The 57,671-nt window shown below is 38.1% G+C and carries 34 protein-coding genes and 2 pseudogenes (1 of these 36 running past the window's edge); 32 read left to right on the top strand and 4 right to left on the bottom strand.

Going from position 1 to position 57,671, the window contains the following annotated elements; genetic code table 11:
- The 19 genes and pseudogenes from SLH51_RS24380 to manA form a co-directional block, all read left to right on the top strand.
- On the top strand, positions 1-264 hold the 3' portion of the coding sequence (locus SLH51_RS24380) for a CBO0543 family protein (protein ID WP_390183745.1). It extends 258 nt beyond the left edge of the window; 264 of the gene's 522 nt are visible here — the last part of the coding sequence; its start codon lies off the left edge, out of view; the stop codon is at positions 262-264.
- A 50-nt stretch (positions 265-314) separates the two neighbouring features.
- Positions 315-884 (top strand): CBO0543 family protein, encoded by a 570-nt coding sequence (locus tag SLH51_RS00175; protein WP_335958187.1) that lies wholly within the window; start codon positions 315-317, stop codon positions 882-884.
- Between the two features lie 291 nt (positions 885-1,175).
- Positions 1,176-2,483: pseudogene (locus tag SLH51_RS00170) on the top strand (Gfo/Idh/MocA family oxidoreductase).
- A 249-nt stretch (positions 2,484-2,732) separates the two neighbouring features.
- Positions 2,733-3,884 (top strand): CdaR family transcriptional regulator, encoded by a 1,152-nt coding sequence (locus tag SLH51_RS00165; protein ID WP_335958186.1) that lies wholly within the window; start codon positions 2,733-2,735, stop codon positions 3,882-3,884.
- A 133-nt stretch (positions 3,885-4,017) separates the two neighbouring features.
- Positions 4,018-5,151: a glycerate kinase gene (locus SLH51_RS00160; RefSeq protein WP_335958185.1), complete on the top strand. Its 1,134-nt coding sequence runs from the start codon at positions 4,018-4,020 to the stop codon at positions 5,149-5,151.
- A gap of 457 nt (positions 5,152-5,608) precedes the next feature.
- Positions 5,609-8,272 (top strand): endo-beta-N-acetylglucosaminidase, encoded by a 2,664-nt coding sequence (locus SLH51_RS00155; protein WP_335958184.1) that lies wholly within the window; start codon positions 5,609-5,611, stop codon positions 8,270-8,272.
- Positions 8,273-8,462: 190 nt separating this feature from the next.
- The gene (locus SLH51_RS00150) at positions 8,463-9,851 is read left to right on the top strand and encodes a glycoside hydrolase family 1 protein (RefSeq protein WP_335958183.1); all 1,389 of its coding nucleotides are present in this window, start codon (positions 8,463-8,465) and stop codon (positions 9,849-9,851) included.
- Between the two features lie 5 nt (positions 9,852-9,856).
- Positions 9,857-10,762 carry an ROK family protein gene (locus tag SLH51_RS00145; RefSeq protein ID WP_335958182.1) on the top strand — a complete coding sequence of 302 codons (906 nt, stop codon included), beginning with the start codon at positions 9,857-9,859 and terminating at the stop codon, positions 10,760-10,762.
- Positions 10,755-11,393 (top strand): YesL family protein, encoded by a 639-nt coding sequence (locus tag SLH51_RS00140; protein WP_335958181.1) that lies wholly within the window; start codon positions 10,755-10,757, stop codon positions 11,391-11,393. The genes SLH51_RS00145 and SLH51_RS00140 overlap by 8 nt, the downstream gene beginning before the upstream one ends.
- Positions 11,390-14,098: an alpha-mannosidase gene (locus SLH51_RS00135; protein ID WP_335958180.1), complete on the top strand. Its 2,709-nt coding sequence runs from the start codon at positions 11,390-11,392 to the stop codon at positions 14,096-14,098. Before SLH51_RS00140 ends, SLH51_RS00135 begins: the two co-directional genes overlap by 4 nt.
- Before the next feature lie 43 nt (positions 14,099-14,141).
- Positions 14,142-15,479, top strand: coding sequence for a glycoside hydrolase family 125 protein (locus SLH51_RS00130; protein ID WP_390183744.1), 1,338 nt, complete (start codon positions 14,142-14,144; stop codon positions 15,477-15,479).
- On the top strand, positions 15,469-18,603 hold the full coding sequence (locus SLH51_RS00125) for an alpha-mannosidase (protein WP_335958178.1): 3,135 nt from the start codon (positions 15,469-15,471) through the stop codon (positions 18,601-18,603). The genes SLH51_RS00130 and SLH51_RS00125 overlap by 11 nt, the downstream gene beginning before the upstream one ends.
- Positions 18,604-18,695: 92 nt before the next feature.
- Positions 18,696-20,471, top strand: coding sequence for a sensor histidine kinase (locus SLH51_RS00120; RefSeq protein WP_335958177.1), 1,776 nt, complete (start codon positions 18,696-18,698; stop codon positions 20,469-20,471).
- The gene (locus tag SLH51_RS00115) at positions 20,449-21,975 is read left to right on the top strand and encodes a response regulator transcription factor (RefSeq protein WP_335958176.1); all 1,527 of its coding nucleotides are present in this window, start codon (positions 20,449-20,451) and stop codon (positions 21,973-21,975) included. Before SLH51_RS00120 ends, SLH51_RS00115 begins: the two co-directional genes overlap by 23 nt.
- A 232-nt stretch (positions 21,976-22,207) precedes the next feature.
- Positions 22,208-23,146 (top strand): ABC transporter permease, encoded by a 939-nt coding sequence (locus tag SLH51_RS00110; RefSeq protein WP_335958174.1) that lies wholly within the window; start codon positions 22,208-22,210, stop codon positions 23,144-23,146.
- Between the two features lie 141 nt (positions 23,147-23,287).
- Positions 23,288-24,142, top strand: coding sequence for a carbohydrate ABC transporter permease (locus SLH51_RS00105; protein ID WP_390183749.1), 855 nt, complete (start codon positions 23,288-23,290; stop codon positions 24,140-24,142).
- Positions 24,143-24,237: 95 nt separating this feature from the next.
- A complete protein-coding gene (locus SLH51_RS00100; RefSeq protein ID WP_335958172.1) occupies positions 24,238-25,731 on the top strand; it encodes an ABC transporter substrate-binding protein in 1,494 nt (497 codons plus the stop codon).
- Positions 25,732-25,873: 142 nt separating this feature from the next.
- A complete protein-coding gene (locus SLH51_RS00095) occupies positions 25,874-26,731 on the top strand; it encodes an ROK family protein (protein WP_335958170.1) in 858 nt (285 codons plus the stop codon).
- Positions 26,732-26,874: 143 nt separating this feature from the next.
- Positions 26,875-27,831, top strand: coding sequence for a mannose-6-phosphate isomerase, class I (gene manA, locus SLH51_RS00090; protein WP_335958168.1), 957 nt, complete (start codon positions 26,875-26,877; stop codon positions 27,829-27,831).
- A 47-nt stretch (positions 27,832-27,878) separates the two neighbouring features.
- On the opposite strand, the gene SLH51_RS00085 is transcribed toward manA, so the two are convergent.
- From SLH51_RS00085 to SLH51_RS00075, 3 genes are read right to left on the bottom strand one after another with little or no spacing between them, the layout of a single operon-like run.
- The gene (locus tag SLH51_RS00085; protein WP_335958167.1) at positions 27,879-29,237 is read right to left on the bottom strand and encodes an extracellular solute-binding protein; all 1,359 of its coding nucleotides are present in this window, start codon (positions 29,235-29,237) and stop codon (positions 27,879-27,881) included.
- 18 nt (positions 29,238-29,255) lie between these two features.
- On the bottom strand, positions 29,256-30,818 hold the full coding sequence (locus SLH51_RS00080; protein WP_335958165.1) for a response regulator: 1,563 nt from the start codon (positions 30,816-30,818) through the stop codon (positions 29,256-29,258).
- Between the two features lie 22 nt (positions 30,819-30,840).
- Positions 30,841-32,511, bottom strand: coding sequence for a cache domain-containing sensor histidine kinase (locus SLH51_RS00075; protein ID WP_335958163.1), 1,671 nt, complete (start codon positions 32,509-32,511; stop codon positions 30,841-30,843).
- A gap of 788 nt (positions 32,512-33,299) precedes the next feature.
- Between SLH51_RS00075 and SLH51_RS00070 the strand changes: the two genes are divergently transcribed.
- The 12 genes from SLH51_RS00070 to SLH51_RS00015 all read left to right on the top strand — a co-directional run bounded on the left by SLH51_RS00070 (position 33,300) and on the right by SLH51_RS00015 (position 56,437).
- The gene (locus tag SLH51_RS00070; RefSeq protein WP_335958162.1) at positions 33,300-35,849 is read left to right on the top strand and encodes a glycoside hydrolase family 31 protein; all 2,550 of its coding nucleotides are present in this window, start codon (positions 33,300-33,302) and stop codon (positions 35,847-35,849) included.
- A gap of 117 nt (positions 35,850-35,966) precedes the next feature.
- The gene (locus tag SLH51_RS00065; protein WP_335958160.1) at positions 35,967-37,574 is read left to right on the top strand and encodes an alpha-amylase family glycosyl hydrolase; all 1,608 of its coding nucleotides are present in this window, start codon (positions 35,967-35,969) and stop codon (positions 37,572-37,574) included.
- A gap of 122 nt (positions 37,575-37,696) precedes the next feature.
- Positions 37,697-39,475, top strand: a complete 1,779-nt coding sequence (locus SLH51_RS00060) for a glycoside hydrolase family 66 protein (RefSeq protein ID WP_335958158.1) — start codon at positions 37,697-37,699, stop codon at positions 39,473-39,475.
- A 68-nt stretch (positions 39,476-39,543) separates the two neighbouring features.
- On the top strand, positions 39,544-40,398 hold the full coding sequence (locus SLH51_RS00055) for a hypothetical protein (protein ID WP_335958157.1): 855 nt from the start codon (positions 39,544-39,546) through the stop codon (positions 40,396-40,398).
- Positions 40,399-40,419: 21 nt separating this feature from the next.
- A complete protein-coding gene (locus SLH51_RS00050; RefSeq protein ID WP_335958156.1) occupies positions 40,420-41,283 on the top strand; it encodes a peptidylprolyl isomerase in 864 nt (287 codons plus the stop codon).
- Positions 41,284-41,476: 193 nt separating this feature from the next.
- Entirely contained in the window at positions 41,477-42,673 is a 1,197-nt protein-coding gene (locus SLH51_RS00045) for an ROK family transcriptional regulator (RefSeq protein ID WP_335958154.1), read from the top strand.
- 153 nt (positions 42,674-42,826) lie between these two features.
- The gene (gene sda / locus SLH51_RS00040; protein ID WP_335958152.1) at positions 42,827-42,988 is read left to right on the top strand and encodes a sporulation histidine kinase inhibitor Sda; all 162 of its coding nucleotides are present in this window, start codon (positions 42,827-42,829) and stop codon (positions 42,986-42,988) included.
- A gap of 103 nt (positions 42,989-43,091) precedes the next feature.
- A complete protein-coding gene (locus SLH51_RS00035; RefSeq protein WP_335958150.1) occupies positions 43,092-49,394 on the top strand; it encodes a TIM-barrel domain-containing protein in 6,303 nt (2,100 codons plus the stop codon).
- A gap of 386 nt (positions 49,395-49,780) precedes the next feature.
- The gene (locus tag SLH51_RS00030) at positions 49,781-52,534 is read left to right on the top strand and encodes a carbohydrate-binding protein (RefSeq protein WP_335958149.1); all 2,754 of its coding nucleotides are present in this window, start codon (positions 49,781-49,783) and stop codon (positions 52,532-52,534) included.
- A gap of 270 nt (positions 52,535-52,804) precedes the next feature.
- Positions 52,805-53,542, top strand: coding sequence for a LytR/AlgR family response regulator transcription factor (locus SLH51_RS00025; RefSeq protein WP_335958148.1), 738 nt, complete (start codon positions 52,805-52,807; stop codon positions 53,540-53,542).
- Positions 53,543-53,880: 338 nt separating this feature from the next.
- Positions 53,881-54,285 carry an ANTAR domain-containing protein gene (locus SLH51_RS00020; protein ID WP_335958146.1) on the top strand — a complete coding sequence of 135 codons (405 nt, stop codon included), beginning with the start codon at positions 53,881-53,883 and terminating at the stop codon, positions 54,283-54,285.
- A gap of 706 nt (positions 54,286-54,991) precedes the next feature.
- Complete coding sequence (locus SLH51_RS00015) at positions 54,992-56,437, top strand: ATP-binding protein (protein ID WP_335958144.1); 1,446 nt, start codon at positions 54,992-54,994, stop codon at positions 56,435-56,437.
- Between the two features lie 145 nt (positions 56,438-56,582).
- Here the strand turns inward: SLH51_RS00015 and SLH51_RS00010 are convergent, their stop codons facing one another.
- The gene (locus tag SLH51_RS00010; protein ID WP_390183741.1) at positions 56,583-56,720 is read right to left on the bottom strand and encodes an IS3 family transposase; all 138 of its coding nucleotides are present in this window, start codon (positions 56,718-56,720) and stop codon (positions 56,583-56,585) included.
- Positions 56,721-57,207: 487 nt separating this feature from the next.
- On the opposite strand from SLH51_RS00010, the pseudogene SLH51_RS00005 reads away from it, so the two are divergent.
- A pseudogene (locus tag SLH51_RS00005) lies at positions 57,208-57,671 on the top strand (hypothetical protein); the annotation flags it as partial.

The raw sequence follows: 57,671 nt of genomic DNA, 5'->3' as shown, positions 1-57,671 counted from the left end.
TTTAGAACAGATAAATGGAGTAATAAAGTCTTTCATTTCGCAATATGGGTTAGCATATATATTGTTGCGGAGTGTACAAATCTCTATGTGGGCTTATTTTCTCATCATAATGGTTGGAATATTTGGTACTCAATCCTATTTATTTTAATGATGTTTATTTTATTTCCAATTCATTATAGGAAACCTCTTTTGGCGTGGGGAATTAGTATTCTGATTATTGTCCTAATAGTGTTGAATTTTGACTTATTTCTTTATTTTAAGTAACTTCTAGAAAAGAGGTTGAAAATAAAAAATGCAGAAAAAGGATCGCTTACATGACTGAAAAATATCCAACTTTCGATGACATACGGAATATCCAACAGCAATTTTATGATTTGAAAGTAGAATATTGGCTTACTGAAAATTTGTTTACGTTTCAATGGTGGTTGCTTTTACTTGTTCTTTTTATTCCTTGGTTTATTTGGTGGAGATTCGTAGATAAAAAAAGAATGACCCAAATCCTTTTATTTGGGACGTTGTTAATGATACTTGTGATGATGATGGATGATTTGGGGGTTGAGACACAGCTTTGGTCCTATCCATATCAATTGGTAAATATAATGCCTAGATTAATTGCAATTGACCAGGGAATCATTATTGTTGCTCATATGTTGTTATATCAGTATTTCCCAAAATGGAAAAAGTTTATTGTCGCTAACACAATTATGGCAATCGTCTTTACATTTATTTTTGAACCTTTTACGGTTTGGTTAGGGATTTATAAATTAGAAAATTGGCGGTATATATATTCTCTCCCTATCTATATTTTAAAGGCGGCTTTCATCAAATGGTTAGTCGATGAAGTCATTTTGAAAAAAGAAATGATATCAAAACAGAAAACTTAGGACAGTTTAAAATCGTAAGAAACAAATCAAAGGCTTAGAGAGATCTCTCTGAGCCTTTTTCATGTGAATGGGGAGCGATTTTTTTTAAAGGGTTTTTGCTATGAGGAAAAATTAGCTGTATTCCTTATTACACTTTCGGTTTCTACCATTATCAAAAAAAGTGCTAGTGTACAAAAATAATGTTACTTAAAAGCGATGGGTAATCAAAAAAGTACGATTGATGGAAAGGGGTGAAGACCGTATATTAGGTATGAATTAACTAGAAAAAGTGTTGAAGAGGAGTGAAAGATGATGGAAAAAAAGAAATATGTTCTTGTCGGTACAGGTGGAAGAGCTGAGTTTTTTTATGGGGCATTAGTTACAACGTTTAAACATACAAGTGAGCTTGTAGCGTTTTGTGATATAAACGAAACGAGAATGGAATATGCAAATAAGCTGTTACATGAAAAGTATCAGTATCAATCAGTTAGTCTTTATAAAAATAACGAGTTTGACGAAATGATTGCGAAGGAAAAACCTGATGTTGTTGTTGTTACATCTGTTGATCGGACTCATCATACTTACATTATTCGAGCACTTGAGCTAGGTTGTGATGTCATTACGGAAAAGCCAATGACCGTTGATGTATAGAAGTGTCAAGAAATTATTGAAACCGTAAAGAAAACAAGACGCAAAGTCCGTGTAGCCTTTAATTATCGATATGCTCCTCACAATACGAAAATCCGCGAGTTAATCATGAACGATGTCATTGGCGAAGTCTATTCCGTTAACTTTGAGTGGGCGCTTGATACTCAGCACGGTGCTGACTACTTTAGAAGGTGGCATCGAGATAAACGAAACAGTGGTGGTTTGTTAGTTCACAAATCGACTCATCATTTTGACTTAGTCAATTTTTGGCTCGGAACAACACCTTCTACTGTGTGTTCGTTTGGAGGGCTGCGTTTTTATGGGAGGGAAAATGCCGAAAAAAGAGGCGTGACAGAATTTTATCAACGCGCACATGGAAGCGAGCATGCAAAAGGTGACCCGTTTGCGCTGCATATGGAGGAAAATCCTCATTTAAAAGCGATGTATTTAGACGCTGAAAAGGAAGATGGGTACCAACGTGACCAAAGTGTGTTCGGTGATGGAATCAATATTGAAGATACGCTCGGCGTTCTTGTTCAATATAAAAACAAAGCAGTGTTAACATATTCCTTAAATGCGTACTTGCCATGGGAAGGGTTTATCGTTTCATTTAACGGAAGCAAAGGGAGGATGGAAGTTCGGATACGAGAGCAGTCCTATATTAACTCAGGTGGAGAAAAGGCTGACGAAGGGGCCCTTCAAGATAAGTCGATCACGATTCTACCGATGTTCGGTAAGCCTTATGAAGTGAGTGTCATAGAAGGGGAAGGTGGACATGGTGGTGGAGACCCGCTATTGTTACAAGACCTATTTGATGAACCGCGAAAAGATGAGTTTAACAGAGCGGCATCTCATATTGATGGAGCGATCTCGATTTTAACCGGAATAGCAGGCAATCGATCATTGCAGTCAGTGGGGACAGGTTCCTTGTCCCTCTTCCTTCCTCCTCTTAAAATTAATCGACTTAACTAGCATGATTTTTAAGAATTTTTGATAGCGAAATCAAGCAATATATAAATAAATTAGAAATTCCAAGCAGTACCCGCATTGCGGCAATTGGATAAAGAAAGTCGGAATGATATACTGGGGAAACTTAAGAAGCTAGAAGGGGTATCCAGCTGACAATTGTCGAGAATCATCGGTGTCTCAAAAAAGTGAGGGACTAGGAACCTACCTGTCCCTCTGTCCGCCCTTTTCTACTGATAGAAAGGAAACGAATAAATGCCAATGTACTTAACGGAACAACTTGCCCAAGAAATTGTTGATCGAACAATGGCGATTTTGCCTTTTAATATTAATGTGATGGATCACGATGGGAGAATCATTGGTTCTGGTGATCGACGGCGTCTTTTCAAAAAGCATCAAGTGGCTCATGAAGTTGTCAGGAGAAAAGAGACGATTGAGATTCGAAAAGTGGATACAAATCAATGGGAAGGGGTCAAAGAAGGCATCAATTTACCGATTCTTTTTCAAGGAAAGGTTTTGGGTGTTGTTGGGATTACAGGAGATCTTGATGAAGCGAGAGGTTATGGACAACTAGTAAAGGTTACGACCGAAATGATGATTGAACAGGCGTTTATGCAAAGTCAGCTGCAGCTAGATAAACGTTTAAAAGAGGAAATTGTTCATCAATTAATTAGCGGCAACCTTCTCAGGGAGGAGTTACTTTTTGAGAAGGCCAAGTCTGTACAAATTGATTTACACATTCCTAGGGTGGCAGTCGTATTAAAAAGCCATGCACATCAATTAGAAAGCAATCAAAAAGTTGAGTTTGTGATCAATGAAATGAAAGAAGAGGGCGATCTAGTCGTTCCCACTTACACAGGAGAAGTGATTATTCTTAAGAAGGTACAAGTCGTACATGGACGTTGCGATCAGGAACGTACACTAAGTACGATTCGGATTTGGCTGTCACGACTAAAGAAAATGGATCCCGCTGTCCAAGTGGCCATTGGAACTTATTATACAGAGCTTGATAAGCTTTCTAAGTCCTATCAAGAGGCGAAAGAAACTCTAGTAGTGGGAGAAAAGTTAGCCCCTCACGAAAATCTTTTGTTATATGACGATTTTTCAATGTATGTCTTCGTGAATGAACTAGCTAAATCCGTTGATCAAAATCCTTTTTTGAATTTGATTACTAAGTTAAAAGAACACGATGAGTTAGGTGAGCTTCAAAGGACATTGGAAGTGTATATACAAGAAAGCGGGAAAGCGATCAATACGGCCAATGAGCTTTTTATCCATCGGAACTCCTTGCAATATCGGCTAGAGAAGATTAAAGAGATTACGGGAAAGGATCCTAGAGACTATAAGGATTTATTTGAATTGTATCTAGCAAAGATTATTGAGAAGCTTATTGCAGATAAAGAGTAGTTTGGTCAGACGAACAAAGAATTAGGAGACTAACGGCAGATTACTTTGGTCATTTGAACAATGAATCTAGCTTTTGTAGATGGTAGATTTAATGGGAAATGAAATCTATGTTACGAATAGGGGGGAATGAACCATGAAGATTGTCATCGCACCTGATTCCTTTAAAGAAAGTTTAACTGCACTAGATGTTGCCAATGCGATTGAAGAGGGATGCAAAGAAGTGTTGCCCCATGTCTCGTATGTAAAAGTACCGATGGCAGATGGGGGAGAAGGAACGGTTCAATCGTTAGTAGATGCAACCGGTGGTACGATTGAATATGCAAACGTAACAGGGCCGTTGGGTGAGAAGGTCGAAGCCTTTTACGGATTGCTAGGAGACGGAAAATCGGCTGTAATTGAAATGGCGGCTGCATCAGGGCTTGAGCTAGTGCCAACGGATAAACGGAACCCACTGCTGACAACTACCTATGGGACAGGAGAGTTAATTGTAAGAGCTCTTGAGCAAGGGGTAAAGAAAATCATTATTGGCATTGGTGGAAGCGCTACAAATGATGGTGGAGCTGGAATGATTCAAGCATTAGGTGGGAAATTGCTAACTGAAGAAGGGCAGGACATTCTGTTTGGAGGAGCCGGGTTAGGAGAACTTTCACGTATTGACGTCACAAACCTGGATGAAAGGTTGAAAGGTGTCAGCGTGGAGATTGCTTGTGATGTCGATAATCCACTTACAGGTCCAAAAGGAGCATCGGCTATCTATGGTCCACAAAAAGGGGCAACTGAAGAACAGATTCAACAACTAGATGCACATTTAGAACATTTCGCAAATGTGATTAAACGTGATGTAGGGAAAGATATTATAGATGTCCCTGGGTCTGGAGCGGCTGGTGGATTAGGAGCAGGACTGCTTGCTTTTCTTCCATCTGTGTTAAAACGGGGCGGCGATTTAGTTATAGAGGTAACAAAGTTGGAAGAGCAAATACGTGATGCTGATGTTGTCATTACAGGTGAAGGTGGCATCAACCATCAAACGATTCATGGCAAAACACCAACGTGTGTCGCAACAGCAGCAAAGAAATTCAATGTGCCCGTCATTGCCTTAGCCGGAAGTTTAACCGATGAGTATACCAATGTATATGATCACGGGATAGACGCGGTATTCAGTATTGTTCCAGGTGCTGTTTCGTTAGAAGAAGCCCTTAAAACAGGATATGAAAATACGAAGAATACAGCGCGGAATATAGCGGCTGTAATTAAAATGATGGAGTAATGGGGACAGGTTCCTTGTCCCTCCTTCTTAAAATTAATCCAGTTAACTAGCAGATTTTTGTTTCATGATGATCGGATGATAAGTTAGTAACTTCACAACGCGTGCAATATCCCTTGTATGTATTTCCTCAATCAACCTTCACCACAAATAAGTTCAAATATTCGCAATTAACCTTCCTCCAAAGAACCTGTCCTCTGTCTTTCTGTAAATAGTTTAGTTTTAATGAAAAAAACATAGCAGTTATTCAGAACACGTTGACTCTGTTTAGTTTCTCGCATAGTTTTAAACAAGAGTTAGATGAGAAACTAAACATCTTTGAAAGCGCTTTATTTCGAAGGTGTCTATTTCTTTTATTATGCTCTGAAGGAGGTGGTCTATGACTCTAGTAGATCATTAAATTTATTAAGCATTTATTTAAAAGGTGGCCTATTTTGTACTTAATTAGGAGGGGAAAACTATGAAACAAAAATTTAGTTTATTGTTGTCTGCTTTTGTGGTATTGTTTATCGTTTTACTTCCAGGGAATGGACTAGCTAGTCAACCAGAATCGTCTTACTGGTTTCCAGAAGCATTATTGAACTGGAGTCCAGAAACTGACCCACATGCTGAGTATAATCGGAGTGCTATTCCTCTAGCAGAGAGAGAATTGTTATTTCCTATCAATGAAACACAGCAATCAGATGCAAAGTTAGTAGCATTATCTGCTTTGAATTCCAATACGAGCGGTGTTCCTTCTCAAGGGGGCAGTGAATTTTTTGCAAATACATTTAGTTATTGGCAATATGTCGATTTAATGGTTTATTGGGCAGGTTCTGCAGGGGAAGGAATCATAACACCTCCTAGTGCGGATGTGATTGATGCAGCACATAAAAATGGTGTTCCTATATTAGGAAATGTCTTCTTTCCACCACGTGTATACGGTGGTCAAGAAGAATGGGTAGATCAAATGCTATCACAACGTGAGGACGGATCATTTCCAGCAGCAGATAAACTATTAGAAGTAGCAGAGTACTATGGGTTCGATGGCTGGTTCATCAATCAAGAAACAGAAGGAGGAACTCCAGAGATTGCCCAGAAAATGCAGGACTTCCTAAATTACTTGCAAGAAAACAAGCCAGAAGAAATGCATATTATGTGGTATGATTCAATGATTTCATCTGGAGAGATTCGTTGGCAAAATTATTTCACTGATAATAATAAAATGTTCTTACAAGATGATAGTACTAGAGTTTCAGATAGTATGTTCTTGAATTTCTGGTGGTGGAATAATAGTCAGAAGAGCTCTTATGATAAGGCGTTAGAAGTTGGAAGAAGTCCTTATGATTTGTATTCTGGTATTGATGTAGAAGCAGATGGGACAAATACATTTGTACAATGGTCTAATCTTTTTCCAGAAGGAGAAGCTCCTTATACGTCATTAGGAATTTATCGACCAGATTGGGCGTTTAAAACAACCGATAACATGGAGGATTTCTACTCAAAAGAACAAGAATTTTGGGTAGGCGAGACTGGTGACCCTACAAAGACCGTTAGTAATCCAGACAGTTGGAAGGGGATGGCTCATTACTTTACGGAAACAACAGTCATCAATCAGCTACCATTTGTTACTCACTTTAACACAGGAAGTGGAAAATTCTTTTCCATTGATGGAGAAGTGAAATCTGAAAAATCCTGGAACAACCGAAGCTTACAGGATGTACTACCTACTTGGCGTTGGATAAGAGAAAGTAATGGGGAAGCTTTATCTGTTGACTTTGACTGGGAGAGTGCGTATTACGGTGGAAGTTCCTTAAAAGTATATGGTGACTTATCGCCGGAAAATGCGACGCATGTAAAGCTCTATAAAACAAATTTACCTGTTGAGAAAGATACGGAAATCTTTGTTACCTATAAATCTTCATCGAAAAAACCAAATATGAAGGTAGGAGTCAGCTTTGCCGGAGAAGAGGACGATGTTGAATTTCTTGACCTTAAGAAACAAAGTCACAATGATTGGGTAACAGAACGAATTAAGCTGAAGAAATTTGAAGGCAAAAGTATTGTCACATTATCACTATTTTTTGAAAGTAAGGACCTAATTAGCGATTACCAAATGAATATTGGAGAATTGAAGGTTACGAGTAAGAACGAGGATAAAGTTGTTCCTAGTCCTCCGACTAATCTAAACGTGAGTAACACATCCTTTGATAAAGAATTATATGCAGACATTTCTTTGGCTTGGGAAGCTAGTAAAGACAATAGCCATTTCGAAATTTATCGTTACCTAGAAAATGGAGAAAAAGAATTTGTTGGCGCTACTCCAAACAATGTTTTCTTTATTCCTAGTCTAAGAAGAGATAGGAAAGAAAATGTGACGTCGTTGGAAGTCGTTTCAATTAGTAATGATTTTATACCTAGTGCAGGAGCCGAAGTAACCTTTGAATGGCCGCCATATCCAAAACCAAAGGCTGATTTTAGTGTGAGCCAGTCTATTGGTGCACCAGGTGATGAAATTCAATTTTTCAATAAATCATCTGAAGCAACAGAAGAAGTTGAGTGGCACTTTGATGGAGCATTACCATCGTCAAGTACGGAACAAAGTCCTAAAGTCGTTTATGAAGAGGAAGGAACTTACACAGTACGATTAGTCGCAAAGAACAGTGAAGGAGAAGATACTCTAATTAAAGAGGACTTCATAACTATTTCAGAAGAGGCTAGAAATATAGGGAATGTTGCTTTAAATAAAATAGCGACTGCGAGTGGACAGTGCGCACCAAGTGAAGGACCGAGTTATGCCGTGGATGGTAAGGTAACAAATAACAGTAAATGGTGCGCAATAGGCTTGAATCATTGGTTGAAAATTGATTTAGGTGAAGTGTACCAATTATCTCAGTTTGTTATAAAGCATGCGGAAGCTGGTGGAGAACCTTCAGCATTTAATACACGGGCATTTAAGATAGAGACGAGTATGGATGGTGAGAATTGGAATGAAGCTGTAACGGTGGCGGACAACTCATCTGGCGTTAGTGAGCATTCGATTCCATTAACCGAAGCAAGGTATGTTCGTTTAACCGTGCAACAACCAACACAGGGAGGAGACCAAGCAGCAAGAATTTATGAGTTTGAGGCTCATGGTTTCTAATCATTCATTCACGATCTGAATAATAATCATCTCAGATTTGTTCAATTTGAAGAATTTTTTAATGTCATTTTTAAAGTTTTCCTGCGTTTATTAAAGGACTTGAATGAAACATATTCAAAGTCCTTTTTTTTCTTTATATGATATAGATAATCAAATGAAAGCGATTTCTATATAAGAGGAGGTAAAACTTGTGAATCATAAATTTCCAGATCGTTTTTTGTGGGGGACAGCAGCTTCTGGTCCGCAATTAGAAGGGGCAGGGAGTGTTGGTGGAAAGGCGATGACTGTGTGGGATTATTGGTTTCTGTTAGAGCCTGAAAAATTCTATCAAAAGATAGGCCCTGAGGTGACATCAAATTTTTACGATCAATACAAAGAAGATATTTTGTTGATGAAGGATGCAGGCTTTAATTCATTTAGAACTTCGATTTCTTGGGCCAGGTTATTACCAGATGGCAAGACAATAAACGAAGAGGCAGTGTTCTTTTATCGAGATGTATTTACTAGCTTAAGAGAAAACGGTATTGAACCTATTGTGAATCTGTACCATTTTGATATGCCCTATCGGTTGTACTTCAAGGGAGGGTGGGAGAATCCAGAGGTGGTGGAGGAATTTAAGGAATATGCTCAGGTGTCCTTCGATTGCTTCGGGGACCTTGTGAGTAGATGGGTGACGTTTAATGAACCAATTGTGCCAATCGAAATGGGTTATTTAAATGATAAGCATTTGCCTGCCGTTCATAACATGACTAGGGCGATGCAAGCAGGTTATTACACCCTCCTTGCGCACGTAAAGGCAGTAAGTGCCTTTAGACAGTCAAAGCAGCAAGGAGAAATTGGTATTATTTTAAATCTGACACCTAGTTATCCAAAAAGTGACCGGGATGAAGACAAAAAAGCCGCAAATTGGGCAGATGTTTTGTTTAATCGAAGCTTCTTAGATCCAGTTGTTTTAGGGCACTATCCAGCTGAGATAAAAGAGCTTATACAAAATGAAAACATTGACATCCAATATACAGAAAAGGAATTAGATTTAATTAAAAATAACACCGTAGATTTTTTAGGGGTGAATTATTACCAGCCTAGAAGAGTTCAAGCTAGTAGGAATGAACAAGTAGATTCCGAAAAAATCTTAGAGAAGTATTTTCAACCATACGAATGGCCAAAAGCGAAGATGAACCCTCATAGAGGTTGGGAAATCTATGAAAAGGGCTTGTACGATATTGCAATTAATATTCGTGATAACTATTTCAACATTCCTTGGTATGTTGCAGAAAATGGAATGGGGGTTGAAGGAGAAGAAAAGTTTATGAACGAGAGTGGCGAAGTTCAAGATAACTATCGCATTGAATTTATGGAAGATCACCTCACGTGGCTCCATAAAGGCATCTCTGAGGGTTCGAATTGTTTTGGTTACCATGTTTGGACGTTCCTTGATAATTGGTCGTGGCTAAACGAGTATAAGAATCGATACGGTTTGTTTCGCTTAGAGTTAGAGACACAAGAGCGAGTGAAAAAGAAGAGTGCATATTGGTTTAAACAGTTAGCAAAGACAAACCAACTTCCAACAAAGTGGTGAATGCGATGCGCTATCTATTAACGATCGATCTTGGTGGTACCTTTACTAAATTAGGGTTAATTTCCAAGGATGCAGACCTTATGGAGAAGCAGGATTATAAAACGCCCGCGACTTATCGTCAGTTTCTTCAAATGGTGGAATCTTATTATATACAAAACAAAGAGCACTACATGATTTGCGGGATCGCAATTAGTAGTCCTGGAAGCGTAACAGAAACTGGCGAAGTACTTGGATATAGCTCAGTTCCTTTTATACATGAACATAACATTAGGGAAAAGTTAGAGGATTATTTTAAGCTTGAGACTTCGATCGAAAATGATGCCAACTGTGTAGCCCTTGGAGAACTGTGGAATGGAATGGCAAAGGGAATAGACACATTTGCCTGTATTGTTTGTGGTACAGGAATAGGAGGCAGTATTGTCATCAATAAAAAGCTTCATAAAGGTACCCATTTACATGGTGGGGAATTCGGATATGTTATTTTTGCGAGAGACAATATGGAGTTCAATACATGGAGTGAACAAGGTTCGTCATCTGCGCTCACTAGAAGACTACAGCATACCGCTCCTTATTATGAAAATTGGACGGGTCCATCAGTTTTTGAACATTTTCATGAAGGTCATCAAGAGGCGAGAGAGTCTATAAACATATTTTTTCAAACATTGGCAATGGGAATATTCAATATCCAGTATATTCTTGACCCGGAAAGGATCCTAATCGGTGGAGGTATTACGAGACAGCCTAACTTTATGAAGGAATTAAATGTTCGCTTAGATGAACTGTTTCGTGAAAAACCGTTCGCCAAAGTACACCCATCCGTTGCTGTATGTCACCACTTAGATAAGGCGCAATTATTCGGAGCAGCTTATGTATGGCTAGAAAGATTCGGAAAGGATGAAGCTGATGTTTAATCAAATAGGCGGATTTTTTACAGAGGCGAGCTTTTGGATTTGGAGAATAATGCAATTGAATTGGCTCTGGCTAGTTTATATTTTGCTAGGGGGAATTGTATTAGGGATCTTTCCTGCAACTGCTTCTTTGTTCGCTATTACAAGAAGTTGGCTAAAAGGAGAGTTAGACCGACCGGTTGTTCGAGAATATCACACCTATTATAAACAGAACTTTTGGAAGGTAAATGGATTAGGCTGGATTTATTTATTGGTAGGAATATTTTTAGCTTTTGACCTTTATCTTGTCACCCAGTTAAAAGGGGTAATTGCGCTGTTTAGCAGTATTGTGATCATCGTTTTTATTCTCATTTATTTGTTCTCTTTTCTCTATTTATTTTCTTATTACGTTCATTTTAACCAGACATTTAAGAATTACTTAGTTCAGCCATTTTATATAACAATCGTAAGCTTCAAACAAAATCTACTTATAGCAATTGGTTTAACTTTAGTAGGCTACCTTGTCTATCAATTACCTGGATTAATTCTTTTTACACTTGGTGTCATGTCAGCCTATTGGGTGATGAAGGTCTCCTTGAATCGGTTCAAACAAATACAGTCTCAATCAGAATATATTATTGGAGGTAAATCATGAACAAGAAGAAAACAGCTCATATCATCTCTCATTCCCATTGGGATAGGGAATGGTATATGTCATTAGAAGAACATCGTTATTACTTAGTAAAACTATTTGATGATTTGTTAGAAAAATTAGCCGAGGATCCAAACTTTCACAGTTTTCATTTAGATGGTCAGACAATTATGGTTGATGATTATTTACAGGTTCGCCCAAACAGGGAAGAAGAGCTGAAGAAGTATATACGTGAAGGACGGTTAATTATTGGTCCTTGGTACATTTTACAAGACGCTTTCTTAACAAGTTCGGAAGCAAACGTTAGAAACCTTTTTTATGGAATGAAAACAACGAAGGAATTCGGACAAGAGGGGAATCTTGGCTATTATCCAGATACATTTGGAATTTATGGACAAGCTCCTCAATTGTTAAAGCAAGCAAAGATAGATGTGGCAGCCTTTGGGAGGGGGGTTACTCCAACTGGTTTTAATAACCAAGTCTATCATAGTGACGATTATTCTTCTCCATACTCGGAATTGAATTGGGAGTCTCCTGACGGTTCAGCGGTAGTAGGAATCCTCTTTGCTAATTGGTATTCGAATGGAAATGAGATACCCGAGGAAGAAGAGCAGGCGAAAGAATTTTGGGACAAAAAGCTAACAGATGTTGAGAAATTTGCTTCTACGGCAGAGCTTCTTTTTTTGAACGGATGTGACCATCAACCTTTACAAAAAAATATAACAGATGCGATTAAAACAGCTAATGAGTTATATCCTGATATTGAATTTAAGCATTCCGGCTTTCAAGAGTATGTTACGGCCTTAAAAAGGGAGTTGCCTAAGGACCTTCAGACGATTCGAGGAGAATTACGTAATCAGAAGACAGATGGTTGGTCAACGCTTGTTAATACTGCCTCATCGAGAATCTATTTGAAACAGGCAAATGACCGGTGCCAAACCTTATTAGAAAGCGTGTTAGAACCGCTCGGATTGATGATGTCAGATAGAAGCTTGCATCAAGATTTTACCGAGTTTTATTGGAAGTTATTAATGGAGAACCATCCTCATGATAGCATTTGCGGATGTAGTGTCGACTCGGTGCATCGTGAAATGGAATCAAGGTTTGAGAAAGTTGAAAAAGGAGCCTTGAAATTCATTGACGAACAAGCTCGGGAAATTGCAAGTGAAATAGATACCATACATGAAAATGAAGATGCGATTCCTTTCGTTCTTTTTCAAACAGGTGGCCGTCCAACGTCCAGAGTTTTGAAAAAGACAGTAGCGATAAAAAAGATTTATTTTGACGAAATGCACTTTCAAGATATACCGAACCTATTAAAAGAGGAGCCGATCCCTTCTTTTCATTTAGAACGCTCAGATCATTCGATTGTTCGTGTGAATACAAAAGACGTAGGGGTGAAATTTGGATACGAGCTTCCAAAGGATGGATTCCGGAGGCCTTACTATGCTAGAGAAGTGGAAGTTAGCTTTTTATATAAATCGAACATAACTGTAGGGTATGAAAGATGCTTTTTAGTTCCAACAGAGATGAAGAAAGATGAAGATGAATCAGATTCACTTACCATCTGGAATAATGATTGGAAAAAATTAGAAAATGAGAATATGGTCATTTCTATTCATGAGAATGGATCCTACTCTTTAGTGGATAAAAACTCAGGAAACGAATATAGAAAGCTAGGTATATTGGAGAATACAGGCGACATTGGGAATGAGTATATGTTTAAGGCTTCTGGAGACATGGAGAAGGTGACAACGGAAGGAGGACAAGCTTCTATCAAGGTCATTGAAAATAATATGGATGTAGCCTCTATTGAAATTAAGTCCTCTCTATTTGTTCCAAAGCAAGCAGACGACACGCTGGAAGCAGAAAGAGAAACCCTAATTTGGCATCCAGATCGAAGAGCCAGAAGACATCACGAGAAAACAGAGATCGTATTCAAAACGATTTTGACTTTGGAAAAAGAAGGGGAAGGTTTGAAGGTCGATGTAACCATTGACAATACAGCGAAAGATCACCGTTTGCGTGTATTGTTTCCAATTGGTGAAGGGAATTCTTATCACTACGCGGATAGTATTTATGAACTGGTGAAACGTCCCAATCAACCAGAGAGTCAATGGGTGAACCCATCGTTTGATCATCATATGCAACGGTTTGTTAGTTTAAACAATTTGACACAAGGCTTAACGGTTGCTAGTAAAGGACTACATGAATATGAAATTATCGATGATAACACTATTGCACTAACACTATTAAGAGCTGTAGGAGAAATGGGGGATTGGGGAGTCTTTGAAACGCCAGAAGCTCAATGTCTTGGAGTGAACAAGGCTGAATTTATGATCATTCCACATGAAAAAGACATTCTATCATCGAATGCATACCATACTGCTTACGAATTTCCGTTAATGCCGACAATGATTCAAGTGAAACAGAAAGAAGGAGCTTTCTCACCTACGAAAGAGCTTTTCACATGGTCTGGTGACAAGCTAGTTATTACAGCGTGTAAACCTACGGGTGATGGAAAGGGAATGGTCATTAGATGGTTTAATCCAACAAACAGTACGGAAACTTTAATGGTAGAAACGACCGACAGTAAGAGTATCTATCTTTCTACTATTTTAGAAGAAAAAAGAGAAAAAATAGGCAGGAAATCAGTTGAAACAGTAGTTAAACCTTATGAGATTCTAACACTACTCATAGAGGATTAGTCTAGCCTTATCATTCTAAATAAAACTTGAAGGAGAAATGAAGATGACCAAAGAGATGAAAAATATCCCAGAAGCCTTAACGAACATTATTGATAAAGTGAAGGAAGCTTATCATGACGACATAGAAGTTCAAAAGTTATTTGAAAATTGCTTTTTAAACACGTATCAAACGACATTAAAAGAAGACGAGGAGGGAACTTTTGTTATTACGGGTGATATTCCAGCAATGTGGTTACGAGACTCATCAGCTCAAGTACGCCCATATTTAACCGTAGCTGGTGATGATCCTGAAATTGCCGCAATGCTAAAGCAAGTCATTGAAAGGCAGTGGAAATACATTCTTCATGATCCGTATGCTAATGCATTTAATCAAACACCTAACAATAAAGGTCATCAGCAAGACGATACAAAGATGAGTCCTTGGATTTGGGAGAGAAAATACGAAGTCGATTCCCTCTGCTATCCAATTCAATTAACTTATCTATACTGGAAAGCGACGGGAGATAATAGCATTTTAAGCCCAACCTTAAAGAAAGTCATCGAAGTTATTTGCCAACTTTGGAAAGTGGAGCAGAATCATGAAGAGAATTCGCCGTATCGTTTTGAACGGGATGAGTGCCGAGTTTCTGATACCCTTTTGAGGGAAGGGAAAGGTGGATTTTCAGTTAAGACAGGAATGACTTGGTCTGGATTCCGTCCGAGTGATGATGCTTGCCTTTACGGGTATCTTATCCCGGCAAATATGTTTGCGGTTGTAGCCTTAAATTATGCAACGGAGATGTTAGAGGCGATGAAAGAGATAGAGCTTGCTACTAGGGCTAATGAGCTTTCTATCGAAATGAAAAAAGGGATCGAAACGTATGGGAAAGTTGATCACCCAATCTTTGGCGATATGTACGCTTATGAAACGGATGGGAATGGAAATGTTAATTTGATGGACGATGCAAATGTCCCGAGTTTATTAGCCATCCCTTATCTTGGATATACAGCACCAACAGATGACACTTATGCAAATACTAGAGATTTTATTTTGAGTCGTCACAATCCGTACTACTATGAAGGAGAAAAGGCAACAGGGATTGGTAGTCCTCATACACCGGACCATTATATTTGGCATATCGCATTAGCCATTCAAGGAATGACCGCTACAGAGAAAGCAGAAAAGGAAAGGATACTAGAAATATTTAAAAATACTCATGGTTCAACCTATTATATGCATGAAGGTTTCGATGCAGATCAACCTGAACAATATACTCGTTCTTGGTTCGCATGGGCAAATTCAATGTTCAGCGAATTTATCTTAAGCGAAATTGGCATTTATGTACCTGGTAGTCCACTTTCAAACGAGCGGAAGGTAGAGGAGGAACACAATGTTCTTTAAAATAGAAAAACTACAGAATCGTGTTAATGAATTAGACAGGTGTCGGTACCGAAATGTAGAGCAAGTTGACTTTTTTCGTACGTTTGAGCCTGCAGCGGGAAGTGAAAATATCCTTCCTGCTACCTATTCTGAAAATACACTGAAGATAAATGATTGTTGGAGTGGAAGAGATAAATATATTTGGCTAAATACAACAATTGAGATTCCAAAAGAGTGGGATGGAAAAAAAGTAGTGCTCTTTCTAGATTTAGGACGGACTGGAGGAGGGAACAACTCAGGCTTTGAGTCTTTGCTTTTTGTAAATAAAAAGCCGTTCCAAGGAGTTGATTCGAATCATAAAGAGGTTATATTACCTTGTCCGGTGAAAGGGATCATCGAAATCGATATTTTGATGTGGTCAGGCTTAGAAGGTGGCGGGCCTCAACAAGAACAGTTTTATCGTTTAAAAGAAGCGTGGTATGGTGTATTAGATGAGAAGGTCGATCAATTATTCTATAAGTCTAAAGCCATTGTAGATACGCTCACAAGGCAAGATCAGAATGAGCCAACTTACGCATCTGCCTTGTCTTTATTGAATAAAGCTTTTAAAGAAATAGATTGGTCTTCTCCAGGTAGTGAAGATTTCTATACGTCATTGTATCGAAGCCTAACGGTGCTGACATCCGAGAATGAAATAGTAAAACACTCAGAGGTTAATGTGCATACCATCGGACACTCCCATATCGATTTAGCTTGGTTATGGAGAACGAAACATACGAAGGAAAAAGCAAAACGAACATTTTCAACCGTTCTAAGATTAATGGAGTTGTACCCAGATTATGTTTATTTGCAAAGCCAACCGCAATTATATGAATGGATAAAAGAAGAGGAACCAGAGTTGTTTCAAGCGATTAAGGAAAAGGTGAAGGAAGGACAATGGGAAGTTGAAGGTGCGATGTGGGTAGAAGCAGACTGTAATATCCCATCAGGCGAATCGTTTGTTCGCCAGCTGCTATACGGAAAGAATTTCTTTAAGAAGGAATTCAACAAAACCAACAAAGTTCTTTGGTTGCCAGATGTGTTTGGTTATAGTTGGTCATTACCTCAAATCTTAAAGAAGTCAGGCATCGATACGTTTATGACAACAAAGATTAGCTGGAATCAGTACAATCGAATGCCAAATGATACATTTAATTGGAGAGGGATTGATGGGACTGAGATTTTAACCCATTTTATTACCACACCTGAACCTGGCAGGGCTGAGGATTCTTGGTTCTACACATACAACGGGTTAATTACGGCAGAAACAGTTAATGGTATATGGAAGAACTATCGTGATAAAGAAGTCAATAAAGATTTGTTGTTAGCTTATGGATACGGAGATGGCGGTGGCGGGGTCAATCGAGATATGCTTGAGATGAGGCGCCAATACAATGAGATTCCTAGTTTGCCAAATGTCACCTCGACCAAGGTAGAGGATTATTTTAAAAAGCTACATGAAAATGTTCAACATTCGGATCAGTATATTCATACGTGGGACGGAGAGTTGTATTTAGAGTATCATCGTGGAACTTATACGAGCCAAGCGAAAATGAAAGAAAAAAATCGAAAATTAGAGCTAGATTATCGGAAAACAGAATTTCTCTCTGCTTGGAACTGTCTTGAAAATGGATGGGATACGTATCCAACGACCTTATTAGAAAAAGGGTGGAAGAAAATTTTGTTAAATCAATTTCACGATATCATACCTGGTTCTTCTATAACAGAAGTGTATGAGGATGCGCATAAAGAGTACGATGAGGCTGCTTTCATTAATAAGGAAATCGCAATGGTCAAACAAAAGGATATGTTACTAGATTCAGAGAATACATGGGTAGTTTCACATCCTTATCAATATAAAACACCCGTTTTAGTAACGATACCAACTTGTGAAGCGGATAATAGTTTTGAAAGTAATGGCGATAGTTTAGTGAGCCAAGTGAATTCAAATGGTGAAGCACTTGTTTTGATCGAGGAGAGTAACCCATTTTCGTATCAGGAAATAAGTACTTCAACCTTACAAAGTGGACAACGACTATCATTAAGCGAGGTATGTTTAGAAGAACGGACTTGGGAAACACCTCATTATGTCATGAAATGGAATGAAAAAGGACAATTTAATAGCATTATTGAAAAATCATCTAATCGAGAAATAATTGAACATGGAAAAGCTGGAAATCACTTTAAGTTATATGAAGATAAACCAATGGCACACGATGCGTGGGATATAGACTTATATTACCAAGAAAAATGTACTACTATTGATGAGTTAAAAGAGTGTAAAATAGTAGATAATGGACCGTTAAGAACAACACTATGCTTCACGTGGATACAGTCTAATGTAGAAATTAAACAACTGATCCATTGCTATCGTCATACTAAGAGAATTGATTTTGAAACGGAAGTAGATTGGGCCTTACGACAACAATTGTTAAAGGTGGAATTTCCAATTCAGATTCGTACAACAGAAGCTATCTATGACATTCAGTTTGGGAATGTAAAACGGCCGACCCATTGGAATACATCATGGGATATAGCAAGATTTGAAACGGTTGGCCACAAGTGGGCAGCACTTGCAGAACCCAATTACGGGATTAGTTTAATGAACGATAGTAAATACGGATATTCAATTAAAGATAGTGTGTTGGCGCTCTCTCTTCTAAAAGGGGCCATTCACCCAGATCCGAAGGCAGACATAGGTATCCATCATTTCACCTACTCTCTCTATCCTTTTAATGGAGTTGCCAATAAGCAAGACGTGGAACGAGAAGCTACCTACTTAAACACAAATCTAACCGCAATCCTAGGTAAGGTAAGAGCTGAATTTAAAGATTCTCTCTTTTCTATTTCAAATGATCAGGTCATTGTTAATACAATAAAGAAAGCCGAAGACAGAAATAGTTTAATTGTTAGGTTACACGAAATGGAAGGCGGGCAAACTCACATCACGCTCAACAGCAAATACAAAGTAAAGCGCTGGAGAGAAGTTAACCTAATGGAAGAAGAGCTTGATTCGGTTCAGTCCAAATTCAATTATTCACCTATTGAACTGTCATTCTCGCCATATGAAATAAAAACGTTAGAAATAGAGATTGAGAATCAATAAAAGCATAAGGACCGGGGTTGTCCCAAAAGGTCAAAAAGCAGACCTTTTGGGACAACCCCCTCCACTTTAATTTACATGTTAGGAGAAAAGTTATGAAAGCGTTTCGATTTATAAGAAAGATAAGTGGCAGACTCTTTCATCGTGTGTTTTTCACTTATTCCACTATAATATTCCTAACCATGGCAATCTTATTTGTGTTTCTTTCAGAATACTATTCCGACTTTATTGTTCAAAGAGAAATAGATAAACATGAAGCGGTAATAAATGAAATTAAATCAGACTTGCAAGAGAAGCATCAATTTGTCTATCAGGGAATACGCCATCTCTATTTAGAGAAGAGCTTAATAGAAGATCTAGCTTTTGCCCTTCAGCATGACTATCAAGAGTATATAGGCTATCGGTTAGATAAATTTTCAAATAGTGATTCCTTCGTGCCATATAACTTTGATATTTATGTAAAGAACTATTTTTCTAGAGATCCGACTGTCGTTGTCCTTGAGATTACGAATGAGTCCCTAGGTACAGAATATGTATACCTATATAATCACGGGCGCTGGTATGATAGTAGTCTTTATAAAGACAGACGCTCAAATCCTAGTGAAAATAGGAAAGAACAAAGCGATTTTTATATTGTTAGAGAACAGATTAATGATCCAATTTCTTTAGATCGTTTGGGAACCGTTTCTGTTTACTTTACCTATGATAATATTGAGCGAATTTTATCATTACGAGGGGAAACGATCCAAGGAAGATTTCTAATTACTGATGAAGAGATGAATGTTCATTACTCGTATGGAGCGCAAGCAGAAGAAATTTTAGATGAACTAGATTATAGTGCTGTTCAAAAAGAAGTTAAGCTAAATGAAACGTATTTTATCCAATCAGTGATAGAGCCAACTAGTAACCTGATGATTACTGCGATTATCCCGAGAAATGAGTTAGCTCCATTATTTACCTATAAGCTAACCATCCTCTCTATTATTTTGTTTTTAACGTTTATTGCGATTGCACTTCCTTATTTTTCTTTAAGAGGTTATTCCAAACGTGTTGATCAAATCGTCTTAAAAATGCGTGAATTTCAAGAAGGAGACCTGAATACAAGAATCGATAAAGCAACAGGAAACGATGATCTTGGTGTTATTGCAGAAACTTTTAATGAAACATTAGATGAATTAAACAGGTATATAAATGAAGTTTATTTCTCGAAGTTGAAACAAAAAGAGGCTGAACTTGCGAATCTACAGGCCCAAATAAACCCACATTTTCTATACAATACACTCGAAGCAATAAGGATGAAATCCTTAGCTGAAGGCGGCAAAACAACGGCTGAAATGATTGTTCAACTATCCCAATTATTCCGCCATTCATTAAAAACTGCTGAGCTTGTTAGCATAGAAGACGAATGGAATCATGCACATCAATATATTGAGTTATTTAAAAATAGATTTCCAGGTCAATTATCAAGTGATTTTAAAATCAAAGAGAGTGTAAGGCATAAGGATGTTCCGCCATTTATTTTGCAGCCTCTTATAGAAAACTTTTTAATTCATGGATTTAAACAGCATAGCAACGAAAATGAACTTCAAATTACTATTTATGATAAGGGGAATGCACTTTTTATTGAAATAGTAGATAATGGCAAGGGAATTAAAAAAGATGAATTAATGAACATAAAAAGTAGACTTAGAAACGGTGAAGGTTCTTCTAACTCCATTGGTTTAGCAAATGTAAACCAGAGAATTCAATTGAAATATGGAAATGATTTCGGTGTGGAGATAGACAGTAATCCTGATGTGAAAACGGTAGTAACAGTAAGATTACCCCTTATAAGTGAGGTGCGGTTACATGATAAGAGTAATGTTAGTTGACGATGAACCTCTTATTCTTGAGGGATTAAAGAACATTATTCCTTGGGAATCATTAGGTTTCCAGGTTGTTGAAACTGCTAGAGATGGATTAGAAGCATTAAAAAAATCAAGGGAAGTTCCATTTGATATATTAATAACTGATATAAAAATGCCAGAGCTAACGGGCCTTGAACTCATTAGACAGTTAAAAAAGGAACAGGACCATATTCATACAATTGTCTTATCTGGGTTCCAAGAGTTTGGATTAATTAAAGAGGGATTACAATTAGGAATTGAAAATTACTTGTTGAAGCCAATAAAAGAAGATGAACTAATTTCATCGTTATTGCATGTGAAAGAAAAAATCAAAAGGGCAACGTTAGAAGAAGAATCGTTTTTAGTGTTAAGAGATCATTCTATCTGGAGATGGTTTGTTGGGAAAATGGGATTTGAAGAGTTTAAGCAAAGAATGTCTTTTTATCCAGAGTTGCAAGTAACCCCTCCACTTCGGATGGGATTACTGAAAATGGAGTGGGACGAGCAAAATGAAACATACCTTCATATGCTGCAAATGACATTTGAAAGAGAAACGAATGCTGTTTCAGTATTGACTCCCACAGGAAATATTCTATTGCTATGGTTAAATTGTTCTGATGAAACGTGGGGAGAAGAGCTTGAAAAATTCACTATACGATTAAACTCAATGAAGAAACCGAGTGAGTTTGTATTTGTACACAGTAAAAAAGTTACTGATTTGAACCAAATCCAAAATGTATTTAGAGAATTAGAAATGGCGAGTGAGTTAAAGATGTTACTTCCAGAGAAAGAGCATAGCCTTGCAGAGCAATTGTACAGTTCAAAGGACAAGAATTCAGCTCAGGCACAAAAGTATTCTAGTAATTATTTAAATCATGATGTTTTAGAGCAATTAGCGAATCAGAATTATGTATCCTTTAAGAAATCAATGGGAGAGATATTAGCTCAATTCGAACATGAAAAGCCGCCATTATTAATGAAAAGTGTGTTACTGGAATTCTTTTTTCATGTAAAAAACAAATTCTTTCTACACATAGATTACGAGGTGTATGTACAAACCCTGCATCAAATCTTGTATTTAGAAACACTTGATGATGCTTTAATAATAATAGATAAATGTATTGAGATGTTTGATGTGGATTTCTCTTTGCAAGATCAAAAATATAGCCCGATTATTCAAACCGTTTTAAATTATATTCATCAAAACCTATCAGAAGAGATGTCTTTAAAGACATTAGGAAATAGCTTTCATATAAATCCAATATATTTAGGTCAACTGTTTCAAAAAGAGGTTAATTGTTCCTTTACAAAGTACTTAAATAAGTTACGAATTGAGAAATCGAAAAATCTGCTGCTTCATTCTTATGAAAAGGCAGGAACGATTGGGAAGAAGGTAGGCTATACGGATGCGACATATTTTTATAAGCAATTTAAGAAGCTAGAGGGGCTAACACCATCCGAGTGGAAGAAAGTACATCAACAAAACTAGGGAAATCTTCAAAGGTGGATTCCCTAGTTTTTTTATGCTCTGTTAGACGTATTCGTGATCGTACCTTTATTAAATTGATGTAAGGTAGAGGTTTTTTTAAAAGAATGGCGGCCGACTATAAATTGTATTTAGTTTAGCCAGTAAATCTAAGATATCTTAACTTTTTATGTTGTAAGGGTTTTCATATAATTGAGTTAAGTTAAATTAATCAGTTCTGGAAGGAGGAAAAAGGATGCGTGCTTTTAAGCAATTCGGAAAGAATTTATACAATAATCGGATTTGGCTACTAATGACTCTACCTGGTCTTATTTGGCTCATTGTGTTGAAGTATATCCCGATGTTTGGACAAGTGATGGCATTTAAAAATTTCAGATTTCATCCAGATGGATTCTTTGCAAGTGTATACCACAGCGAATGGGTAGGATTTGAAAACTTCAAATTTTTATTTAGTACAAATGATGCTTGGGTCATTACAAGAAACACGGTGCTTTATAACTTAGCTTTTATCGTGATAGGTCTTGTATTAGCGGTGGGAGTTGCCATTGTTTTAAGTGAATTAACAAAACAAAAACTTGCCAAAGTATATCAAACTGGAATGTTATTTCCACATTTTTTATCTTGGGTAGTTGTAAGTTATTTTGTATATGCTTTTCTCAGCGTAGATAGAGGTTTGTTTAATAGTGTCTTGGCTTTGTTTAATGTCGATCCAATCTCTTGGTATAATGAACCTTCTTATTGGCCTTATTTTATCATTGCAATTAGCCAATGGAAAGGAGTTGGATTTGGCAGTATTATTTATTTAGCCGCAATAGTAGGTATTGATAGAACGTATTACGAAGCAGCGATCATTGATGGGGCGAGCAAATGGCAACAAATTAAACATGTAACCATTCCAATGATCATGCCACTTATTATTATTCTTACCATTTTAAATATAGGTAGTATTTTCAGTGCAGACTTCGGTTTGTTCTATCAGATTCCAAGGGATTCAGGTCCGCTATATTCAGTAACGAACGTAATTGATACGTATGTTTATCGAGGTCTAATGACAATGGGCGATATCGGAATGAGTACAGCAGCAGGTTTATATCAAGCTACGGTCGGCTTAGTTTTAATTTTAATCACTAATTACATTGTAAGAAAAATTGATGAAGAAAATGCATTATTTTAAAGATTATTAGGTGAAAGGAGAGTGGGAGAGTTGGCTACTCGGCAAAGAACAACAGAAATGATAGAACCAAAAACAAAGCTTCCTCCTAGGAAAGAACCAAACTATAATCCGTATGGCTTTTCAGGGAAAACTAGCACATTCATGCATATATTACTAGGTTCATTTGCATTTCTTTGTATATTTCCCTTTATCTATGTCATTATTATTTCCTTAACTAGTGAACAATCACTATCATTACATGGATATAGAATTATTCCTAAAGACTGGAGTTTTGAAGCTTACCAATATTTATGGCATATGAAATCACAAATTCTTCAGGCATATGGAGTTACAATCTTTGTAACAGTTGTCGGTACATTACTAAGTGTAATTGTAATAGCCTTGTACGCCTATGCAATATCAAGGAAACAATTTCTATATAGAAAGCAATTTACTTTCATCGCTTTCTTCACAATGCTGTTCAGCGGTGGAATGGTACCATTTTATATTGTGATGACCCAATTCCTAGGATTGAAAAATTCTATTTGGGCCTTGATTATACCTATGACTGTTAATGCTTTTTACATTATTATTATGAGAACATTTTTCCAGAGGTCTGTCCCTGAGGCAATCCTTGAGTCTGCTCGTATTGATGGAGCAGGTGAATTTCGAATCCTTTTGAAAATTGTAGTACCACTTGCCATTCCAGGTATTGCAACGATTGCGCTTTTCAACACACTTGCTTATTGGAACGATTGGTTTAATGCCTTGCTTTTCATCGATGATCCGAAGTTAATTCCATTACAATCTCTTTTAATGAGAATTGAAACGAACTTGGACTTTATCCGGCAGAATGCCATGCTATCAAGTCAAAATGGAGCGATATTATCTTCCATTCCACAGGATTCAGCAAGAATGGCAATGGTAGTTATCGCAACGTTACCAATAGCTTTGTCTTATCCTTTCTTTCAAAAGTATTTTGTAAAAGGTTTGACGATTGGTAGTGTGAAAGAATAGGTTCTGATTCATAGAAGGAAGGAAAACTTAATGAAAAGCTATTCTCCTTCCTTTTTTGATAAATAAATTTAGTAAAAAGAAACGGGGGAAGAAAAATGAAGAAAGTTGTTTTACTATTAGCGATACTTCTTGGTTTTGTTAGTGTTCTTACGGCCTGTGGCGGTGAAGAAACAGATGTGAATACGCAAACAAACGAAAATAATGAAGAAACTACAGACGAAGGCAATACACAAGAGGCATTAGACCATGCAACGTTAGTTTGGTACTTAATCGGAACTCCTCAACAAGACGTTGATCAGGTTATGGAAGAGGTTAATGCTTACACGGAGGAAAAAATTAATGCAACAGTTGACCTAAGGTTACTTGACTGGGGAGAGTTTAATGAAAGAATGCAAGTAATTACAACTTCTGGTGAGGAATATGATATTGCTTTTACAAGTTCTTGGGCTAATAACTACGCTTTAAATGCTCGCCGTGGTGCATTTGTTGAATTAAATGATTTGATGGACAAATACGGAAAAGAGATGAAAGAACTAATCGACCCAGCCTTTTTAGAAGGCGCGCAAATTGATGGAAACCTTTACGCTGTTCCAACAAACAAGGAAGTAGGTCAGCAAGCAGTTCTATCCTTTAATAATGAACTAGTAGAAACACATAATCTAGATATTTCAACAGTGAATTCTCTAGCAGACCTAGAGCCTTTATTACAGGTTATTAAAGAAAACGAGCCGGATGTATCACCAATTGCAACATTTGATGCATACTTACCGTTCGATTCAATTCTTCAAGAGGAAATGCCATTTGCATTTAGATTAGATGGGAATACGGATGAAGTAGTAAACAAATATGAAGAAGATGTAACAATGGAAACACTTAAGACAATGCATGATTATTATAAAAAAGGATATATTCGTTCTGATGCTGCGACAAGTACAGACTCTTGGCCTTTAGAAACTCCAAACTGGTTTGTACGTAAAGAGCTTTATCAGCCTTATGCTGAATCAATCTGGTCTAGATCAGCTGGTTATGAAATTGCTACACGTCCACTTCATGAGCCATATGTTTTTAATAACTCAGTAACAGGATCTATGCAAGCGATTTCAACGACATCTAAGAACCCTGAAAGAGCGATGATGTTCCTAAACTTACTAAACTCTGACCCTTATTTAAGAAACCTACTTGATAAAGGAATTGAAGGTGTTCACTACGAGGAAAATGAGGACGGCACAATCAAAGATTTAGATGCACGAGTTGAAAGATATAATATGCCAAGTTTTGCAATTGGCAACCAGTTAATTCTTAAGTTATATGAAGACGACCCAGCAGACAAATGGGAAGCTTTTGAAGAATTTAATGATACTGCTATTCCATCTCCAGTATTAGGATTCTATTTTGATTCTAATCCTGTTCGAACAGAAATTGCAGCAATTAACAACGTCACTAGTGAATTTTCTCCAGCTCTACTTAAAGGAGCCGTAGATCCAGAAGAGTATATACCGGCATTTAATAAAAAGCTTTATGAAGCCGGAATGCAAAAAGTTCTTGATGAAATACAAAGTCAGTATGATGAGTGGAAAGAAAGTCAGTAATATATAGAAGACAAAAAAGTTACTTCTTCGTTAAGAGTAAAGTCTAACTAAATATTACGAGCATTTACATGTTTCATTACGAGAGGTACCCAAAAATTGAGGAAAACTTTTTGGGTACTTTTCCAATTACGGAGGTATCGATATGGTATATGGAGCAATTGAAGCAGGCGGCACAAAATTTGTATGTGCAGTGGGGGATGAAGAAGGGAATATTTTCAATAAAATAACAATACCAACAGAGGATCCTCAAAAAACTCTTTCAGCTATCTATTCTTTTTTCGATGAATATCCACTAACTGCAATTGGAATTGGTAGTTTTGGACCAATTGAATTAAATAAAAAGAAAGCGAATTTTGGGGAGATATTAAATACACCAAAACTACAGTGGAAGAATTTTAATATATATGATGTATTTGTTAAGAGGTACAATTTACCGACGTTTTTAAGTACAGACGTGAATGTAGCCGCCTTAGGGGAATTTCGTTGGGGAGCGGCTAAAGATGTTGACAGTTGCTTATATATGACTGTTGGAACAGGAGTAGGCGCTGGATTTGTAAATGAAGGCACCATATTGAACGCATGGAATCATCCTGAAATGGGACATATCCATGTGCCGCGTAACTTTAATGATATCTTCGAGGGAAGTTGTCCCTATCATAAGGATTGTTTAGAAGGACTTGCCTCAGGAAGTGCATTGGAAGCTAGATACAACTTAAAAGGAAGTGAAATACAAGAACATCAAAGGGAGATATGGGAACTTGAAGGTCAATATTTGGCAAAAGCAATTATGAATTATTCTCTTGTATTAGGACCAGAAAAAGTCATCTTAGGTGGAGGAGTCATGAAGCAAACAATGCTCTATCCAATCATTCGAAAGGAACTTTCAAGACTACTTAATGACTACATTACGATTGATAAGATGGAGGATTATATCGTTGCCCCTTCACTTAACGATGAGCAAGGAATAAAGGGTGCACTAGCATTAGCTTCAGAACGGTAGGGACAGGTTCCTTGTCCCTCCTCCTTAAAGGTAATCCAATATCGAAGTTTGAAGAAGATTCATAGTATATAGTTAAGATTTTTGAAAATGAATAGATTTTTTTTTGTAGAAGTAAACATAGATAAGCGAAAAGGAGTCTTACGATGGTAAAGGAATTACTTTTTTTTGAACCGATCTTTAAAGAACGCATCTGGGGTGGTAGTGCTTTAAAGGAGTTATTTGGTTATGATATTCCAAGTGAGTCAACTGGAGAGTGTTGGGCCATATCTGGTCACCCTAATGGTCGTAGCATTGTTAAGAATGGTCTATATGAAGGAATGACACTTGATCAGCTGTGGAAAGAACATCGTGAATTGTTTGGTAATAATTCCAATGATGTTTTTCCCTTGTTGATTAAAATTTTGGATGCAAATGAGGATTTATCTGTACAAGTTCACCCTAATGATATGTACGCAAAAATTAATGAGAAAGGGGAATTGGGGAAGACAGAGTGTTGGTATATTATTGATTGTAAGGAAGATGCGAAGATTATTCTTGGTCATAATGCACAAACAGAGGCAGAACTTAGAGAGCAAATTAGCAAAGGGGAATGGGAAAGTTTACTCCGGACCACGCCTATCAAGCCTGGAGATTTTTTCTTTGTTCCTAGTGGTACGGTTCATGCGTTATGTGAAGGAACAATTGTGCTAGAAACACAGCAGAGTTCCGATTCTACTTATAGAGTTTTTGACTATGATAGAAAAGATGCCAATGGAGAGTTGCGCGAGTTACAATTGGACAAGGCAATCGATGTTATAAACGTGCCACATAGTCATATAACTAATAAACCAAAAATAACAAAGCAAAAGGATGCTTTGATAACAACTTTTGTAGAAAGTAATTACTTCACAGTGCACAAATGGTCTATTGATGGTACAGCAACCTTTACATATGAACAATCTTTCCTTTTGTGTAGCGTAATCGATGGGGAAGGTGAAATAATTATAGAAGGAGAAGGTGTTACATATATAATAAGGAAGGGCGACCACTTTATAGTACCAGCAACTGTATACTCATTTTCTATTATAGGTAAAGTAGAAATGATTGTGTCTCATGATTAACAAAGGGACGGTGGGGACAGGTTCCTTGTCCTTCCTCAGTTTTTATTTCATGATGATCGAATAAGAAAGTAGATAAACCCTAACTCATGCAATATAGTTCTACCCTGAAAAGGGACAGAGGAACCTGTCCCTCTGTCCTCCTCTAATAGCCTATCTATTTCAGCCGCTGCACGGTCCAATCCTTCCTTAACCGACAATTCACCCTCAAATATTTTATTCATGTACTCCGTATACACTCCATCGATTTTACTCCAGTTCTTAACGAGGGGGAGCAGGATGGCATTTTTCGCATCTTCTCTATAAGGGGAGAGGTAAGAATCTGAATCTCTAGTTATTGTCGAAGCCTTGGCTGTTTCTAGGTTCGTCGGTATTAATTCGGTATGCTCCAAGAGTAATAACTGTGCTTTCTTTCCTGTCATCCATTTCATAAACGTCCATGCCTCAGCCTTTCTGTTACTCCCCTTCATAATGACCAGATTTTCTCCACCAATGAGCGAAGCAGGACCATTATTTTGTGGAAACGGCACAGGAAAGGTTAGTTTTAGAGCGCGATCAAATTCTGATTCATCTAATAAACCGTAGAACCAGGGGCCATCGTCTGTCATAAGCATATTTCCGGCCTTTATCCGCTCCCAATTTTCTTCTGCACCTAGCTCGTCCTGCGGAAGATCAATGAGATTTTCCTTATAAAGAGCTGTTAACTGCTCCACAGCATGGATGGTTTCGTCACTATTTAAATATCCAGAAGCAATGTTTGCATCCTCGTTAATAAAGGATCCGCCAAGACTATAAATGTATGGAATCGTATCCCATGGTCCTAAACCCCTGAGTCCGATCGTATATTGTTCACGTCGGGCAAGCTCCAGTATTTCATCCATCGTACTTGGTGGCTTAAAATAGCCCGCAGATTTTAGCAGTTCACGGTTAAAGATAGGAGCCTTCGTGTAAATGTTGAGCGGCAAAGAATAATAATTATTTTTATAGAGACCTATATTCATTAAATTTGTATTAAACCTTTTTCTGACGGTTTCGAAATCACCGAACCCGTCTAACGGTTCAAGAAGCTCTTTATATAAAAACTCGGGAATCCAGGCGATATGGAGTCGTACGACATCAGGACCACGCTTGGAAGAGGTTCGTGAGATTAAGGTATTAATTAATTCATTAGTAAATGCTAAGTCTATAGACTTTATCTGTATGTTTGGGTTCTCTCGCTCAAAAGCAGGGATCAATACGTTATCGAGTAACCTCGTTTCTTTTTCGTTGTATGTGTGCCAAAAGGTAATGACAGTTTTTTCGTCATCCCGAAATGTTTGAACGTCCTTTGGATCAGAGATCATGGATGGACTTCTACACCCGGCAAGCATTACGAAAATTAATAAAAAGGATATCCACCTACAACCCATAACGTAAACCCCCCTTTTTTAATCAATAGACGATCTTGTTGCCTGGTGTTTTTCCCTGTACTCCATTGGAGTTAATCCGGTTACTTTCTTAAACACTTTGCTGAAATATTTTACATCTTTAAAGCCAGAGGCCTCCGCTACATCGTAAATCCGACTTTCATTTTGCACCAATAGCCGTTTCGCTTCCCTAATACGCAGCTCGATCAAATAATCAACAAAGTTTCGCCCGGTTTGTTTTTTGAAGTAGAGACTGAAATAACTTTTACTGAGATGAACGATATCGGCTACACTCTGAAGCGTTAAGTTCTCGGTATAATGCGCCGCAATATAGTCCAGCGCTTTTTTGATTAACTGATCGTCGTCTCTTTTATTGGTCAGTATCGGTGAAAAAGGCGTTTTGATTTCTTCCAGTTCACGAATCAGAATTGCTATCATTTGTTCCAATGTCTCCGCCTGGCAAAGCAAATCATGTTGCTCAGTGAGCAGTGGCTCCGTGTCCGTTTGGATTTGATAAGCGCCTGTAAGAAGACGACAAGCTTCTTGCTGTACTTGTTCTGGGTTCAAATCCCCACTTTTCCAGCGTTTAAGTGGAATTTCAATTGCTGAGGAAACCGGATCGCCACTCTGAATCATTTCAAAGAAAGTAGTCCAATCACCATGTCCTTCTGTTTCGACAACTACTTTTGAATGATCCTTTAAATACAGGCCACCAAGCCCTTCAAAAAAGCGTCTTTGGCAGGCAGAGCGACTGTTGGAAAATCCCTTGACAATGCTTGCTGTACCTTGTTCTGTTACAAAACCGGCTGACGTTGAAACATTCCATTCCTTTTCCAGTAACTGCTTCCACTGTAGTAGCCGCGGCTCTGCTTTTCCATCGTGATCCGGTAAAATGAGAAACATGTCGCTTTCGGCCACAAGCAGCGAAAATCCCTCTTCTACTTGCATGTAAAACAGTTTCTGCCATTCCTCCAGTAGGAGCTGCACATGTAGATAGCCGTAATTTTCTCTCCATTCCTCCGCCATGTCCAGCATAAGATAGACACAAGCATAGGAATGTTCCAACCATGCCGGGGCCCAAGAGGTTGATGAAAGGGGGGTTTGTTCTTGAACGATCAATCTTTTAATTTCCTGTTCGACATTTTTTCGTGCCAGATAGACAGCCCCCTGTTGGTAATGGTTTAGTTCGGAATCCTTTTTCCGTTCGTCCTCCAGCATGGAAATACACTGCCGCAGGACGGTGAGAAGGTCATCCTTTTTCATAGTTAGTTTTAACAAATAATCGACAGCGCCCAGCTTAAGCCCTTCTTTTACGTATTCAAAGTCACTGTAATTGCTGATTAGGATCACTTTGAGCGATGGGTAAAGCTCTAGTGCTTGCTGCATGAGTTCAATGCCGTCTATTAAAGGCATTTTGATATCTGTAATGAGAATATCATAGGAATGTTTTTCAAGAGCAGTCAGTGCTTCAGCACCGTTTCCGTATTGGTCTTCAACGAATAGCCCTTCCTTTTCCCAATCAATAAAGGCAGTGATTCCTTTGCGAATAGCAGTCTCGTCATCGACGATAAGAACTCTATACATGTTATTCCTCCCTGTTTCGCTATTACTTACTGGTACGTTCTGTTATGTTTTTCAACAAAATGCGTACTGTGGTACCTTGCTCCGGCTCGCTTGCGATAGACCATTCCCAATTTTGGTCATAATACAGTCGCAGTGTGTCAAAGATATGGCGTAGACCGATACCGATAGTTCCCTTTTGGCAGGCCGTTTCTGGATCATTTAACTCTTTCAATTTATCATTCCTGATACCTAAGCCGTTATCTTTAATAAGAATTTCTAGATCCCCGTTAATAAATTGAATCCTTATCGAGATTCTCCCATCCGTATTTTTTGGTACGATGCCATGGAAAATGGCGTTTTCCACAATAGGCTGCAAAAGCATACGAGGGATGTGTACTGCTTCTGTATCCGGTTTTATATCGAGCTCCAGATAGAATGTTCTTTCGTAGCGAAGTTCTAAAATGACTAAATACTTCTCGATAATGTCTAGTTCCTCTCTTACCGTTATGATGCTGCCACTTTTCCCCATATTTGATTCCAACAGATGGTTCATTGCTGACAATACTAGAGAAGCGCGTTCGTTTTGATTCGAATCAATAAGCCAGCGAAGAGTGGTGAGTGTATTAAAGAGAAAGTGTGGATGAACCCGATGCATAACAGCTCGAAGTTCTGCATGATATTTTTCACTCTGCTCACGTTCCACTTGCTGCATCAAATTTTCGATTTCATGAAGCATTTCGTTAAACTGTTTGCTCAAAAAGCCAATCTCATCGGAGGAACTAACGGTCGTTCTTTCTTTTAGGTCCCCTTTTTGAACACGCAGCATGCTTCCGGTAAGTTGTTTTACAGGCTTGGTTACCTCTCTGGCAATAAAAAGACCGATTGCGATCGCAATTAGGGAAAAGACACCAGAGGAAAAAAGGATCCAAGATTGGAGACGGTCTAACTGTCCACTGATTTCATGAACCGGGACAGTACCTACAAGGATCCAACCGTTGCTCAGTTTCTGCTTAACTCCGTAATAAGGGACCCCTTTCATGGAAAACTCGAATTCTACGTGGTCTCCCATAATATGCCTGTACAACCCCTCAGAATTCAATACCTTCTTATTGATCATGTCGAGGTTGGAATCAACCATAATTCTTCCTTCGGTATTTACGATGAAAAATTTTCCTGTCTCCCCCAGTTCTAATCGTTCAATCGTGTTAAGAATGGACCGTCCATCCAAATGAACCTGCACAAGTCCGATATTTTTCATCGTGTCAAAATCTTTTAAGACTCTGCTAACGGGAAGAACCAAGTCCGTATTTACGCTACCACCGTGGAAAAGATCATACTGAATCCCTTGCCAAACCAAAGCTCCGTCCCTTCGTTTGGCTTCCTTCACCCATTCCTGGTCGGAAAGCCGTATTTTATTAAGGTTTGTTTTGGCAAACGTACCGCTTCCCCAACCGCTACCTTCCTCCGTTAACACATAAACAATTTTGACGAAGGAGTTGGAATAAGCCATATTATTCAGCAAAGTATTTATATATTGTGAATTCTCTCTCTGTTCGAATGGCGTGCTGCTATTCAATTGTAAAACAGCATGCTGGATCGTCTGATCGCTGCTAATGAAATCAGAAGTATCGATCCCAACGTTCAAAATGAAAGAAAGCGACTCCGCTGTAGATTTGGCGATTTGAATGGTAGAGTCCCGTACGTTCTTCTTCAAGATAGAATTAGACTCCAAGTAGAAAGACAGAGAAGTAAAAAGCGTCGGGATCAAAATCACAAGTAGAAAGGCTACTATGATTTTGGATGAAAAGCTTCTGGATAACAAAAAAATTCGGAACATAATACCCCGCCTTATTATTTCTATCATTTAATCATTGTACAGGTTGAGAGTTGAATTTCCCACTGGAAGTGTGAGAAATCATAAGTCTACCTATTCTAGTATTTTAAAATTAACATAATATTTTTCAACAATTATATGAAAAGGTGTCTTATTTTGAATAAAGAGAGAAAAATATCACCCCCTAAAATTTCCTGAGAAAAACGATCGATAAATCCATAATTTTACATAAATTACTCATTGGTGGAAAATCACTTTATAAAAGTGTCTAATTTAAAGTGATAAGCGATAAATAAAAGGTTGTGATTCATTAAGTATAAGTGGAAGGTGAGCAAAGTCCTTTAGTTCTTTCGATCTATACTTTTCTAAAATCTCTCTTTCTATTCGTTAATAACAAAAGCTATACGCCAAATGAAAATGGAATAAAAAAACAAGCCAAAACCAGGGTACAAGTGGTTTTAAAAGGATATTTAAAATTTACTTTCCCATTATTTTTCACTGTTTTTCATGATTTGAGAGCGCATTCACATAATCATAGGTGTTTTTTCCGATTGTTCAGAATTCATTAAGTTGTTAATTTGAAAGTAGCTAAGGTGATTGAGATCACTTTAGTTGAAATGAATTGTCTTGCGCAAGACAAGCCCTATTAAAATAAAAAGAGGTGTATTATGAAAAAAATTAAAAAATCGATATTTGCTGTCGCGATTGCAACAGCACTTGTAAGTACGTCGATTGCTCCTTATTCTGCATTAGCGGTAGATAAGCCACACCCAGAAATTCCGTTAGATAAAGACAATCTTGAACAACTCGTTGTGCAATCGGTTGAACGGACTGACAATGGTGTTAAGCTAGATTTCGGTTCAGAATATGATGGGTATGTGAACTTGTTAGAAGATGATATTGCTCAAATATCTATTGTAGAAGATGGGGAAAAAGTAAAACATTCACCAGGGATTGAAAAAACAGAATGGGACACACCTGAATTTTCTGCGCAAGATGAAGGGGATACTTATCAGTTAGAAACGGCTGAAATTACTGTCGTTATTAACAAGGCACCTTATGGCGTGAAATTTTTAGACAAGGATGGCAACCTCATAAACGAGGACTATTCTGAATTTGGTTCTTCGGCTGGATATGAAGATGGAAAACCATACGTTTTCAGAGAAACGACACCAGATGAAGCGTTCTACGGCTTCGGTGAGCAAGCTGGATTGGAACTTAACAAACGAGGAGATAGTATAGGCCTGTGGAATACGGATTCCTATGGTTACAATAAAGATACAAAATACATTTATGTGTCGATTCCGTTTTTTATGGGATTGAAGGATAAAAAAGCATACGGTATTTTCTTTGATAACACGCATCGTTCCTATTATGAAATGGCGAGTGAAAGCGATGATTATTACTACTTCTATGCTGATGGCGGACAATTAAACTACTATTTTATTTACGGCCCTGAAATCAGTGATGTTGTGAGTCAATATACAGAAATTACGGGGAAATTTAATCTTCCTCCAGAGTGGACATTGGGTCTACATCAAAGTAAGTGGGAGTACACTGCTGACGAGATCGTAGAGGTTGCCCAAACGTATCGTGATAAAAACATTCCCCTTGATGTTATGCACTTTGACATCGACTACATGCAAGATTATAAGTTATTCACATGGGAAGAAGACTACAAACAAGCGTTGGCTGAATTAAAATCTATGGAAGGGTTCCATGCCATTGCCATTAATGACCCGGCTGTGAAAAAAGAAGAAGGCTACTTTTTGTATGACGAAGGGACAGCAAATGATTATTGGGCGAAAAGTGCAGATGGAACGCCATTTGTCGGTCCGGTATGGCCTGGAGATTCTATGTTCCCAGATTTCTCAAAAGAAGAGGTAAGAGACTGGTGGGCTAGTAAACATAACATTCTATTTGATGCTGGTATTGACGGTATTTGGAATGATATGAACGAGCCAGCTGTGTTCGAGGCAGAATACTATTGGACTATGCCACTGGATGCTTATTTCGGTTACGAAGACAATAAAATATTGCACACCGAATATCACAACTTGTATGGACATCATGAAGCGGAAGCAACGTATAATGCATTTGAATTGTACAAGCCTGGTGAGCGTCCGTTCGTGTTAACACGCGATATGTACGCAGGTTCGCAACGTTATTCTGCTCTTTGGACAGGTGATCAAAATAGTTCATGGGAAGGACTAGAAATGACTCTTCCAGTGAATATGAACGTCGGCTTATCAGGGGTTCCGATGGTCGGTGGAGATATTGGCGGGTTTGCGGGACGTCCGGATGGGGAATTGTTCGCACGCTGGATTCAAATTGGTGTTTTCGAACCGTTTGCACGCATTCATTACGACAGTGACGGAGGAGACCCAAGAGTGATAGGGCAGGAACCATGGGTATTCGGCCAAGAGGTGGAAGACATTACTCGAAAATACGTGAATTTACGCTATCAGCTTCTGCCTTACTTGTATAACGAACTGCAGGAGGCTACTGAAACAGGCAAACCAGTTTATCAGCCGCTTGTCTACCATTTCCAAGAGGATGAAAATACCTATGATATTTACAAGCAATTCATGTTCGGTGACAATATCATGGTCGCTCCTGTTCTAGAACAAGGTGCTACATCTGTTGATGTATATCTGCCAAAAGGCGAAACATGGGTAGACTTCTGGACAGGTGAGAAATATGAAGGAAATAAGACAATTACGGTACAAGCGGAACTAGACCATTTACCGATCTTTGTTAAACAAGATTCTATTATTCCAACACGTGAAGTTCAGCAATACACTGGTGAAAAACCACTTGAAAACTTAGTACTTGACACTTACTTGAATGATCAAGCGACATACTCATTCTATGAAGATGACGCTCAAACACAAAGTTATCAAGATGGCGAATATAACGTGACGAATTTTACAGTAAATAAGCAAAATAAAAACATCGTTACGTTTGAACAAGAGAAAGAAGTTCAAAACTATAAAGGTACTAAGTTGAAATCTTACACATTGAAACTGAACAACACAGAAAAACCAAGCAAAGTTCAAGCTGCATCAAGCAAATATAAAGCAGTAAGCAGCGCGGAAGCTGTGAAAGAAACAAGCGAAACATATTTCTTTAATGAAGAGGAAAACATTCTTTATGTTAACATTCCTGCTGATGAAAAACATAAAGTACAAGTTTTCTTTAACGGAAACGCTCGCTAATTAATAGTAGATTGATAGAGTGGCTTTGAAGTTGGCAGGTGCCCCAAAAGAATGTCTAAGTCTTTCGGGCCCTGCTTCTCACTTCAGTAAATATTTATACATTGGAGGGAAATGGAAATGAAGAAAAAACTATTAGCAAGTGTTCTAGCTGGTTTCATGCTGACAAGCACAGTCCATAGTGTTTATGCAGCGCCCCCTGTAGAACAGAGTGTCCAAACGGAAAATGATGTGTATTACCAAGTGCTCGTACGCTCTTTCGCTGATTCAAGTGGTGATGGTGTCGGAGATTTGCGCGGTCTTGCGGATAAATTGGATTATATTGAAGAATTAGGGGCAACAGCTCTTTGGCTGATGCCGATTTACCCATCTCCGACGTATCATAAATATGACACAACGGATTATTATTCGATTGACCCAGAATATGGTGATATGAAAGATTTCCGTTATTTAATAGAAGAAGCAGATAAGCGCGGAATTAAAGTGATCTTAGACTTTGTCGTTAACCACACGAGTATTAAACATCCGTGGTTCACTGAAGCAATGGATCCAAATAGTAAATACCGTGATTATTATATTTGGGCCGATGAAGATACAAATCTTGACAGAAAAGGTCCTTGGGATCAACAGATGTGGCATCAAGCTGAAAGCGGCGATCATTACATGGCTCATTTTTATGATACGCTTCCATCAGTTCTCCCAGATTTAAATTTTCATAACCCGAAAGTCCACGAGGAAATTATCGATGCAGCAAAATACTGGTTAAAACAGGGAGTGGACGGCTTCCGCCTAGATGCGGCTCCGCACATCTACTTTCCGGAAGAGGGATCCGCAGATGAATTTTATGATCATAAAGCGAACGTAGAGTGGTGGAAGAAATTCGAAAGCGAGCTACAAAAGGTAAAACCTGATGTTTATCTAGTAGGGGAAGTTTGGAAGGAAGAAGAGATCGTCGCTAATTATTATGAAGGAATGGAATCACTGTTTAACTTTGATCTCGGTGATTTGATTATGAAGTCGGTTAAGACAGGAGAAAATCTTGGCATTGCAGAGCTTCAAGAACGAGTGCTTGCTCTTTACGACACGAAGAGAGAAGGTGGGGCGACAGATGCGGTCTTTTTGAATAATCATGATGAAATACGGACGATGACGCAATTTAAGGGAGATGAGAAGAAGGCGAAATTAGCTGCATCCATCTTGTTTACCTTATCCGGAAACCCGTTTATCTATTATGGTGAAGAACTAGGCCAACTAGGCGATAAAACGAACGAACCGAACGAGTTCGGCGATAACCCTGACATCTATCTTCGTGAACCTTTTGTATGGTCAAAAGAAGAGGATAACTACCGTACATCTTGGGTTGAAACAAAATATAACACGGGTGAGACTGCAGTGGTTGCCGAGGAGCAAGTAAATGATCCGAATTCTATGTTCAGCCATTACCGTGAACTGATTGAGGTTCGTCAAGCAAGCAACGCATTAATGAACGGCGGTATCGAAGCGGTTGAAACGAATGATGAACGTGTGCTCGCTTTCAAGCGTTCATATGAAGGCGAAACGAACTTGGTTGTACACAATCTGTCTGATGAGACAGTAGAAGTAAGCTTAACTGACGATGAATTAAAACATGTCAACATTTTATATGCAACGGACAAAGTAAAGCGAAATCATGGACAGAAAAAAATCAACCTGACGCTTCCGGGACAATCAAGCGTTATCTTGAAGTAATATTTGTAACAGACTTTCAAGAAAAAGTAGGTGTCTCATAATTTAAGAGTCTGACCCCTAGAATACGAATATTGTTGTAGGGGTCAGACCCTTTTTTAACAGCTAAGAATGGAGGGAAGAAGATGAAAAATCAAAAATCACTGAGTTTTTTTTTAGTCTTACTATGTGGAATGTTAGTTCTTGTAGGTTGTTCTCAAACTGAACCACCTGAACCTGATGAACCTTCTGTTATTGAACATGAAAACTGGCTAGGCGATATTTCTACAGATCAAGCAGCCTATCAGCCAGGTGAAGCCGTAACGTTTCATCTTTCTTTATATGAAAAAATGGAAAAAGGAAGTTTAGTCGTACGCTATCAACATTTAAATGACCTTGTTTATGAAGAGGAGATTCCTGTAAGTAATAAGCGAGAAATTACGTGGGAATGGACACCGAATGAAGAAGACTTTAAGGGATATATGGTTGAGGTTTCTTTAGTAAATAAAGAAAAGGATGAAATCGATCATTTGAATATCGCAGTGGACGTTTCCTCTGATTGGAGTAAGTTTCCTAGATACGGATATTTAGCTGACTTTCATGAGATGGAAGATGAAGAGCAGCGTGCTGTGATCAAAAGGTTGAATCGATTTCATATTAATGGCATTCAATTTTATGATTGGCAAGATAGACATGATGACCCACTGAAAATGGAAAACGGTGAAGTGGCCTCAACGTGGAATGATATTGCCAATCGAGAAGTTTCAAGACAGACAGTCGAAACATATATCGACCTTGCACACGAAAAAAATATGAAGGCGATGAATTACAATTTGTTATTCGGTGCAAATGAAAACTACGAAGAAGAAGGGGTAAAACGAGAGTGGGGCATTTTTAAGGATCCCAATCAACATGAGCAAGATAAGCATCCTCTTCCAGATGAGTGGAGAGAACTTTATTTATTTGACCCTTCAAATGTAGGTTGGCAAGAACACATTTTTGAAAAAGAACAAGAGGTGTTTAACCATTTAGCATTTGATGGATGGCATGTCGATCAGTTAGGTCACCGTGGGCAAATTTGGAATGCATTTGGTGAAGAAATTGAACTTTGGGAAACCTATCCTGTTTTTCTTGAAAATGCAAAGCGTGCGTTAGGTGTCGACTTGGTGTTAAATGCGGTGTCACAGTATGGACAAGCTGAAATTGCACAGTCTCCTGTGAATTTCTTATATACAGAAACATGGGAGCAGCCTTATTATGGGGATTTAAAACGGATTATCGATGAAAACTGGGAGTTTAGCAATAAGGAACTTCAAACCGTATTAGCTGCCTATATGAACTATGATCTATCTCATTCACCAGGTCAATTTAATACACCAGGTGTGTTGTTTACAGATGCTGTTATTTTTGCTTCTGGTGGTGCTCATATAGAACTTGGGGAGAATATGCTAGCAAATGAATACTTTCCTAATAAAAATTTAGAGATACCGGATGAACTAAATGAACAGCTTATTACCTACTATGATTTTTCAGTAGCCTATCAAAACCTTCTGCGTGATGGTGTGGAAGAGGTAGAGAAAGAAGTTTATTCAAATGACATTTCGATAACGAGTCATATAGAAATAGGTTCAGTATGGAACTTTACGAAACAAAAAGAGAATAAAGAGATTTTGCATTTTATTAATTTCACTGAAGCAACTTCAATGGAATGGAAAGATAAAATGGGAGAGCAAACCGAACCAGAATGGATTCATGATGTTCCGATTAACGTACACTCAGAACAAGAGGTAGAGAAAGTATGGCTGGCTTCACCAGACATGGATCAAGGGTCAGCGCAAGAGCTTGAGTTTGTTCAAGAAGGGGACCAAGTTCTCTTTACACTCCCAGCGCTAAAATATTGGGATATGGTTGTAATCGAATATTGAATAAAAAAGATCGATGAAACTATCAATCTGTTGAATCCGGTCGATAGAAAAGGAAATGAGGGAGTAATTTGAAAAAGATAAAGAAAATGACTGTAGGTATCATAATGGCATCATTGCTGACCATTCCATTTGTACAAGAAGGAGATACAACATTTGCCGCAACGAAACAGAATGAGAATGCTAACGTTAGTATCCAAAAAGGACCAAAACAACAAGGACCAAAGGATAAATCAGCATGGGATAGAAGCTCCTTATCATTTACTGTTGAAAACTTAACTTGTTATGGGATTTCTGCCACGATAAAAAATGGTCAAGACTCACGTGATATGCAAGGGGAAGTGACGTATGAGGTTTACTATTCGGAAAAAGGAAATCCTAAAAATGGCGAGGTTGTCGCTACGGGAGTGGTTCATGCGTTAGAATCTGGTGAAACAGAGGAATTAACTTATACACCGGATCAGCTTGTGGCTGGGAATTATATGTTTAAAGCATATCAGAGTCCTAACCACCCAGGGACGGGCGTGTTGTGGAGCGAGTCGATAACGGTAACAGAAAATTTCGCATTGACTGAACCGATTGAACTTCAGCGCCCGCTCGATCAGTTTTTTCATTCTAGTGTGATCAATGGGACAGCAACGTTTACGGTTCCTGAAGGCATGGATCCAATTGAGATTAGCTTTACAAGCTATTCTTATCCGGAAGGAACAGTTCTTCAAGAAGATGGGAAACCTTATGAGGGGCAGACGAGCTTTGATAATGTCACAGACGTATACGGGCCAGGTACATATACGATTGAGGTTGATTTGCCGAATGGAGATTGGCAGACGGATCTATATGTAGGATCTGAAATTAAAGTTTTGACTGAATGTGGTCATCCAATTAATAAGATTATTGATGCAGACTATAGTGCCAAACAGGATTAAATAAAATAGGAGTGTTTTTTGATGAAAAAATGGTTAGTTAACTTTGGAATGGTGGCTGGACTTCTTTCTCTTGCTGCTTGTAACTCCGGTGCCGATACAATTGTACAATCCAAGTCGGGTGATATAACGAAAGAGGAATTTTACAACGAATTAAAGGCGCAGGGCGGGGACAAAGTTTTAAAACAGATGGTTGAAACGATGCTTCTTGAAAAAGAATTTAACGTAACAGATAAAGAGATTGATACAAAAGTCAACGATTATAAGGAGCAATTCGGTGGGGAGGAAGGCTTACAGCAGGCTCTTGTGGAAAACGGAATTGGAGACGAGAAAGCATTTAGAAAACTTGTTGAACGTGAGTTATTGGCTCAAAAAGCGACAACAGATGGAGTGGATGTTTCAGAGGAAGAAATAAAAAAAGAATTTGAAGATAAATACAAAGAAGAAATAAAAGCGAGTCACATTCTAGTCACGGACGAAAAAACAGCGAAAGAAGTGAAGGAAAGGTCTGATAAGGGCGAAGACTTTGCCGAGCTTGCTAGCGAATATTCAATCGATCCTAGTTCAAAAGACAATGGAGGCGACCTTGGCTACATTAGGAAAGGGATGATGGTTCCTGAATTCGATTCCGCTGTATTTTCACTTGAAGTCAATAAAGTCAGTGATCCTGTGGAAACGCAATACGGTTATCACATTATAAAAGTAACGGATAAGAAAGCAAACACGTTTGAAGATAAGAAAGATGTCATTAAAGAAGAATTGAAATTTGCAAAAGCGAACTCAATTCACACGGTGATTTCCAATCTTCAAAAAGAAGCCGACATTACTATCAAAGATAAAGAGTTAGAAGATGTATTAGAGACTCCGCAACAATCGGAAATGGAATAACAGCCAAACCTCTCCTTGGTGATCGTCATAAAGGCTGCAAAGTAATTCGTCAAAAAAGCTTTGCGGCCTCTAACAAATTAGTCAGTATAATTGTGATATCTAATTATTTTTAATTATCTGAAATTTAATCTTGTTTCACTGAATGAAGTATGTTAAATTTTACATACGATTAGATGACAGGAGAGAAGATGTCATGAATGTATTTAGAAAAGGAAATAAAGAACTGATTAAAGATCTTAACCGGTCCATCGTAATTGATCTGGTTCGCCTTCAAGGGAATGTCTCACGTACGGACATCGCCAAAGTTACTGGACTCGGCTTATCGACGATTACGAATATTATCGAGGAACTGATAAAGGAAAATCTAGTTACAGAAGTTGGAACAGGAGATTCGCATGGTGGGAGGAAGCCGGTATTATTGAAGTTTAATGGCGATTATGGTGTGATTGTTGGTATGAAAATTGAGAAACAAGAAGTGAAAATGTGTTTATCGAACTTGGAAGGTAATATTTTACATAAACATCAATTTTCATATACTACAAAGGAAGCGATGCAATTAACAACCGTTATTATTGAACAACTGGAAGGCTTTATCAAAAGAAATGAAAGCGGTTCAAAAGTGGTGGGTATTGGGATTGCAACACCCGGGTTAGTAGATCAGGAAAATAATGAAGTGGTCTATTCACCGATATTAAAGATGGATCATGGAGATTTGAAGCCGATCGGCAGGCACTTCGATGTTCCTTTGATGATCGATAATGACGCGAACGTATTTGCTCTTGCGGAGAAATGGATAGGCGCAGGAAGAGAATATCGAAATTTCATTGGTGTTACGGTAGGAGCGGGTGTTGGGGCAGGAATTGTCATTGATCATACATTGTTTCGAGGAGACTTCGGAGGAGCTGGGGAGTTAGGACATATCACGATTAATCAGGGAGACCGTCTCTGTTATTGTGGGCAGCGAGGTTGTCTAGAATTATATGCGTCTGATCCATATCTTGTACATGAGGCAGAACGAATGGTTGCAATAGGTGTTCCTACATTAATCGATTCGTTTCATCCGATAACACCAGAAAGTGTTGTTATGGCGGCTCAAAAAGGAGATCAATATGCGCAGGAACTGCTTGAAAAGCAAGGGGAAAACCTCGCTTTAGGGATTAAGAACATGATACATCTATTTAATCCGGAAGCCGTCATTTTAGGTGGCGAAGGGTTGAGGGAAAATGACTTTCTACTAAAAGGAATGCAAAAGGAGCTAGCCGTTCACTTTTTTATCAGGCATCCTCGCAAGCTTCAATTCAAAACCTCACAGCTAGGAGAGGACGTATGGTTGATTGGAGCATGTGCGTTAGTCGTTAGTCATTTATTTAAAGTGCCGATTTATAAATAATAAAGGAAACGACTGCTGTTGGATCCTTGTGTTCAATTACTTCATTCACTGAATAAAGTATCTACCTTTTGTTGACTATGCTTCCATTGTAAGGATCATTTCCATTTTTAACGCTGTTTAACGAATATTCTTTTTTCAAGGAGAGTGTTAGCGATGATTCAGCAGGTAAGTAATCAATTTTTACTTTATGCGTATACTCAAGCCCTAGCATTAAAGCTTAATTCTGATTTTATCTCTTTATTAGAAGAAGAACTACGCAAAAGAAATTTACTACTGATGACGGATGAAACAGGTGAACGGAAAGGAGCTGGTTGAAGGAAGAAAGAGAATTTATCGATTTAAAGGAGGTGTTCGTGTTTTAGGCAAAAGAAACAATAAGCAGTTTCTAATTGAACGAAACCAATTAGGGGGTGTAAGTATGCGAATCAGACCATTACTGAAAGCCAGCATTTTAATAATGATTGCGATGATTATTGTTTCTGCTTTCAACATTCAATCTGTTCTTGCCAGAGATAGTGAGTTTACTAGACAAGGTGCCGGCCCGATGTACTGGATCACGTATGAACATCAATTTGGACACGATGTATTCATGCCGGAACACCGATTAAAAGATAATATTGACTGGATAAGCGAAAATTTTCGTCCTTACGGTTACGACATGATTAGTACGGATGGTTGGATCGAGGGTGCGATGCTGTTAAATGAAAATGGCTACGTCGTATCGCATAATGATCGATGGATGAGCGACCCGATTTACATGGATGGCCGCGATAAACCATACCTGAAACCAGGGAAATTATTTAACGGTGACTTTGAATATGCGACGACAGAAGGCTGGGATATTAAGGGCAATGCTGATTCTGGAGTTGATAAGAACGGTGCCCTTAATAACTTTAAGTTTTACTTTTATAAGAATGCGCCTTTTAATGGTTCCATAAGTCAAACAGTGACAGGGTTGGAAGAGAAAACATATCGTCTATCTGCATGGGCAACTTTAGAAGATTTTAGCGGCACAAATCAGTTTACCGACGAGGAAATTGCCAGTTATGCAAAAATGCGGATCAGCCAGAATGGAAAAGTAGTAAAAAAGGTACCAATCAAGCTAAGTTCGGGTTATAAAAAGTATACTATTGATGTAACATCGACTGGAACGGATATGACGGTTGAAATTGTCATTGATTCCAAACGAGGAAACGCTTCTTTGCAACTAGATGACATTACCTTTGCTGCTGTAGATGCCAATCAACCTCTCATTCCTGATGGTAATGTTGTGGTAAACGGCGACTTTGAACAGGAAGAAACAGAAGGATGGACGTTTGAAGGGGATTTTGCTCACGGTCGAAATGAAGACTCTGAAGGTGATAAGTCGTTATGGACCTATAGTGGAGACCCAAACAAACAAATCATTTCGCAAGTGATAAAGGATTTACCGAATGGGAGCTATCGTGTCAGTTCTAAGGCTAAAGGAAAAAATAGTTTTGCCGACAAAGGTGTTACGATCGTTATGAAGATTTCTGAATACGACAAGGCTAAGCCTGAAGCCAGTGTACAAAAATCAGTGACTTCAGAAAGTTGGGCAGAATATCAAGAGACTGTTCATGTGACGTCAGGTCAGCTAAAAATTGAATTTATCGTCGATCCTACAGAAAATCAAGCACGCGATGCGGGAATCGATATTGACGATGTCTCAGTGCTATATGACAATTGGCACGGTTATCCACACGAACGGTACCCGAATGGTCACACATGGAAACACTGGGCAGATTATGTGAAGAGTAAAGATATGAAATTTGGTATCTATTACAATCCGCTGTGGATCAGTCCAGAAGTTGTTAAAAATCCGGATAAATACAAAGTAATTGGTACCGATACACCAGTCGCAGATCTTGTGATTACTGAACCGCAAGACATCGGTGACGGAAAAATACTCGAAGGTGATCGTTTTGATGGTGGTCAAGGGGGAGAAAGAGCCCTTTATTGGTTAAACGTTGACCATCCAGATGCCGAGACATTTTTGAAAGGATATGTAGATTTTTTTGCTGAACAAGGAGCATCGTATTTACGTGTAGACTTTTTGTCTTGGTATGAAAGCGGTTACGATAAGGGGTTAGGCCAAGTTGGTGTAGGTCATACGCGAGAACAATATCGCAAAGCACTTCAATGGATGGATGAAGCCACTGCCGAAAATGATGTGTTCCTTAGCTTGGTTATGCCGGACTTAAATAACCACGGTGAATTTGAACAACAATACGGCGATATGATTCGAATTGATGAGGATGCGTTCGAAGGTGGTTGGGAGCATATCAGCGGCCGTAGACAAGAGTGGACTAATAATTGGTCTCAATGGGCCAATCCATTCCAAGGGTTTACTGGTTTTGCGGATATTTCTGGACGTGGTTCGATGATTAATGATGGTGACTTCTTAAAGTTAAATACGTTTAAGGGAAGTTATGCTGAAGACGAAAAGAAAACAGCAATCTCTCTTTTTACGATGGCAGGCTCTCCAATTACCATTGCCGATCAATATGACACGATTGGAGATAACGATAAATATTACCAAAACCCTGAATTGATTGAACTGAACAAACGTGGTTTCGTTGGAAAACCTATTTTTTATTCAAATCAGCATTACAAAAACAATGTAAGTCGAGACAGTGAAAGATGGGCTGGCCAATTACCAGATGGTACTTGGGTCGTTTCTCTTTCGAATCGCAGTGATGAAAGCAAAGGGCTATCAATGGATTTCAAAAAAGACCTTGGAATCAAAGATGAAGCCTTCACCCGCAATCTATGGGAGCATAAGGATCTCGGCTACCGTACGATGTATTCTGACATGCTCGAACCTCATGATACGACAGTATTGAAACTCATTCCCAAAACAACTAAGAAAGTATATCAAACCGAAGTTGCAACTTATCAAGGAGGAGCTATATTTGATAACGAACAAATGGGATATGATGGATTTGGCTATCTCACTGGGCTGGATGAAAAAGGCTCAAAAGTAACAATTGCCATTGAAGCGCCTGAAGCAGGAAAGTTCCCTCTCGCAATAAAATATGGAAATGGAAAGGAAGAAGCTAGTACCTTATCTCTATCCGTTGAGGATAAGAATATGAACGTTACTCACGAACCGACTACAGTGTCATTCCCAAGTACGAACGATAAATGGGGCACTGTCGAAGAACTTGTCCAACTGAACAAAGGCTTGAATTTACTAACTTTGGAATTCACTGATCAAGATACAGGTTCTGTTATACTAGATTCCATTCAGATAGAACATGGCACAGGTCAGCTCATTAACGGAGATTTTGAAATGGGCAATGAAACGGGTTGGACTGTCGATACGTTTGGCACAACAGTCTGGCATGGTGTTGATAAAAACGATGCTTATCAAGGATACAAACACTATTTGTATTCTCCGGATGAAGGTGGGAAAGTTTCTTCAAAGCAAACGATTGTTGGTTTAAAAGATGGCGATTATACGGTTTCAGCAATGACTAAACTGATGCCCCATTTGGATCCAACATTTACAGATGGGATTGCTAAAGTAATCGTTTCACAGCCTGGTAAAGAGAAGGTTGAAGTGACAATTGAACCAAATCTAAAAGATCCGGATGGTCCTAAGAAAGAGAAGTGGAACGCTGATGAGTTTGAGTATAAAAAAATTAGCACGGACACGATCAATGTTACGGAAGGTCAATTGACTTTAGAGTTTTATATGGAAGCACCAATTGCAGATACTTCCTTGCAGATTGATAATGTGAAGCTTGAATCAGCAAACTCAGAGGTTACGGAAGATGTAGAGGTCAAACTGTATAACAAAGAGTTTGAGCAAGGATTCACTGGGTGGAGCCGCAGCAATATGGTCAACCAATCAATTGAAGCAGTAGATAAAACGTCATTTGTCCGAATGACGGGTAAGGAAGCTTATTCATCTGATCTATGGCAATTTGGTTATGCACCTATTGATGGAAACTACCAATTTACCGTAAACACTCGTAAATCTGGAACTTTTGACAAAGCAACTCTTTATGTTACTTACTCTGGAGGGACAAAAGAAGTTCCGGTCCCAGCAAGCGCTGATTGGAAAGAAATAAGTGTCCCAAATATCGAGTTAATGGCTGGTGAAGTGGTAAAGGTTGGTGTTATTGCAGAAGGCCAGGCTGAGGCTGTTCTTGATCTCGCTAGCGTCAAAATGGTGAAAACAGATCCATCCGAGTATCAAAACGTTACGTATGTTGAAAGCTTGGATGCCAACACGCCATATACGGTATCCGATGATGGGAAATCGATCGTATTGAATTCTGCAAGTCAGGAAAAGGTAAAAGTCGAATTCGTTCAAGAGGATACGGCGAAAGTATGGATGGAACCGACTGGAACATTTAAGAAAAAGGCTTCTTTTGTTGTCAATCAAGAAACAGCAAGTGTCGTTCCTAAAGTAGATGATAAAGGTGATTACGTCTTGATTCAAACGGAAAAAATGAGTATTCGTGCTTATAAATCCCCATTTAAGCTTGCTTACTACAATGCAGCGAATTCGTTGATGGTAACCGAGCATAGCGAAGGTAAGGGGTTAGGTTATGACGGGGATACAGGTGTTTATTCTAGTATGAGCCTTGATCCAAAAGAACATTTCTTTGGCCTAGGTATCGATCGTGACTCAAGGTCCTTCGACCGCAGAGGCCATAAGGTTGTGATGAACAACGCAATGAAGGGCGGATACGGCGGAAATACATCTGATATTTCTGGAACGTTCTTCACGAGTACGAAGGGGTATGGTCTTTACTTCGATAACACCTATGAAAATGTCACGTTTGATATGGGTGCCACAGATAGTGAGACGTATTCTTTCAGTTCTCCAAACGGGGAAATGCTTTACTACTTTATGGCGGGTGAGACGGAAAATACGTTAACGGATATCATGAAACGTTTTGCGGACTTAACAGGCACTGCTCCGATGCCGCCGCAATGGGCACTCGGTTATATCCAATCTAAGTATGGATACAGGAGCTGGGAAGAAGTGAATGAGATTGTCGACACGTTCAGGCAGAAGCAAATTCCTTTAGATGGGATGATTCTTGATGTTTATTGGGCCGAAGAGAATCATTACTTTGATATGACGTGGTCTCAAGCTTTTGCGAATCCAAAAGAAAACATGGAGGAGTTAACGAAAAAAGGCATCAAGACGGTACCGATTGTCGATCCGTACATTCAAGTAACAGCAAATAATTTTAAAGAAGGCGACCTGAATGGATACTTTGTGAAAGACGCTTCAGGAAATACCGTTATTTATGACGCTTGGTATGGGAAAGCGGGGTTAGTAGACTTCACCAATCCAAAGGCTGTTGATTGGTTCAATGCACAGGTTAAATCCTTACACGATGCAGGTGTGAAAGGATATTGGATTGATTTAAATGAACCAGAGATTGCAACGGATTCGTTAAGACACCAATTCTTTAAAGGAAGCGCAGCAGAAATTAGAAATGTGTATGCTCTAAACGAAGCAAAAGCGTTCTATAACGGTCATAGAAATTACAGTGATGACCGATTATGGAGCTTGTCACGTTCTGGTTTTTCTGGAATTCAAGAATATGGAGCAACTATATGGAGCGGAGATGTTGATGCAAGCTGGGAGTCCTTTAGGCACAATATGCAATTGGGATTAAGCTCTTCAATGTCGGGTATGCCTTACTTCACAACGGATATTGGTGGATTTAACGGCAAACCGACCGCTGAACTGTATACACGTTGGATGCAGGCTGGATCTTTTATGCCGATCTTCCGTGCCCATAATTGTGAATGCGATGATCCAAGTAATACAAGAGAACCGTGGGTGTTTGGTCAAGAAGCAGAAAGCATTGTCAAACAAAGCATTGAGCAGCGTTACCGACTACTTCCTTACATTTATTCAGGAGCGAAACAAACAACGGATGGAAATGTATCGCTCATGAGACCGCTTGTCATGGATTACCCGGCGGATCCAAATGTGTATGGGATTGAAGACCAATGGATGTTTGGCCCTAATATGCTCGTAGCCCCGATGTCATTAGAAGGCATGTCTAAACGAAGTATTTATCTTCCAGAAGGGACTTGGTATGACTGGAGAACACAGGAAGCATTTGCGGGAGGGCAAACGATAGAGTATGATGCTGATTTGTCTACGATTCCGGTATTTGTGAAGGAAGGTGCGATTATTCCGCAGCGTGAGGTTCAAAATTATACAAATGAAAAACCTGCATCAACAATGACAGTGAAAGTCTATCCAAAACAAAATGGAGAAGCTTCAAGCTTTACCTTATATGAAGATGACGGGCAAACCTATAACTATGAAAGCGGTCAATCGGCTGATACAGAGATTACGACAGTATCTAATGCGGGGAATATTACACTTGAAATTGCAGCAATGAAAGGCAAGTTTGATGGACAGATTGAAAATAGAACATGGTCTGCAGAAATAAAAGTAAATGCAGGCGATGAAAATGAAGTTAAATTCGTTGAACGGAACGGAAAAAAATTAACATTAGTTGATTCCAAAGAAGCAGTAGAAGCAGGTAACGATGTTTGGTACTTCGATCGTGAAACAAATTTGTTATTTGTGAAAACGGCAAAGGTATCTACATCTGAAGCACAAGTGATTACGACAACGAGTAAAAAAGGAAATTTGAAAGTAGATAGCAAGAGTAAAGACAAAGTTAAGATACGGACTACGGTTCGAAAATAGCAAACAATGTTTAGGTTACGAAGCCCGGCTTTGGGGCCGGGCATTGTTATCATAAGGCAATATTATTATAGAAATGACTCCTGAATGTTGAAAGAGTAATAGGGGATTATTCAGCACTGGTTCTAATTCTATTAAGAGAATCTATTGTCGTATAAGAAAACAACTTTATAAGCACCTAGTTTTTCCACTTGGAATGAAGCTTGCTTACTTACTTTATTCAACGAAGAAATAAATGAAAATTGTCAATCTTTTAAAGGAGGTGACGATAGACAACATGTCTAAATGAAACCTGTTAAAAGGAATGTAAATTCGGTGTTTTGTTGTTACCTTACTCTAAAAAATTGTCGTTTGCAAAATAGGTGAAATTATATTAGGAGGACGAAATTATGTTAAATAAAATAAGCATTACGTTCTACAAACTTTTATTAATTGGTGTTTGTTTTTCTATGGTACTTGTTTATTCGATCGACCCAGTTTTGGCTCGAGATAGCAAACATACCCGTCATGGGTCTGGACCTATGTATTGGATGGCCTATGAAAATCCTTATGAAAATAATGTAGCGATTCCAGAAGACCGCTGGAAAAATAATATTGATTGGATAGCAGAAGAATTTCTTCCTTATGGATATGACATGGTTAGTCTGGATGGGTGGATTGAGGGATCAACCGAGACAACATCCAATGGGTATGTCTTAAAACATAATGATAATTGGCAGTACACGTGGAAAGAGTGGGGAGATTATATTAAAGAGAAGGGCCTGGAATATGGAATTTATTACAATCCACTTTGGGTCACTCCTGCAGCGGTGAATGACGACTCGAAAACGGTTATTGATAATCCTGATTTAAAAGTAAGCGATATTGTGAACACGGACATCACAACAACAGATTGGAATGGAGATACATTGCCGGGGGACCGCTTTGTAACGGATCAAGGGGAAAATTCTCTTTATTGGGTCGATGTTACTAAGCCTGGAGCGGAGGACTTTGTAAAAGGGTACGTTCAGTATTTTAAAGATGCTGGCGCCAGCTTTCTCAGGATTGATTTCTTGTCATGGTATCAAACTGGCTTTGATGGCGGGCTAAATAAAGAAGTAGGGCACGCTCATTGGGATGAATATGAAACGGCTCTGCGCTGGATTCACGAAGCGGCTGGGGAAGATTTGGTCGTGAGCCTTGTTATGCCGTATTTGCAAAATCATGGAGAGGTCGAATTAAAGTATGGCGATATGATTCGTATTGATGAAGATGTGTTTCATGGAGGGTGGGATCACATAAGCGGACGCAGTCAAACATGGCAAGATGCGTGGTCTCAATGGAAAAACCCTTTCCAAGGCCTAACAGGATTTTCTGATATTGGCGGCCGGGGCCAAATGATACTCGATGCTGACTTTATCAGAATGAATAAATATGGATCAGAGGCGATAAATGACAACGAAAGAAGAACAACGATATCCCTATTCACCTTAGGAGGTTCTCCAATCGCAATTGCTGACCAATATGACACAATTAACGACACAGGATCAAACAATGAGCGCTTTTACCAAAACTCTGAGGTTATTGAATTAAATAAGCTTGGTCTTGTTGCGAAGCCACTATACAAAAATGCTAATCCTTTCTATCCAGGCGAAGGGTATGAGGAAGGAACAAGCCGTGATACTGAACGCTGGGTAGGTCAACTACCGAATGGCGAATGGGTCGTTGGTTTATTTAACCGATCCGATGAAAAGGTAACGAAAAGCATTGATTTCATTAGTGAATTAGGATTAACTGGGGAAGCCGCGGTGCGTGATTTATGGGCACATAAGGATCTTGGATATATGGATCATTACTCTGCTGATATAGAACCACATGATGTGAAATTACTTAAAGTTATACCACGAAATAGTAATAAATATGAAGCAGAAGTAGCATCTTGGATTGGAACAAACTTTAATAATAACCATAATGGATATTCGGGGTTTGGTTTTGTTGATAAATTTGAAGCTTCTTCAGGAACGAACGATGTAGAACCAAAAGTTGTGTTTGCTGTAGAGGCACCGGAGTCTGGATCTTATTGGTTTAACTTCAAATATGCAAATGGAACTGGTGGAGAAAGTACTACGACCGTTCATGTGAAAGATGGACATAACAAAACAATTACAGACAATACAACTGTTACCCTTCCAGCAACAGAAGATTGGAGTTCTTGGGGGAATAAAAATGTAGAATTAACATTAACGAAAGGGTTAAATCTTATTACAATTGAACGTACCCCTTCAGATAAAGGTGCTTTTAATCTTGATTATATCGAGTTTACACCTCATTGGGGGAATGTAGTCAAAAATGGTGGTTTTGAAACGGGTAATATAAGCGATTGGACCGAGTGGCGTCCAAAGGGTCAAACAAAGGCTTATGGCGTGGATTCCAATGATGTGAATAGCGGAAAGTATAAACTGTTTTTTCACTCTCCATCTGCTTACAAGCAAAGCGTACATCAAAGCATTACTGGTTTAGACGATGGAACCTATTATGTTAGCGCTAAAGTGAAGCGTCAAGGTACAGAACCTGTTACAGCTAGAATGGAAGTCGCTGAGTACGGGGAATCCGATGTTTACGTTAATATACCAAAATCGTCGGAATATCAAGAGGTATCTACGAAGGTTCATGTGACGAATGGAAAAATAGACGTTGGATTTTATGTGGATTCACCTGGCGGAACGTCTCTTCAGGTGGATGATGTAAAAGTGACGAGAGTATCCTTACAAAATTCTAACTTTGAAGATGAGTTCAGGGGATGGACAGTATCTGATATGGCTTTGGCTAACATCAAACAAGAAGACAATAACGCATATGCAGACATCACAAGTTCTTCTAAATTCACATCAGACTTGTTCCGCTATGAGTCATTACAAGAGGGAACATATACACTTAAAGCGAAAATACGTCGAAGTGGTTCTTTTGATACTGCCGGTCTTTATATAGATAAAGGCGGTCAAACATATAAAAATACTCTCTTCCCGGATAATTCGAATTGGACTGAAGTAACAATTGATAATATCAACCTTTCACGAGACGAAGTAGTAAAAATTGGTGTATATGCAGAAGGCAATCCGAATGCATGGTTACATGTCGACAAAGTTTGGTTGGAGAAGAACTAGGTGCCTGGTACGCCCCGTTTTCTGTCGATTTATGGGTGGAAGTAGCAAATATACTTTCAAAAGCCCGCTAACCGTTGAGTGAGGTGGTTAGCGGGCTAGATCCCTTAATTTCCGATTAAGAAAGCGGAAAAGATTTCACTAATTTTATAGGAATTTTAAACATGTATAGAAAATAAGTGTCTTGTGTTAGATTACCTCACACACTTCCTTACAGCTCCTTTTATGATTGATATGATTAAGAAAACAAACAGAGATCAAGGAATGATGGGCATGAACAAATATAATATTGTTATTGCAGATGATAATGAAGATTCTAGGGAAATATTAACTAGTTTTCTTAGTTATATGCCATACATTAAAGTTGTAAGCCAAGTGAAAGATGGTAAAGAGTTATTAGAATTAGTATCAAAACAGGAGATAGAAATTGACTTAGTCCTAGCAGATATAGGAATGCCGAATTTGAATGGTATAGAAGCAATTAAACTATGCACGAAGTTTATTCCTAATTTGAAGTTTATTTTTATTACTGGATATAATGAATATGCGGTAGAAGCATTTAATATATCTGCAATTGATTATGTCGTAAAGCCCATTGAACAACAAAGATTATTTGAAGCAATTCAGAAAGCGTTTAACTTAATAAATCTTGAAAATGACTGTAAGAAAAAAGAGTTGAAACAGAATCAAAATAAGCTAATTTTAAGAAATGGGCGGTCAACTTTTTATATTCCGACAAATGCAATTTATTTTATAGAGAAGTCCGGAAAAGAGACAGTCATCCATACAAAAAATGAGACTTATACAACTCTTGAATCACTTAAAGCACTCTCTGAAAATATTTCTCATCCCGCATTTTTTCAAACACATCGCTCATATATTGTAAACCTTAATCATATACGATGCGTTGAGACAATTGGAAAGACTTATTTAGCGCATTTTGATAACTATACTGAAACGGCTCATATTTCTAAATTGAAAATAAGCGAAGTACAAAAGCTAATTAAATAGGAAAAAGGGTTGTAAAATCCTCAAATAAAAGACCTAATATATTAGGTTTTTTTGTTGTGTCTTAGAATATACATAGACGAAATGGTATTAAACTTTATGGATGTTAAACGTCAAACGAATGACGACGATATAAAAGATTAGGAGCCACTAACAATGTCGCTGCTGTTATTTAAAATTGAATCTTGCAACATGTTAAAAATAGCTTATGAAAGGGCATATGAATAACCCGAAGTTGCCATAAAACTAGTTGAAAGGGGTTCAACATAAGTAGACAAAAAGCTTCACTTTCATCTAAACTATATATACCCGATATTTCTATATTACGAAGAAAGTAGTTGATGAAAATGACTAGTGTTTTGAAAAAAAAGATACTCATTTTCCAGGAATATGAAGGGTTAAATAAACTGTTGAAATGTTCCCTGTATAAAGTAGGATATCAAAACGTTTATACAGTTAATCAAGTTGAGCATATCGTAACAACTTATGAATTATTGAGGCCAGACGTCATCATTTTAGAGGTCGAGTCTTTCCATCAATTTGAGATTTTATTTCAATTGTTACGAAAAACAGAGCTTTCTGTAACGAATTCAGGACTAATATGTATCGTTGAGGAAACGAATTATCGAATGAAATATTTTATTAAAAAACTTGGAGTAAACCAACACATAGAAAAACCTTTTGAAATAGATAGGGTCATTCTACAAGTAAATTCTACTTTAGATAACTTAATTGATAGTGTTTGAGAGTAGAACGAAATGCCGATATTTGTAAACGGTTACAAGTAGGTGACCAAAATAACATTTGGTAACGTAAAGCTTAACGTCCCTAGAAATCTGAATGGCGATTATGAACCTTACATGGCTGCTAATCATTCGTTCTCTTAGCCTCCTACAAGATTTCACAATCCAGCTTTATTCCATGTGTATGTTCCCTTCCCGATCAAAATCGTATCTTCATGTCTTCATTGCACAAATCCATGCCCATCTCGTGGTGGGCACTTCCGCCTATACGAATACGATTTCTTCCATTTTGAAATTTTTTGTCATTCCCATCGCTTGATAATCTCTACTAATTGCCCGGTCGTCAAGTAGCATCATTCTCTTTCACTCCATTTTATAAGTGATGCCTTGAACCTGTTAAGACACAAGAAAATATACTTGAAATCAATGGGTGCTACATGGGTACTAGGCCTTATTATTCATAATATTGTGTTAATTCAGTTGACAATTTTGGTTAACAATAATACAGTTTTATATGTAAACGATATTGTGATGAATGGTTAACAAATTAGGGATGTAGTTGGACGTTTATAGCAAGTTTAATCACTGTTAACGCGAGGCTAAAAAGCCCTTCCTTATTATAAATTCAATAAAAATGTACGATTTAAGTAACATAAGGTTCAATTAATGATCTTAATGGATTTAGACGAATATGGAGGGGTAACATGTCATGTCAGCACAAGATTATACATCAGGAGTTAATAAAAAGGCCCTTTCTCTTCAAGAGCAAATAAATAACTGTGTAGATTCAAATGGTGCTCATATATTGTATATGTTTAATGAGTACGATAAATATATTAATAATGCTATCCATTATATAGCTGAAGGCATAGATAAAGATGATAAAATAATACTTGTTGAAAGTCAAGAATTTATCGATGCTGTAAAGGAAAAACTATTATTAAAAGGTTATTCTAACAACCAATTGAAATCGATTTCACACATTTGTAATTCTGATTACTATTTATCTGATCGCGAATTTAATGCTGAAAATTGTTTTCAAAACCTTGTTAAAACATTAAAACCTAATATAGATAAAAAGCTAATGACGAGAATATGGGGACAGGTTTTAGTCAAGAATTCTTTGGTTTATGAGTTGAGAATGTACGAGTGTGAGTGCGATAAATTTATGGGAGGGGAGAGTGTATTATCAGTTTGTTCGTATAATTCACTTACGACTCCTTCTGTTATTCAAAACGAAATGCTAAAAGTGCATAAATATCTTATGATTGATGATCAAATTGAAAAATCTCCTTTCTACAATCAAAATCATTTGTTAACAATATCAGATTCTGAAAGAGATCGGCTATTAAAGATTGAGAGAGAAAATAAACTGTTAAAGAAAAAAAATCAAAGGTTATTAGTTGATAAGGCCCGTCAAAAAGAAAGAGAAAAGCATCTTAAGCTTGCAAAGTTAAACGCAGAAAAAGCGAATTATATGAAAAATATTTTTTTATCACAGATGAGTCATGACTTACGAACTCCTTTAAATACGATACAAGGCTATTCACAGATCATGCTACTAGATAATAACAAAAAAAACTATCAATATAATGTTCAAAAAATACTTTATGCATCAAAGCATTTATTACAGTTAATCGAGGAAATCTTAGATTTTTCAGCAATGGAATCAGGGAAGATAAGCATAAACTTAGAGAACATTCACTTGAAAACGTTCATTAATAATTGTGTAAGCTCTATTTTTAATACAAACAATTCTGATATTACTGTTGAGATTGAAAATATTGATGACAATATTTTTATTGAGGCCGATCCATTACGTTTGAATCAAGTCATAACAAATCTAGTAAACAATGCTATTGCCTATAATAAACCAAGTGGTAAAGTATGTATCTATGTAGAATATGATCAAAACAATGAAGAAATAAAATTGTATTTTAAAGATACGGGTATTGGGATACAAAGTGATGAACTTGAATTGATTTTTGAACCCTTCTATAGGAGTAAAACTTGTATGAGTAAATGGAAAGGAACTGGTTTAGGGTTAGCGATTGTTGCTCAACTTACTAAGCAAATGAATGGCAAATATGGTGTCATAAGCGAGGTAGATATTGGAACAACATTTTGGGTGTCATTGAAAGGATGGATCGAGTAGGGCAGTGGCATCGCCCGGAATTTGTCTAATCAAACAGTGACTATAAAAAAGAGTAACAGTCCGTCCTCTGAACGGCCCCCTGTCAAGTAGACAGGGGAAATAATAAAAATGATTTTAAGCGGCTTTAGCTCTATATTCCATAGGGCTAAGGCCGTTTAGTCGTTTTGGGTATCGCCTGGTTATAGAATTGAATGTATTTATCAATCGCCTTAGAAAGCTCTTCAAATGTATCATACTGTAAATAATACTTTTCACTCTTGAGGGTACCCCAGAAAGATTCCATTGGCCTATTATCAATGCATCTTCCGGTGGGAGCTGCCTGGTACCTCTCGAAGTTTATCAAAAGGTGTCGGATAATTGATTGAGCATTTGGTTCCTAATTACATACAAAAAGGAAAGGGTGACATTTGGGTCAAAGGGTGGTAAATCCTTTTTATCACAATTTAAGTTACAGATCGGAGTATAAGTGCTCTCTGCAATATTCATTAAAGTTTTTTGTTCTAGTGAAAAGTCAATCCCCCCGTCCGTTTTCCTCCTATTGTTAAAACCTGGTTCATAAAAAGGTCTAAATTCTATCTAATTAAACTCATAGTTTGGTTATATTTCTTCTGTAAAGTGTAGGACAAGCAGTTAGGGATACTGCAAAAAAAGACAAAAGGAGGGTACTAACTATTATTTTCGACAATTGAATCTACGAAAGTATAAAAGAAAATGAATAGGTAGTCCACTTAAAAAAAATCATATCTTACGCTTTTAGAGGAGGCAGAAACATGGTTATTAAAAGAAATGTACAAATTAAAAAAGGCAAGAATTCTAAAAAGGTAGTTCCTCTCGTATTATCTACAGCAATGCTTGCAAGTGCATTTGCTGCTGCGGGCGCGCCAGTTTCAGCATCGGAACACGTGGATAGTGCAGATCATCATGGCCAAATTGTTTCAGAAGCAGGAAATAGCATTCCTGTTTCACCTGAAAAAGGAAAGATAATGCGAGAGGTTGCTAAAGGGAATTATGATGTAGTAGACGAATTGCCTGATGAGAATCAAGACATAGACAGCGATGATGAAATAGATGAAGAAGAACTAGCCGAAGAGCCAGATAGCGCAGACGATGAAATAGATGAAGAAGAATTAGCCGAAGAGTCAGATAGCACAGACGACGAAATAGATGAAGAAGAACTAGCCGAAGAGCCAGATAGCGCAGACGATGAAATAGATGAAGAAGAATTAGCCGAAGA

Origin of the sequence: Halalkalibacter kiskunsagensis, from assembly GCF_037027555.1 — a bacterium.
In the GTDB taxonomy this organism is placed as follows: Bacteria; Bacillota; Bacilli; order Bacillales; family Bacillaceae_D; genus Halalkalibacter; species Halalkalibacter kiskunsagensis.
This window is presented reverse-complemented; position numbering and strand designations above follow the sequence as displayed.

Coding starts and splice junctions, on each gene's coding strand:
- SLH51_RS00175 (WP_335958187.1), top strand. CDS start 315: ATGACTGAAAAATATCCAACTTTCGATGACATACGGAATATCCAACAG.
- SLH51_RS00165 (WP_335958186.1), top strand. CDS start 2,733: ATGCCAATGTACTTAACGGAACAACTTGCCCAAGAAATTGTTGATCGA.
- SLH51_RS00160 (WP_335958185.1), top strand. CDS start 4,018: ATGAAGATTGTCATCGCACCTGATTCCTTTAAAGAAAGTTTAACTGCA.
- SLH51_RS00155 (WP_335958184.1), top strand. CDS start 5,609: ATGAAACAAAAATTTAGTTTATTGTTGTCTGCTTTTGTGGTATTGTTT.
- SLH51_RS00145 (WP_335958182.1), top strand. CDS start 9,857: ATGCGCTATCTATTAACGATCGATCTTGGTGGTACCTTTACTAAATTA.
- SLH51_RS00140 (WP_335958181.1), top strand. CDS start 10,755: ATGTTTAATCAAATAGGCGGATTTTTTACAGAGGCGAGCTTTTGGATT.
- SLH51_RS00135 (WP_335958180.1), top strand. CDS start 11,390: ATGAACAAGAAGAAAACAGCTCATATCATCTCTCATTCCCATTGGGAT.
- SLH51_RS00130 (WP_390183744.1), top strand. CDS start 14,142: ATGACCAAAGAGATGAAAAATATCCCAGAAGCCTTAACGAACATTATT.
- SLH51_RS00125 (WP_335958178.1), top strand. CDS start 15,469: ATGTTCTTTAAAATAGAAAAACTACAGAATCGTGTTAATGAATTAGAC.
- SLH51_RS00120 (WP_335958177.1), top strand. CDS start 18,696: ATGAAAGCGTTTCGATTTATAAGAAAGATAAGTGGCAGACTCTTTCAT.
- SLH51_RS00115 (WP_335958176.1), top strand. CDS start 20,449: ATGATAAGAGTAATGTTAGTTGACGATGAACCTCTTATTCTTGAGGGA.
- SLH51_RS00110 (WP_335958174.1), top strand. CDS start 22,208: ATGCGTGCTTTTAAGCAATTCGGAAAGAATTTATACAATAATCGGATT.
- SLH51_RS00105 (WP_390183749.1), top strand. CDS start 23,288: ATGCATATATTACTAGGTTCATTTGCATTTCTTTGTATATTTCCCTTT.
- SLH51_RS00100 (WP_335958172.1), top strand. CDS start 24,238: ATGAAGAAAGTTGTTTTACTATTAGCGATACTTCTTGGTTTTGTTAGT.
- SLH51_RS00095 (WP_335958170.1), top strand. CDS start 25,874: ATGGTATATGGAGCAATTGAAGCAGGCGGCACAAAATTTGTATGTGCA.
- manA (WP_335958168.1), top strand. CDS start 26,875: ATGGTAAAGGAATTACTTTTTTTTGAACCGATCTTTAAAGAACGCATC.
- SLH51_RS00085 (WP_335958167.1), bottom strand. CDS start 29,237: ATGGGTTGTAGGTGGATATCCTTTTTATTAATTTTCGTAATGCTTGCC.
- SLH51_RS00080 (WP_335958165.1), bottom strand. CDS start 30,818: ATGTATAGAGTTCTTATCGTCGATGACGAGACTGCTATTCGCAAAGGA.
- SLH51_RS00070 (WP_335958162.1), top strand. CDS start 33,300: ATGAAAAAAATTAAAAAATCGATATTTGCTGTCGCGATTGCAACAGCA.
- SLH51_RS00065 (WP_335958160.1), top strand. CDS start 35,967: ATGAAGAAAAAACTATTAGCAAGTGTTCTAGCTGGTTTCATGCTGACA.
- SLH51_RS00060 (WP_335958158.1), top strand. CDS start 37,697: ATGAAAAATCAAAAATCACTGAGTTTTTTTTTAGTCTTACTATGTGGA.
- SLH51_RS00050 (WP_335958156.1), top strand. CDS start 40,420: ATGAAAAAATGGTTAGTTAACTTTGGAATGGTGGCTGGACTTCTTTCT.
- SLH51_RS00045 (WP_335958154.1), top strand. CDS start 41,477: ATGAATGTATTTAGAAAAGGAAATAAAGAACTGATTAAAGATCTTAAC.
- sda (WP_335958152.1), top strand. CDS start 42,827: ATGATTCAGCAGGTAAGTAATCAATTTTTACTTTATGCGTATACTCAA.
- SLH51_RS00035 (WP_335958150.1), top strand. CDS start 43,092: ATGCGAATCAGACCATTACTGAAAGCCAGCATTTTAATAATGATTGCG.
- SLH51_RS00030 (WP_335958149.1), top strand. CDS start 49,781: ATGTTAAATAAAATAAGCATTACGTTCTACAAACTTTTATTAATTGGT.
- SLH51_RS00025 (WP_335958148.1), top strand. CDS start 52,805: ATGAACAAATATAATATTGTTATTGCAGATGATAATGAAGATTCTAGG.
- SLH51_RS00020 (WP_335958146.1), top strand. CDS start 53,881: ATGAAAATGACTAGTGTTTTGAAAAAAAAGATACTCATTTTCCAGGAA.
- SLH51_RS00015 (WP_335958144.1), top strand. CDS start 54,992: ATGTCAGCACAAGATTATACATCAGGAGTTAATAAAAAGGCCCTTTCT.
- SLH51_RS00010 (WP_390183741.1), bottom strand. CDS start 56,720: ATGGAATCTTTCTGGGGTACCCTCAAGAGTGAAAAGTATTATTTACAG.